General features: G+C 68.8%; 53 protein-coding genes (2 of these 53 cut by a window edge). 25 read left to right on the plus strand and 28 right to left on the minus strand.

What is annotated here, in order from left to right; all coding sequences use genetic code 11:
* Positions 1–95, minus strand: partial view of a Bug family tripartite tricarboxylate transporter substrate binding protein gene (locus WBG79_RS11595; protein ID WP_337357260.1) — the start only. 871 nt of this gene lie to the left of the window's left edge; only the first 95 of its 966 coding nucleotides appear in the window; its start codon is at positions 93–95; its stop codon lies beyond the left edge, outside the window.
* Between the two features lie 46 nt (positions 96–141).
* On the minus strand, positions 142–1,077 hold the full coding sequence (locus WBG79_RS11600; RefSeq protein WP_337357261.1) for a dihydrodipicolinate synthase family protein: 936 nt from the start codon (positions 1,075–1,077) through the stop codon (positions 142–144).
* Between the two features lie 108 nt (positions 1,078–1,185).
* Between WBG79_RS11600 and WBG79_RS11605 the strand changes: the two genes are divergently transcribed.
* Both WBG79_RS11605 and WBG79_RS11610 read left to right on the plus strand, forming a co-directional pair.
* Positions 1,186–1,992, plus strand: coding sequence for an IclR family transcriptional regulator (locus WBG79_RS11605; protein ID WP_337357262.1), 807 nt, complete (start codon positions 1,186–1,188; stop codon positions 1,990–1,992).
* Between the two features lie 501 nt (positions 1,993–2,493).
* The gene (locus WBG79_RS11610; RefSeq protein ID WP_337357263.1) at positions 2,494–3,531 is read left to right on the plus strand and encodes an AraC family transcriptional regulator; all 1,038 of its coding nucleotides are present in this window, start codon (positions 2,494–2,496) and stop codon (positions 3,529–3,531) included.
* 12 nt (positions 3,532–3,543) lie between these two features.
* Here WBG79_RS11610 and WBG79_RS11615 read toward each other — a convergent pair whose 3' ends face one another.
* The 6 genes from WBG79_RS11615 to WBG79_RS11640 form a co-directional block, all read right to left on the minus strand.
* Positions 3,544–4,725, minus strand: coding sequence for an acetate/propionate family kinase (locus tag WBG79_RS11615; RefSeq protein ID WP_337357264.1), 1,182 nt, complete (start codon positions 4,723–4,725; stop codon positions 3,544–3,546).
* Positions 4,726–4,731: 6 nt separating this feature from the next.
* A complete protein-coding gene (locus WBG79_RS11620) occupies positions 4,732–5,694 on the minus strand; it encodes a phosphate acetyltransferase (RefSeq protein WP_443147453.1) in 963 nt (320 codons plus the stop codon).
* A gap of 149 nt (positions 5,695–5,843) precedes the next feature.
* The gene (locus WBG79_RS11625; protein WP_443147425.1) at positions 5,844–8,075 is read right to left on the minus strand and encodes a DUF3141 domain-containing protein; all 2,232 of its coding nucleotides are present in this window, start codon (positions 8,073–8,075) and stop codon (positions 5,844–5,846) included.
* Between the two features lie 144 nt (positions 8,076–8,219).
* The gene (locus WBG79_RS11630) at positions 8,220–8,666 is read right to left on the minus strand and encodes a hypothetical protein (protein ID WP_337357266.1); all 447 of its coding nucleotides are present in this window, start codon (positions 8,664–8,666) and stop codon (positions 8,220–8,222) included.
* Positions 8,667–8,803: 137 nt separating this feature from the next.
* Positions 8,804–9,586, minus strand: coding sequence for an enoyl-ACP reductase FabI (gene fabI / locus WBG79_RS11635; RefSeq protein ID WP_337357267.1), 783 nt, complete (start codon positions 9,584–9,586; stop codon positions 8,804–8,806).
* A gap of 264 nt (positions 9,587–9,850) precedes the next feature.
* Entirely contained in the window at positions 9,851–10,501 is a 651-nt protein-coding gene (locus WBG79_RS11640) for a VIT family protein (protein WP_337357268.1), read from the minus strand.
* Between the two features lie 389 nt (positions 10,502–10,890).
* Between WBG79_RS11640 and WBG79_RS11645 the strand changes: the two genes are divergently transcribed.
* The 3 genes from WBG79_RS11645 (at position 10,891) to WBG79_RS11655 (ending at position 12,557) form a co-directional block, all read left to right on the plus strand.
* A complete protein-coding gene (locus tag WBG79_RS11645; protein WP_337357269.1) occupies positions 10,891–11,316 on the plus strand; it encodes a hypothetical protein in 426 nt (141 codons plus the stop codon).
* Positions 11,317–11,338: 22 nt separating this feature from the next.
* Complete coding sequence (locus tag WBG79_RS11650; RefSeq protein WP_337357270.1) at positions 11,339–11,926, plus strand: OmpA family protein; 588 nt, start codon at positions 11,339–11,341, stop codon at positions 11,924–11,926.
* 154 nt (positions 11,927–12,080) lie between these two features.
* Positions 12,081–12,557: an FUSC family protein gene (locus tag WBG79_RS11655; RefSeq protein ID WP_337357271.1), complete on the plus strand. Its 477-nt coding sequence runs from the start codon at positions 12,081–12,083 to the stop codon at positions 12,555–12,557.
* Between the two features lie 94 nt (positions 12,558–12,651).
* Here the strand turns inward: WBG79_RS11655 and WBG79_RS11660 are convergent, their stop codons facing one another.
* The 6 genes from WBG79_RS11660 to WBG79_RS11685 all read right to left on the minus strand — a co-directional run bounded on the left by WBG79_RS11660 (position 12,652) and on the right by WBG79_RS11685 (position 22,248).
* Positions 12,652–13,845, minus strand: coding sequence for a patatin-like phospholipase family protein (locus WBG79_RS11660; protein WP_337357272.1), 1,194 nt, complete (start codon positions 13,843–13,845; stop codon positions 12,652–12,654).
* Positions 13,846–13,863: 18 nt separating this feature from the next.
* Positions 13,864–15,069: a hypothetical protein gene (locus tag WBG79_RS11665; protein ID WP_337357273.1), complete on the minus strand. Its 1,206-nt coding sequence runs from the start codon at positions 15,067–15,069 to the stop codon at positions 13,864–13,866.
* 841 nt (positions 15,070–15,910) lie between these two features.
* Positions 15,911–17,107 (minus strand): MFS transporter, encoded by a 1,197-nt coding sequence (locus WBG79_RS11670; RefSeq protein ID WP_337357274.1) that lies wholly within the window; start codon positions 17,105–17,107, stop codon positions 15,911–15,913.
* A gap of 176 nt (positions 17,108–17,283) precedes the next feature.
* A complete protein-coding gene (locus WBG79_RS11675; protein ID WP_337357275.1) occupies positions 17,284–19,236 on the minus strand; it encodes a hypothetical protein in 1,953 nt (650 codons plus the stop codon).
* Between the two features lie 32 nt (positions 19,237–19,268).
* Positions 19,269–20,450, minus strand: a complete 1,182-nt coding sequence (locus WBG79_RS11680) for a phosphatase PAP2 family protein (protein WP_337357276.1) — start codon at positions 20,448–20,450, stop codon at positions 19,269–19,271.
* A gap of 22 nt (positions 20,451–20,472) precedes the next feature.
* Positions 20,473–22,248: an adenylate/guanylate cyclase domain-containing protein gene (locus WBG79_RS11685; RefSeq protein WP_337357277.1), complete on the minus strand. Its 1,776-nt coding sequence runs from the start codon at positions 22,246–22,248 to the stop codon at positions 20,473–20,475.
* 316 nt (positions 22,249–22,564) lie between these two features.
* On the opposite strand from WBG79_RS11685, the gene WBG79_RS11690 reads away from it, so the two are divergent.
* A complete protein-coding gene (locus WBG79_RS11690; protein WP_337357278.1) occupies positions 22,565–23,062 on the plus strand; it encodes a hypothetical protein in 498 nt (165 codons plus the stop codon).
* A gap of 2 nt (positions 23,063–23,064) precedes the next feature.
* Here WBG79_RS11690 and WBG79_RS11695 read toward each other — a convergent pair whose 3' ends face one another.
* The 3 genes from WBG79_RS11695 to WBG79_RS11705 form a co-directional block, all read right to left on the minus strand.
* The gene (locus WBG79_RS11695; protein ID WP_337357279.1) at positions 23,065–25,038 is read right to left on the minus strand and encodes a serine/threonine protein kinase; all 1,974 of its coding nucleotides are present in this window, start codon (positions 25,036–25,038) and stop codon (positions 23,065–23,067) included.
* Positions 25,039–25,340: 302 nt separating this feature from the next.
* Positions 25,341–25,568: a hypothetical protein gene (locus WBG79_RS11700; RefSeq protein WP_337357280.1), complete on the minus strand. Its 228-nt coding sequence runs from the start codon at positions 25,566–25,568 to the stop codon at positions 25,341–25,343.
* A 118-nt stretch (positions 25,569–25,686) separates the two neighbouring features.
* Positions 25,687–25,896 (minus strand): cold-shock protein, encoded by a 210-nt coding sequence (locus WBG79_RS11705; RefSeq protein ID WP_337357281.1) that lies wholly within the window; start codon positions 25,894–25,896, stop codon positions 25,687–25,689.
* A gap of 678 nt (positions 25,897–26,574) precedes the next feature.
* Between WBG79_RS11705 and WBG79_RS11710 the strand changes: the two genes are divergently transcribed.
* A complete protein-coding gene (locus WBG79_RS11710; protein WP_337357282.1) occupies positions 26,575–26,832 on the plus strand; it encodes a hypothetical protein in 258 nt (85 codons plus the stop codon).
* Between the two features lie 96 nt (positions 26,833–26,928).
* Here the strand turns inward: WBG79_RS11710 and WBG79_RS11715 are convergent, their stop codons facing one another.
* Both WBG79_RS11715 and WBG79_RS11720 read right to left on the minus strand, forming a co-directional pair.
* Complete coding sequence (locus tag WBG79_RS11715; protein WP_337357283.1) at positions 26,929–27,264, minus strand: hypothetical protein; 336 nt, start codon at positions 27,262–27,264, stop codon at positions 26,929–26,931.
* Between the two features lie 105 nt (positions 27,265–27,369).
* Positions 27,370–27,588, minus strand: a complete 219-nt coding sequence (locus WBG79_RS11720; protein WP_337357284.1) for a hypothetical protein — start codon at positions 27,586–27,588, stop codon at positions 27,370–27,372.
* 235 nt (positions 27,589–27,823) lie between these two features.
* Here WBG79_RS11720 and WBG79_RS11725 point away from each other — a divergent pair, with 235 nt between their 5' ends.
* Positions 27,824–28,669, plus strand: a complete 846-nt coding sequence (locus tag WBG79_RS11725) for a transglutaminase family protein (protein WP_337357285.1) — start codon at positions 27,824–27,826, stop codon at positions 28,667–28,669.
* Positions 28,670–28,685: 16 nt separating this feature from the next.
* On the opposite strand, the gene WBG79_RS11730 is transcribed toward WBG79_RS11725, so the two are convergent.
* A complete protein-coding gene (locus WBG79_RS11730; protein ID WP_337357286.1) occupies positions 28,686–29,897 on the minus strand; it encodes an extracellular catalytic domain type 1 short-chain-length polyhydroxyalkanoate depolymerase in 1,212 nt (403 codons plus the stop codon).
* Between the two features lie 17 nt (positions 29,898–29,914).
* Positions 29,915–30,310: a CopG family transcriptional regulator gene (locus tag WBG79_RS11735; RefSeq protein ID WP_337357287.1), complete on the minus strand. Its 396-nt coding sequence runs from the start codon at positions 30,308–30,310 to the stop codon at positions 29,915–29,917.
* Between the two features lie 344 nt (positions 30,311–30,654).
* Here WBG79_RS11735 and WBG79_RS11740 point away from each other — a divergent pair, with 344 nt between their 5' ends.
* The 3 genes from WBG79_RS11740 (at position 30,655) to WBG79_RS11750 (ending at position 31,569) form a co-directional block, all read left to right on the plus strand.
* A complete protein-coding gene (locus WBG79_RS11740; RefSeq protein WP_337357288.1) occupies positions 30,655–31,149 on the plus strand; it encodes a hypothetical protein in 495 nt (164 codons plus the stop codon).
* A 20-nt stretch (positions 31,150–31,169) separates the two neighbouring features.
* The gene (locus WBG79_RS11745) at positions 31,170–31,295 is read left to right on the plus strand and encodes a hypothetical protein (protein WP_337357289.1); all 126 of its coding nucleotides are present in this window, start codon (positions 31,170–31,172) and stop codon (positions 31,293–31,295) included.
* 85 nt (positions 31,296–31,380) lie between these two features.
* A complete protein-coding gene (locus WBG79_RS11750; RefSeq protein ID WP_337357290.1) occupies positions 31,381–31,569 on the plus strand; it encodes a hypothetical protein in 189 nt (62 codons plus the stop codon).
* A gap of 18 nt (positions 31,570–31,587) precedes the next feature.
* Here the strand turns inward: WBG79_RS11750 and WBG79_RS11755 are convergent, their stop codons facing one another.
* Positions 31,588–32,541, minus strand: coding sequence for an NAD(P)H-dependent flavin oxidoreductase (locus WBG79_RS11755; protein WP_337357291.1), 954 nt, complete (start codon positions 32,539–32,541; stop codon positions 31,588–31,590).
* Between the two features lie 283 nt (positions 32,542–32,824).
* Here WBG79_RS11755 and WBG79_RS11760 point away from each other — a divergent pair, with 283 nt between their 5' ends.
* Entirely contained in the window at positions 32,825–33,964 is a 1,140-nt protein-coding gene (locus tag WBG79_RS11760) for an amidohydrolase/deacetylase family metallohydrolase (RefSeq protein ID WP_337357292.1), read from the plus strand.
* Positions 33,965–33,982: 18 nt separating this feature from the next.
* Here the strand turns inward: WBG79_RS11760 and WBG79_RS11765 are convergent, their stop codons facing one another.
* Both WBG79_RS11765 and WBG79_RS11770 read right to left on the minus strand, forming a co-directional pair.
* Positions 33,983–35,671 (minus strand): ABC transporter permease, encoded by a 1,689-nt coding sequence (locus tag WBG79_RS11765; protein WP_337357293.1) that lies wholly within the window; start codon positions 35,669–35,671, stop codon positions 33,983–33,985.
* A complete protein-coding gene (locus tag WBG79_RS11770) occupies positions 35,668–36,711 on the minus strand; it encodes an ABC transporter ATP-binding protein (protein ID WP_337357294.1) in 1,044 nt (347 codons plus the stop codon). The genes WBG79_RS11765 and WBG79_RS11770 overlap by 4 nt, the downstream gene beginning before the upstream one ends.
* 111 nt (positions 36,712–36,822) lie before the next feature.
* On the opposite strand from WBG79_RS11770, the gene WBG79_RS11775 reads away from it, so the two are divergent.
* The 4 genes from WBG79_RS11775 (at position 36,823) to WBG79_RS11790 (ending at position 40,406) form a co-directional block, all read left to right on the plus strand.
* Entirely contained in the window at positions 36,823–37,800 is a 978-nt protein-coding gene (locus tag WBG79_RS11775; RefSeq protein WP_337357295.1) for an extracellular solute-binding protein, read from the plus strand.
* 1 nt (position 37,801) lies between these two features.
* Positions 37,802–38,809 carry a protein phosphatase 2C domain-containing protein gene (locus tag WBG79_RS11780; RefSeq protein WP_337357296.1) on the plus strand — a complete coding sequence of 336 codons (1,008 nt, stop codon included), beginning with the start codon at positions 37,802–37,804 and terminating at the stop codon, positions 38,807–38,809.
* Positions 38,810–38,971: 162 nt separating this feature from the next.
* On the plus strand, positions 38,972–39,658 hold the full coding sequence (locus WBG79_RS11785) for a Crp/Fnr family transcriptional regulator (RefSeq protein WP_337357297.1): 687 nt from the start codon (positions 38,972–38,974) through the stop codon (positions 39,656–39,658).
* A 97-nt stretch (positions 39,659–39,755) separates the two neighbouring features.
* Positions 39,756–40,406, plus strand: coding sequence for a hemerythrin domain-containing protein (locus WBG79_RS11790; protein ID WP_337357298.1), 651 nt, complete (start codon positions 39,756–39,758; stop codon positions 40,404–40,406).
* A 30-nt stretch (positions 40,407–40,436) separates the two neighbouring features.
* On the opposite strand, the gene WBG79_RS11795 is transcribed toward WBG79_RS11790, so the two are convergent.
* Together WBG79_RS11795 and WBG79_RS11800 are read right to left on the minus strand one after the other, a co-directional pair.
* Positions 40,437–42,329, minus strand: coding sequence for an ABC transporter ATP-binding protein/permease (locus WBG79_RS11795; protein ID WP_337357299.1), 1,893 nt, complete (start codon positions 42,327–42,329; stop codon positions 40,437–40,439).
* Between the two features lie 89 nt (positions 42,330–42,418).
* Positions 42,419–42,751, minus strand: coding sequence for a hypothetical protein (locus WBG79_RS11800; RefSeq protein WP_337357300.1), 333 nt, complete (start codon positions 42,749–42,751; stop codon positions 42,419–42,421).
* Positions 42,752–43,204: 453 nt separating this feature from the next.
* On the opposite strand from WBG79_RS11800, the gene WBG79_RS11805 reads away from it, so the two are divergent.
* The 5 genes from WBG79_RS11805 (at position 43,205) to WBG79_RS11825 (ending at position 50,244) form a co-directional block, all read left to right on the plus strand.
* A complete protein-coding gene (locus WBG79_RS11805; RefSeq protein WP_337357301.1) occupies positions 43,205–45,712 on the plus strand; it encodes a hypothetical protein in 2,508 nt (835 codons plus the stop codon).
* Positions 45,713–45,787: 75 nt separating this feature from the next.
* Positions 45,788–47,056, plus strand: a complete 1,269-nt coding sequence (locus tag WBG79_RS11810; RefSeq protein ID WP_337357302.1) for an ABC transporter substrate-binding protein — start codon at positions 45,788–45,790, stop codon at positions 47,054–47,056.
* A 28-nt stretch (positions 47,057–47,084) separates the two neighbouring features.
* Positions 47,085–48,098, plus strand: coding sequence for a carbohydrate ABC transporter permease (locus WBG79_RS11815; protein ID WP_443147426.1), 1,014 nt, complete (start codon positions 47,085–47,087; stop codon positions 48,096–48,098).
* On the plus strand, positions 48,095–49,150 hold the full coding sequence (locus WBG79_RS11820) for a carbohydrate ABC transporter permease (protein ID WP_337357303.1): 1,056 nt from the start codon (positions 48,095–48,097) through the stop codon (positions 49,148–49,150). Before WBG79_RS11815 ends, WBG79_RS11820 begins: the two co-directional genes overlap by 4 nt.
* A gap of 8 nt (positions 49,151–49,158) precedes the next feature.
* On the plus strand, positions 49,159–50,244 hold the full coding sequence (locus WBG79_RS11825; RefSeq protein ID WP_337357304.1) for an ABC transporter ATP-binding protein: 1,086 nt from the start codon (positions 49,159–49,161) through the stop codon (positions 50,242–50,244).
* A 259-nt stretch (positions 50,245–50,503) separates the two neighbouring features.
* On the opposite strand, the gene WBG79_RS11830 is transcribed toward WBG79_RS11825, so the two are convergent.
* Together WBG79_RS11830 and WBG79_RS11835 are read right to left on the minus strand one after the other, a co-directional pair.
* Positions 50,504–51,394: an alpha/beta hydrolase family protein gene (locus tag WBG79_RS11830; protein ID WP_337357305.1), complete on the minus strand. Its 891-nt coding sequence runs from the start codon at positions 51,392–51,394 to the stop codon at positions 50,504–50,506.
* Between the two features lie 118 nt (positions 51,395–51,512).
* On the minus strand, positions 51,513–52,901 hold the full coding sequence (locus WBG79_RS11835; RefSeq protein WP_337357931.1) for an FAD-dependent oxidoreductase: 1,389 nt from the start codon (positions 52,899–52,901) through the stop codon (positions 51,513–51,515).
* Positions 52,902–53,010: 109 nt separating this feature from the next.
* Between WBG79_RS11835 and WBG79_RS11840 the strand changes: the two genes are divergently transcribed.
* The 4 genes from WBG79_RS11840 to WBG79_RS11855 form a co-directional block, all read left to right on the plus strand.
* Complete coding sequence (locus WBG79_RS11840; protein WP_337357306.1) at positions 53,011–53,853, plus strand: GntR family transcriptional regulator; 843 nt, start codon at positions 53,011–53,013, stop codon at positions 53,851–53,853.
* A complete protein-coding gene (locus tag WBG79_RS11845) occupies positions 53,850–55,055 on the plus strand; it encodes an ABC transporter substrate-binding protein (protein ID WP_337357307.1) in 1,206 nt (401 codons plus the stop codon). Before WBG79_RS11840 ends, WBG79_RS11845 begins: the two co-directional genes overlap by 4 nt.
* Before the next feature lie 70 nt (positions 55,056–55,125).
* Positions 55,126–55,998, plus strand: a complete 873-nt coding sequence (locus tag WBG79_RS11850) for a branched-chain amino acid ABC transporter permease (protein ID WP_337357308.1) — start codon at positions 55,126–55,128, stop codon at positions 55,996–55,998.
* On the plus strand, positions 55,995–56,004 hold the start of the coding sequence (locus WBG79_RS11855; RefSeq protein WP_337357309.1) for a branched-chain amino acid ABC transporter permease. The gene runs 986 nt beyond the window's last position; the window shows 10 of its 996 coding nt (coding positions 1–10); its start codon is at positions 55,995–55,997; its stop codon lies off the right edge, out of view. Before WBG79_RS11850 ends, WBG79_RS11855 begins: the two co-directional genes overlap by 4 nt.

Raw genomic sequence — 56,004 nt, forward strand, 5'->3', positions numbered from 1 at the left:
TGGGACCATGCAGGATTCGGCAAGACCGAGACGGCCAGGAGGCCGGCTGCGGACATGAGCAGGCGTAGAGTGGCTGTCCGACGGCAAATGGTCATGGTTCCCTCCGCATCTTCTATGTTTGTTCGATGAGAGACGGCTTATTCAGGCGGCCTTGGACGTGAGGCGCCCGGCATTCTGCAGGGCCCGCTCGATGGCCTCGCGCTCGGCGGAAGCGGGCTGCCGGGTGGGATCGCGAACGACAGGACGATCGATGATCCCCGCCCGATACATGGCGTATTTCATGCGGGCATGGGCGTCGCTGCTCGGCTCGCCGCGACCGTAGACCACGTCCTTCAGCGGATTGATCCGCTCCTGGTATTCCCGGGCGCCCGAGAAGTCCCCGCGCTGGACGGCATTCCAGAGCCCGATGATCAGGTCCGGCAGGAAGGACGCGAAGCCGACCAGCGCGCCGTCGACGCCCTGCACCATGGAGGCGAGCAGATACTCGTCGTGGCAGGTCAGAAGGGTCTTGTCCGGGGACGCCTCGCGCAGAACCCTCAGGTCGTACGCATATTTGTTCATGTCCCGGGTGCCGATCTTGAAGGCCTTGACGGCGGGCATGGCCCCGAGAGCGAGCATCGTGTCGGTCGAATAGGAAGCCCGCGTCCAGGCCGGATAGACGTGCACCACGAGATCGAGGCCGCAGGCATCGTGAATGGCCTGGAAGTAGTCGATCACATGCTCTTGCCGCATGCCGAACCTGAGCCACATGTGCGGCGGCATCACGAGGATGGCCGTGGCCCCTGCGTCGCGGGCTTCGCGGGCGTGCTGCTGGGCCTCCCGAATGCCTTCGCAGTTGACCGCCGAGATGACCGGCATGGAGCCGCCGAGTTCTTCGGCGGCGAGCCGGGTCACCTTCGCGCGCTCGTCGTGCAGCAGCGCGAAGACCTCTCCCGTGTGACCGTTCGTCAGAACCCCGGTGATGCCGTCGTGATCGGCGACCCAGCGTACGAGCCGGCGAAAGCCGCGCTCGTCGATCTCCTGGTTGTCGAGAAGCGGCACGGACAGGGCGGGAATGATGCCAGCGTAGGGTTTCATCTCGACCTCGAATTCGGATTGCGAATTTTTATTTTCACTGATGGTAACGGTCGATATTTGGATTATCAAGGGCCATAGAGAACGGACCCGACTTCCCGGAGAGTCGTGATGGAGCCTGCCCGATCCAAGAATTTGGTGTATTCAGTTGAAAAGGCCTTTCGAGTCCTGCAGGCCTTCAGCAGTCGCGAACCAGAGCTTCTGCTTTCCGAGGTTGCGAGAGTGGCTGATACGGATAATGCCACGGCGTTTCGTATGCTGAATACACTCGTGCATCTTGGGTATGTTGAGAAAGTGATCGGCTCCAAGCGGTTTAGACTAACACTGAAGTGTTTGGATTTGGGCTTCAACGCCATCGCGCATATGGACCTGCGCACGATGGCGCGACCAGTCCTGGAAAAGCTCGCGGTCAGCGGCGTGGGGGCGGCTTCCATCGGAATCCTGGACCATGGCGATGTCATCTACATCGAGCGGCTCCAGGTCGGCCTGACGCGGCTTTCGGTCGACATTCGCGTCGGGACCAGGATCCCGGCTTTCTGCTCGGCCATCGGACGGGCCATCCTGGCCCTCCTGCCGGAGGACCGCCAGCGCAACGAACTCGAACGCCGCCCGCGTCCCAGACTGACACCGACTACGGAAACCGACCTCGAGCGGCTGATCGCCATTCTGGCCCGCGTGCGGGCCGACCGCATTGCCTTGGTGGATCAGGAATCCGTTGTAGGTCTGACGGCCATCGCGGCGCCGATCGTGGGTCTCGACCGGCTTCCGATCGCGGCGATCAGCATGGCGACGGCGAGCTCGGCCATGGATGCAGAACATTTCCGAGAACAGTTTCGAGGCCCGCTCCTCGAGGCGGCTGAGACCCTCTCAAAAGCACTTGAGGCGGCGGGCGGTATCATTGGAGGTCCGACAGACTGATCGAAGGCCAGTTGCACTTTCATACTTTGCTGTGCCGGGGTGCGTGACTTTGGGGCCTAAGTTGGGACCGGATCGGGTCCGCATTCCTCGTTGACGCCCGGCTTCTCTACGACGCCTCCGACAAGTCCGAAGGGGCTGCCCCCTGCATCATCACGGTCAACGGCGCCTTCGCGCGGAACAACCGAGGCCTCGTCACCCGCCTTCTCGTCCATCGCTCGCGGGCCCGATGGCTGCGAGGCCTTCTCGCGCTTCGACCACCCGAACGGCCTCCAGTATGGACGAGGGGGCGAAAGGTCTGGCCCTTCGTCGTTTTGCGGACTGCAACATCGCGTGAAGCTGATCTACTTGAATAACAGTCATCGAGGCGGAAGCCATCCCCGGAAGCAGCCAGCAACCGGGGCCGGGTTGACGGTGTCGGCGTCCTTTCAGCGCCGACCCGGTGATCGCTGGTGACCCGCGGCGGCTTGGGGTGCCGGCGCGGCCCGGCAGGAAACCCTCCTCATGTCCGACAATGCCAAACATCGCGTCCGGCAACTGAGTGGACTCCCGTCCTACCTGGAAGCTCATGGCGTTCCCGCCGAGACGGTGCTCGGCTGCGCGGGGCTCGAATTGAGCGACTTCGAGGATCCGGTGGCGACCGTGACCCGAGCCCAGTTCGCAACGGTGCTGGCCGAGGCTGCCCGGCAACTCGGCACGCCCGGCATCGGCCTCGAGTACGGGTCATGGATGGGGCCCGGGCAGCTCGGCCTCTCCGCCAGGGCGGTGCCCTTCGGGCCGACCCTCGCGGACGGCCTGACCGCCGCCGCGCGGCTGGTCCCGCGGTTCCACGGCGAAGCCCGCTCCACCCTGGAGCGAAACGGCCACGCGGCGGCTTTCACCTTCGACCTGTTCGGCAGCGATCCCCAGTTCGTCTCGCAGCTCTACGAGTGCTGGATGGTCGTCACCCACCGGGTGATCGCCGCCTTCCTGGGGCCCGCCTGGCGGCCGCTCCTGATCGAGTTCCGGCACCGCCCGGTCCACGCGCAGGCGGTCTACGAGGAGACGTTCGGGGCCCCCGTCCGCTTCGGCGCGCCGCGATGCGCCCTCTCGTTTCCCGTCGAAGGTCTGGAGTCCCATGCCCGATCCGGGACGGAAGGTCCCGAGGCGGGCTTCGGCCGCGAGTATGCGAGCCTTTCGATCCAGAAGGAGCGCTGGCTCGACGGAAACCGGCTGATCGAACATGTCGAGCGGATCATCGACGGTTCGCTGGGCCAGAAGACCTTGTCCTGCGCGGCCACCGCCAAGGCGCTCGGACTGCCTCAGCGGACGCTGCAATACCGTCTGGAAAGCCTCGGCTTGACCTATCAGGAACTGGTCGACCGCCGCCGCAGGCGGGCGGCGGAGGAGTATCTGGGCAACCAGAATCGCAGTGTGACCGACGTCGCCTTCCTGCTCGGCTACGACGACACCTCGCACTTCACGCGGGCCTTCAAGCGCTGGTCCGGCCTGTGCCCGCGCGACTTCAAGCGCCTCGCGGGCCGTACGGCGGCAGGGCCCTGAGGGCGACCGAGGTCATCCTCCCCCGCCGACGAGGGCGGCGGTGTGGCGCGCGATCATCATCTCCTCGTCGGTCGGAACCATCATCACGGCCACCCGGCTGTCCAGCCCCGAGATCGTCGTGCGGCCTGCCGCATTGGCGTCGGGATCGAGCGAAGCGCCGACCCAGCCGAGCCGCCGGACCACGTCCTCCCGGATCGCCGGCGCGTTCTCGCCGATGCCGGCCGTGAACACGAAGGCGTCGAGCCCGCCGAGCGCCGCGGTCAGCATCCCGGCGCTGAGCGCGATCCGGTGGCAGAAATAGTCGAGAGCGAAGCGGGCCCGCGGGTCGGCGCTCGCCAGCAGGTCGCGCACGTCGTTGCTGATGCCGGACAAGCCCTTGAGGCCGCAATCCCGGTAGAGCATGGCCTGCACGTCGCTGGCCGACATGCCCTCCTGTTCGATCAGGTAGAGGATCACGCCCGGATCGATGTTGCCCGGCCGCGTGCCCATCGGCAGGCCGTCGAGCGCCGTGAACCCCATGGTGCTGTCGAGGCTGCGCCCCTCGCGGAGCGCGCACATCGAAGCCCCGCTGCCGAGATGCGCGACGATCACGCGCCCCTGCGCGATGTCCGGCGCGACTTCGGCGAGCCGCCCCGCGACATACTCGTACGACAGCCCGTGGAACCCGTAGCGGCGCACGCCCTTGTCGTAGAACTGCAGCGGGATCGCATAGTGGTCCGCCAGCGCGTCGTGCCCGCGATGGAAGCCCGTGTCGAAGCAGGCGACCTGCGGCAGGTCCGGGCGGCTTTCGAGCAGGCTGCGGATCGGCGCCAGGTTGTTCGGCTGGTGCAAGGGCGCGAGCGGCTCGAACGCCGTGAGCCGCGCCAGGATCCCGGCGTCGACGAAGACAGGCCGGTCGAAGTCGGGTCCGCCATGGACGACCCGGTGGCCCACCGCGACCGGATCGATTTCCCGATCGCGCCGCAGCCACTCGCCGACGCGCGCGAGGGCGATCGGGACCGTCGCAACCTCGCCGGCGGCGAAGCTCTGGTCGATCGCCACGCTGCCGTCCGCGACGGCCCTCAGCCGGGGCCGCACGCCGATCCCGTCCATCTGGCCCTTGATCAGCCTCGTCAGTGACGAACCGCCGCCGACGCCGAAGACCTGGAACTTCACGCTCGACGACCCGGCATTGACGACCAGGATGGTGTCCATGGCGGGTCAGACCTCCGGCAGCGCCGCGGCCCGCCGCCGCGCGTTCGCGTAGAGCACCGCCACCGCGCAGGACGCCAGTCTCGACCGGACCGAATCGGCGCGCGAGGTGAGGACGATCGGCACCCTTGCGCCGAGCACGATGCCGGCCGCGTCGGCCTTGGCCAGGAAGGTCAGGTTCTTGGCCAGCATGTTGCCGGCCTCGAGATCCGGGACGACCAGGATCTGCGCCCGGCCCGCGACCTCCGACTTGATCCCCTTGATCTTGACCGCCTCCGGATCGATCGCATTGTCGAAGGCGAGCGGCCCGTCCACCACCCCTCCGGTGATCTGGCCGCGGTCCGCCATCTTGCAGAGCGCCGCGGCCTCGATGGTGGACGGGATCTTGGGCGTCACCGTCTCGACCGCCGAAAGGATCGCGACGCGGGGCGTGCCGAGGCCGATCTGGGTGTAGAGGTCGATCGCGTTCTGCACGATGTCCCGCTTCGCCTCGAGGTCGGGGAAGATATTGATCGCCGCATCGGTGACGAAGAGCGTCTCCGGATAGGTCGGCACGTCCATGACGAAGACGTGGCTGATCCGCCGCGCCGTCCTGAGACCGGTCCCCGATGCCGTGACCTCCTTCATCAGCTCGTCCGTGTGCAGGCTGCCCTTCATCAGGAGCTCGCCCGCGCCTTGGTGGATCAGCTCCACCGCCTTGGCGGCCGCCGCATGGCTGTGCGGGACATCGACGATCCGGTAGGGGGCGATGTCGAGGCCGCCCGCCTCGGCTGCGGCCCGGATCTTCTGAGCGGGACCGACGAGGATCGGCACGATCATGCCGAGTTCCGCCGCCTCGACGGCGCCCCCGAGCGAGGTCGGGTCGCAGGGATGGACCACGATCGTCGTTGCCGGCGGAACGGCGCGCGCCGCCGTGACGAGCCGGTCGTACTTGCTTGGCCGCACGGCCGGTTCCCTTGCGGCTTTTTCCATGATTTCCGCTGCCATGGTCTGGAGTCCTCGCTGAAAGCCTCGACGCAGGGCCTTGAAGGCGCACGAGGCTCAGATCTCATGAGTTCCGTGCCGGCCCATGCCGTTCACGGGGCCTTGCCCGAGGCGCGCACGCGCCGCTGCGCCTCGGCTCAGGATGCCGGCCGCAACTTGCCGCCGCCGCCGCGCGCGGGCATCCGCAACGGCGTCTTGGCGTCCTGGCTTCCGAACAGGGCCTCGATCCGGCCGAGCCGCTCGAGCGTCGTCTCCGTCAGGTCCCCGGCCGCTGCCAGCACGTCGCGGATCACCTGGACCGCCCCGGTGCGACGTGCCGGGTCCTCCGGCATCATGCCCGGAATGGCCGCCAGAGCCGCTTCCTCGTCGATCAGCAGCATGAGGAACTGGTCTCGCACCAGTTGCTTGAAGTCCGCGAGCGTCCGATCCGGCTGCGCCTGGCGCACCCTCTGGATCGCCGCGAAGCCGCGCTCGTCGATCGACCTGCGGTCGAGGCCGGCGTAGAGCAGCGCCCGCACGGTCGCCTCCCGGATGCCGCCCTCGGGAATTCTGGCCTTCAGGTCTGCGATCCTGGCGCGCTGCAGCTGATCGTGCAGAGGATCCTTGGCGACACGCCGCAGTGGCTTGTCGCCGTGCGGATCGACGCCCATCGCGCTCTGCAGCGCCGGCGATCCGTAGATCGTCGTGAAGGCCTGCTCGGACGCGGCTTCGATCTTGAGCCGCATGGCGTCGAGGCCGGTCTCGACGGCTTCGGACACCCGGCCCTGCATCGCCAGGAAGGGGTTCTCGGGGTCCGCCGGCCGGCGGGCGCCGCGGACCTGATCCGCCATCGCCTTGACCCCCGCCATGAGAGGGTTCGCGTCGGAGAACAACTCGTATTGCAGGCGCAGCGGATGCATCTGCTGGAGCCATCCGGCGAGAAGCGGATTGGCGAAGGCCTGGACGGCCGGCTGCATGAAGGTCCGGTAGAGCGCCAGGTTCGTTTCCGAAACCCGGGCCGCCGTCGCGAAGCGCCGGTCGTCGGCCGCATCGTTGCCGCCGAGGGCGCGGATGTCGTCGAGGCTGCGCGCCTCGCAGCGCATGATCCATTCCCCCTCGATCAGATCCTCTCCGGTCTCCGCGGCCGACCGGGGCGTGAAGATCGCCTCGTAGAGACCCGGCGGCAGCGTGTCGATCAGGTCGATGTTGGATGAGAACTCGCCGTGCTCCTTCCGGGCGACGCCCGCCGACACGAAGATCCCGAGGTGACCGACACTCTCATGGACCGTGTAGACGATGGTCTGTCCGAAGGCGCGGATCTCGTCCGTGCTCCCGTAGAGGTCGAGGATCCAGCCGAGCGCCTGCTGGGGCGGCGTGATGTTGTCACCCTTCGAGCAGAAGACGACGATCGGAGACCTGATGTTGCGCAGGTCGATGGCGGTGCCGTCCGGCATCCGGATGGTTCCGGCCGCGAGGTTGTTGCCGACGAAGAGCTCGTCGACGATGAACTGGATCTCCTCCGCATTCATGTTGACGTGGCCGCCCCACCAGCGCTCGAAGCCGAGATAGCGCGGCGCCTCGGTGTCGATCTTGGCGTAGAGGTTGTATTGCTTGCTCCAGAGCGTATTGGCCGGGTTCTGGTTCTCGAAGTTCTGCACCAGCCAGGCGCCGTCGAACTTGCCGTTGCCGAGATCGCTCGCGAGCGTCGCGAGCCAGCTGCCGCCGAGCAGCCCGCCGCTGTAGCGCATCGGGTTCTGTCCGCGGATGCCGGCCCAGTAGGAGAGGGGCGAGCCCGCCACGATGATGGGCCCGAACAACTCCGGCCGAACCGCCGCCAGCATCATGACGGCCCAGCCGGCCTGGCAGTTGCCGATGACGCAGGGCTTGCCCTCCGCGTCCGGATGCCGTGCCGAGACCGTTTCGAGGAACTGCGCCTCGGCCAAGGCGATGTCGGCAATGGTCTGCCCGGGCATAGGCTCCGGCAGGAAGCCCACGAAGTAGCAGGGATGACCGGCCCGCATCGCGACGCCGATCTCGCTGTCCGCCTTGAATCCGCCGATACCCGGACCGTGGCCCGCACGCGGATCGACGATCACGAAGGGGCGGCGGCCGGGCTCGAGGGTCACGCCTTTCGGCGGTACGATCCGGGCCAGCAGATAGTTGACCGGCCGGTCGAGCTTGCGCCCGTCGACGACCAGTTCGACGTCGTACTCGAGGACGTGCGGCGCGGCCTCGGCGATATGCTCGCGATATTGGTTGCCGCGCTGCCGCATGACGTCCCAGAACAGGATCGTCCGTTGCGCCGCATCGACCGCGAACTCGACGGCGGAGCCCATCAAGCCTGGAAACACCGCCAGCGGATTGTCCTTCGACGACTGTTCGTTTTGCATGGAAATCCTCCCGCGGCGACTGCATGCGCTCGGTGCGCCGAAGATCGGTGACCGCTTCGGTTGTGTCCTGGACGGATCGGAGCCTCGCGGGACCGCGACGGTCCGCGCTCGACGTCTCTTGCCGGTTCGATCGTCAGCCCGTGGCTAGCCCCAAGCCAGGGTAAGTCCGACATCGCCCGGCACCCCGCCGGGGAAGTCGACGATTTGCGCAGACAGGCGATAGCCTTTCGCTTTGAAGTGGCGGTCCCAGAGCTGAAAGATCTCCTTGGGAACGCCCGTCAGCGTTTGCGGCCAATCCGGCTCGCCCTGGTTGATGGCGCGGCCGCGATCCGTGCAGAGCGCGTTCGGGAAGCGATAGACCTGGACCGACGTCAGGCCGTTGCTGACCGCCCTCTGGATGATGTCGATGGCGCGGCGGATGGCCTCCTCGTCCGAGACGCCGGAGGGTTTGCGCATGGAATCGACCCATGCCTGCTTCTCGGCGTCCGCGGCTTCCAGCTCCCGCATCTTGCGTGAGGCTTCCTCGGCCTCTTTCAGCGCGACCTTCTCGGCGAAGGCCTTGGCATCCGGCAACATCTCTTCGAGATTCATGACGCGTTCCCCGTCGTTCGCGATATCGGACCTGCCCTCATGCGACACACCCTAGTCGCCGTCGTGAGGAGCAGCTTTGACATTCATCAATATAGATACGAGTGCGCCCGGCACGACATCCGTCGTCGTCCGATACGTCAATCGATGATGTGGTAGCCGCCGTCGACGTACATCGTCTCGCCGGTGATCAGTCGGGCGGCGTCATGGGCCAGAAAAGCCGTCGCGACGCCCACGTCCTCGATCGTCACCAGCCGGCGAGCCGGTGCCTTGGACTGCGCCTTGTCGAGTAGTTCGTCGAATTCGGGGATTCCGGACGCAGCGCGGGTCGCGAGCGGTCCGGGCGAAATCGCGTGGACCCGGATGCCCTTCGGGCCGAGTTCGGCGGCGAGATAGCGGACCGCGCTCTCGAGCGCGGCCTTGGCCACGCCCATGATGTTGTAGTTCTCCACGACCATCTGGCTGCCGTAATACGTCATCGTGAAGAGCGTGCCGCCGCGCTTCATCAAGGGTTCGGCGAGATGCGCCATCCGGATGAAAGACCAGCAGGACACCTCCATGGTGGCGGCGAAGCCGTCCCGGCCGACGTCAACCACGCGGCCCTGCAGGGCCTCCTTGGGCGAGAAGGCGATGGAGTGGACCAGGAAGTCCATCTCGCCCCAGACCTCCGCGATCCGGGCGAAGACCGCCTCGACCTGTCCGTCGACCCGCATGTCGAGCGGCATCACGATCGGCGCCTCGAGGGCCGTCGCGAGGGGCTCCACATAGGGTTTCGCCTTCTCGTTCAGGTAGGTGACGGCAACCTCGGCGCCGAGTGCGCGGAACGCCTTGGCGCAGCCCCAAGCGATCGACTTGTCGTTGGCGATTCCGACCACGAGGCCCTTCTTGCCTTCCAGGAGCTTGGCCTTGGCTTCGGGGATCATGCTGACCTCTAGATGTGAGAACGAACGGCTCCGGACATCCCAGTGCAGCGTCGCGCAGCCCCGGGAGCCCCGAATGTCCCGCGGACGCTTGCCTCAAATGGAATATGACACAGGCCATTTCGCGCAATTCCGCATTAGCCCGGATCAGTGCAGGCCGAAGCTGCGGCGCGCCGGTCTCGTACGGGGAGGCGGCCCCGCCGGAAGCGGGCGGCTCGCCAGGTTCGTGACGAGCAACCGGCCGACCCGCGACGCGGAGGGCCCCGGCTAGCCGCCGAGTGCGATGGTCAGCGCCACGAGAGCCGTGCCGAGCAGCACCATCACGCCACCGGCCAGGAGCGGCCAGTAGCCCGCCGCCTTCCCGAACGCGTAGCCGGTGAAGAAGAGCAGGACGATCGCGATCGTGTTCGAGATGCGCAAGGCCAGGGCAGGGTCCTCGACGAACATGAAGGGGAGCGCGACGGGCATCATCGACAGGAAGACGAGCAGGAAGACGCTGAGCGCGCCGATCCAGTCGTCCAGCCCCAAATGCGGCTGCTCCGGCAGATGCATGCGGTTCAAGGCCGTCCTGACCTTCTCCAGCTCGGGCTCGCCGAGCGCGGAGGCGACGAGCGGCGGCAGGGCATGGCGGACGACCTCGCGGCCCCGCTCGGGCGTGACGGCGGACTGCACCGACAGGACGGTTCGACGCGCGGCGGCCCGCTCGGCGAGGCAGGCCATCAGGTACATGATGGCGTCGATCAGGCCCCAGGCGAAATTGCACCCGATGGCGGCGATCAGCATGGTCCGCACGTCCGCGCGTCCCGACTCGGCGAAGCTGAGCGAGCCGGTGAAGGTCAGAACCATGATCAATCCGAACAGGACTTCCGAAACCCGGTCGACCGGCTCGAGGACCGGCTTGGATGTTGCGGCTTCCATCGTTCGCCCCCGGTCGGCTAGGCCCGCTCGACGTCGTCCCGACCCCCCGGGCGGCGGCGCCGCCCCGCCGGCAGCGGATCCGCAAACGGCTTTCGCGCCGATGCATTTACCCCGAGCTCTCCCGGTTGGGCTCTACGAGGTCGAGCGACCCGGAGCCTATCCCAGAACAACGCCGGCTTGAACGAGGCGCTTCCGAAAGAGCGTCGACCTCCAGGCGACCTCGCCCCCGGGCGTCAGGATCCCTCTTGCGTGAAAGGGCCTGCGCGATCCTCGAGCAATTCTCGAACAAAGGGCAACTGGCGACGGAAGAGTCGCTGTCCCACGGCGACAAGGCGGCTGGAGCGGGTCCGTGCTTTGTTGACAAGAGGCCAGCAAATGGGGGGTGTCACATGATCTGGAAGGTTCTTGCTCCGGCTATCGGAGCCGTCTTGTTCCTGGCAACGCCGCACCAGGCCGCGGCACAAACGATCAGTTTCGAGGAAGCCTACGACCGCATCTCCCAGAGCTGCGGCGCCGATATCCGCAAGTACTGCGCGGGCGTCCCGCTCGGGGGTGGCGCGGTGAAGGCGTGCCTCGATGCGAAGCAGTCCGTGGTCTCGGCAAGCTGCAATGCCACCCTTTCCGAGGTTTTCACCCTGATCCAGAAGCGAATGCAGGCGCAGGCCTCGGTCCGGCAGATCTGCGACGCCGATATCGCGCGTCGCTGCCCGGGCGTGGTGCAGCATGAAGGATTCGTCCTGTCCTGCATGTTGAAAGCGACGCGGGTCGTCAGCGCACCCTGCAATCAGGCCATCACCGACGCCGGCTGGCGCTGAGTCTTACGAGAGGGACATCGCCATGACGAAGTCGCACGCCTTCATTCTCGTTTCCATGCTCACCCTTCTTCAGGCCGCACCCGCCGTAGCCCAGAAGAAGCTCACCGGCGATGAATACATCAGCAGCCTGGAGAAGATCGGGACGATCGAGCAGATCGACATCGACGCGATCCGGGCGAAGGCCGTCGACAGCGCTGCGCGAAACCGCACGCCGGAAGAAGTGGCCCAGGAACCGCTTTCCAGCGAGCTTCAGCGCCTCTCGCAGTTCACGGTCAACATCGAGTTCCAACTCAACTCGGCGGCGATATTGCCCCAGTCCTTCCGGCTGGTCGGCGCCATGGCCGATGCGCTGCGTCATCCCACGCTTCTCGAGTACAAGTTCCTGATCGTCGGCCACACCGATACGACCGGCAACCGCACGTCCAATCTGGAACTGAGCCAGAAGCGCGCCGATGCCATTCGCGACGCGCTCGTGACGACCTTCGGAATCAGCCCGGACCGGGTCTTCAGCATCGGCTTGGGCCAGGAGCAGTTGCTCGATCCGAAGAAGCCGACGAGCCCGGCCAACCGCCGGGTCCAATTGATCAACATCGGGCGGTACCGGAGCTGAACGGTCGAGGTTCGGCAGGCTGAGCGCGTCGGCGAAGCTTCGCCTCGGGTGAACGAGGACGCCGTGTTGCGCCGGAGAGGTATTGCAGCGGAGCCCGACGCGGCATTGTTGCGAGACCTCGTGCGGCGTGCACCTTCAGGGGCAAAAGGGCCACATGAAATCTCCGGTGCCCCTGAAGATCGTGCAGCTTGCCTTCCGCGCCGGCCTGGCGGGCGGAGTCGCGACCTGGGCGGCGCAACTCCTGACGCTCCAGCACCCGATCTATGCTTTCATCGCTGCCGTGATCGTGACCGACCTTTCGCCGTCGCAGTCGCAAGGCCTCGGTCTCCGCCGGATTCTCGCCACCGCCATCGGAGCCGTCTGCGGTGCGGTGCTGTCGCAACTGCTCGGGACGACACCGGCCGTGGCCGGCATGAGCGTGGTCGTGGCCATGCTTGTGGGCTATCTCCTGGGAGCCGGGGACGGGGCAAAGGTGGCAGGCTACATCTGCGGCATCGTCGTGCTCGACCATTCGGCCGAACCCTGGATCTACGCGGGACAGCGGTTCATCGAGACGATCCTGGGCGTCGTCATAGCCTGGATGATCAGTTACCTACCGATCGTGCTCCACGAGAAGCAACCCGACGACTGACCCCGGCACGTCGCGGCGCGTCGGCCACGCCCGTCTCGGCCGATCTCTGGTCGCAGCGGCCGGCGGGTCCGGCCCCGGCCTACGCGCCGGGACCTTAGAAGGCCGTCGCCGGCGGGGCCTTTTCCCACTGGTATCCGGATCGGGCCATTTCGTAGCCCTTCTGGAAGAGCGCGTTCATGTAGACCTTGTCGAAGGCTGACGAGCTCTGGACGTTGAAATCCGGGGGAATGTAGGTCAGGTTGTAGTCGACGCCGTCCCGCTTGGCGATCATGTAGATCTTGTAGAGATCGCCGACGCCCTGCGTCTTGATCAGCGTATCGATCGAGCGGGAGGCGATCGGCAGAAGCTTTGCTTCGATGGCCTTGAACTGCGGGTCGACCTTGCTGTTTCGAATGATGTAGGCGCGCCGGTTCGGCTTCCAGCCGATGGCCCGGTCGATCATCGTGGGCGAGTAACCGGGCGGATAGAGGAACACCTGCCTCGTCACCCCGCCATCCACGTGCAGTTCGACGAAGGGCTTGCCGTCGGCCTGCACGTTGACTTCGACCGGCGGGAACGCGCCGGGTATGGCTGCCGAGGCCAGGATGATCTGCCGGGTGAGCGCCAGCGCGTCGGTGCGTCCGCTGTTGGCGATGGCCCCGATGTCCCAGATCACCGACTTCTGCGCGTCGAGATTGGTGGTGCCGATGAGCAGCATGCGACCGTTTCGATGGGCGACCGCGATCTCCTCCAGCATCTCCTGCGTCATGTACTTGGCGATGAGCCTCTGCAGCGGCTCGGTGCTCACCAGCCCCGCGCTCTGCCCGAGTATGGCCGACAGCACCTGGCGCTGCGCCACGTCATCCGTACTGATGGTGGTATAGGCCTCCCGCAGTTGCTGATCGTATTTCGGTCCCAGGAAGGCCAAGGGCGCGATCATGGCGCCGGTGCTGATTCCCGAGACGGCGTCGAACTGCGGCCGCGTCCCGCGCTCGGACCACCCGACCAGGAAGCCGGCCCCGAAGGCGCCGTCGCTGCCGCCGCCCGAGAGGGACAGGAAGTTTATGTCGAACCTCTTGCCCCGGACGTTCTGGTTGGCGAACTTGTGCTTGAGATGCTGGATCCGCGCCAGCGCCAGCCTCTCCAGCGAGTCCGCATCGTCGGAGTAGTACCGGATCGTGCCGAAATCCGCGACGCTGGCGCGCTCGACGAGCGGCTCCGGGACCGGATCCCGCATGTCGAGGGTCGGCAGGCAACCCGCGAGCAGCACCGACAGGGAAACCGAGGCGAGGTTCCGGATACTCTTCACTGTGCCCTCCCGGCATGATCAGTCGCTGATGGATTCGACCACGGTCCATCCGAGCGTTTTCAGTTCCGCCTTGGCGCGTGGCGTCGCCGAACCGGTCAGGCGCAACTCGAGCGGGCCGGTGATGCCGGATGCCCGCGCCGCCTGCGTAACCTCGACGATGGCCCGGCTCGTCTCCCGCGTCCAAGCGAGGGCATCGACCGGAAGAACGCTGACGATCCCGTTGGACGTCGTGGTCGTCATCGGGAACGGCGACGCGCCGAAGCGGACGAACCGCTGGAGCGTGTGCGTCCTCCGGTGGTAGGCGGCGGTCAGTTCGGTCCGACGGCGCACCAGATACGCGAGGGACCGGCTCTTCACGGAGGCCGCACGGTCGACCATCACGTCGAGGCCGCCGACATCCCGCAGGTCGCCGAGCGCGGCCACGAGGCTCGTCACGTCGACGGGCGTGTAGTAGGGCGACGTGATCAGTTCATTGGCCGTATCGGCGTCGATTCCGAGCGCGGCCAGCTTGGCGCGGTTCGCGTCGGCGAGCTGGGCGGCCGAGGCGTCGCGCACCATGTCGTTCAGCTTGTCGGCCGTCGACACGTTCGAGATGACCGTGCCGGCCGCCCCCGGAATGGCGATGAACACGCCGGTGACCGCCAGGCCGCCGATGGCCGCGGCCTCCGCGAGTTGGTCGAGGCGCGCCGCCAGCGGCGGGAAGTCCGTATAGGGATCGACGCCATACTGGTAGCCGAGCAGGCGCTTCTGCCGGCTCGTCCCCGTGATGCTGGCGACGGCGCCTTCGGAGGTCTTGCCGGCGTTCCTCACGCCCGAGGCGACGCCGCCGAAGAACTCGCCGACACCCGTGATGCTGTTCTTGATCGTCGCGCCCGGGGCGGTCACGAGGTTGCCGGCGAACCGGATCGGCGCCTCCCCGGCATTCTTGACGGCGTTCGCGAAGGCTTCCGATTGGCTCGTCTTCTCCAGGGCCTCGAGCGCGCGCAACTCGCGCATCCGAAGGCGAAGCATCTGGTCTCCCTGGATGTCGAACCGGCCGTAGGACGTGACGACCGAGTAGCTCCGGAGGAGGCCGTCGCTCTTGACGCTGTCCGCGACGGAGTAGTTCGATCCCCGGGCCGAGGATCCGAGGAGCTTGCCGGCGTTGTAGCTGGGCGGCGACTCGAAGTCCGCCGCCATGGCCGGGGAGAGCAGGCTGAAGCCGAGGATGATTGCAGTCCGCAAGACTGGTCGGCAGCCGCCCCGATCCATCGCTGCGCCTCTCATGAACTCCGCCCTCCACCACGACTTTCGATTTGGGATTTCGGCTGCCCGCGGGCGATCCTGCGACCCGGGGTTTGCGTGGCACGCGCCACCACGCAGGCCGGATGCGGCATGACGCGAGCCTGCAGGATCGCTTTGGACACGAATTTCGAGGAGCGGCGCCGGAACACTGCGCGTGGACGCGGTCATCGCGAGGCCAGCATGTAAGACGCCGTCGTCGGCAACGACCTGAGGGACGTCGCAGGTTCGCCCCTGGTCACGTGGTCGACGATCCCGCCAGCTGGACCGCTGCCGGAGGCACACCGCCTGATCCTGACGCTATAGGTGCGGTGCTCGACCACGGGAATGCATCCTTCAAGGGTCCGTAGACCGATAGTGTCCGTCAAGACGACTGTCTGGCCGCACTCCGGGTGCTTGACGTCGAAGTTCGGGACGACATGAAAACCAAGCTCAATGCTGGAGTTCTCACGGTCGTGCTCCGAGGGCGGCCAACCTCGTATTGCATATTATAAATATCATACGTTTGGAATATAGTGATATCAATCAGAACGACGTAAAAATCCGTAGGCCGACCGAACACCTTGTGGTGGTCTGCCATTACGTGGACCGCGTCCCGGTCTGCTGCCCCGGTCGGAATCGTCCTTTCGGGCGGCTCGCGCGCGGCCCTCCCCGCAGCATCGGAAACCCGCCGCGCCCAGACCGGGCGCGAGGAGAGCCCGGCGAGCGGTCGCCGATCGACAGGACGCGAGCGGCAAGGACCGGCTCCGCGCAAACCCGGTCCACCCGACGTGGGGCCCTCGCCCTAACCGGCAGGTTCGGCGGAGAGCGGCAGGCCCCGCTGCACCAGTCTGAACGTCGCGAGGGACGCTGCCGCGAAGAGCATCATGGCGATAGCGACGAACAACGGGCCCTCGCCGTCTCCGGACCAGTCCCTGACCCAGCCGGCGACCGGGATCAGGCCGGCCATTCCCGCGTAGTAGCACGAGAAGAACACACCCATTCCGGCCGCTCGGTTCTCCGGCTTCAGCCCTTCGGAGGGCAGGGCCATGATGGCTCCCGCCGGCAGGCCGCTCGCCAGGCCGAACAGGGCAAAGACCGGCAGCGCCGGAGCCCCCTTGGCGAGCAGCACGACGAGGACGGCCATGATCGCGAATCCGCTCAGCATGAACAGGTTCGGCGAGCCGGACCTCTGGGCGAGCAGTCCGCTCAAGGGCACCGAGAGGGCGCAGAGCCACATGGCCAGGCTGGTGATCGGGCCCGCTTCGGAAAGCGCGAGGCCGCGATCGCGCAACAGGCTGGGCCCGTAGGTCATCAGCAGGATGAAGCCGACGTTGTAGAAGGTCCAGACGAGCCCTGCGGCGATCGTCAGCAGCCATTCCCGCCGGCTGAGCCGGAACCGCAGGACCGCCGGCCCCCCCGCCGCGGCGGCACCCGGTGCGGAGCGGTAGATGGCCGCCAGTCCCACGAGCGCGCAGAGGGCGAACGCGACCGGCACCAGCAGGGCGAGACCGACGCCCTCCCGGCCTGCCACGCCTGGAAGGATGACGAGCGACAGCCCAATCCCGATCGGCCAACTGTTCACGAAGAGAGCCATCGCGGCGGTGATCGCGTGTCCGGCGAACCAGTCGATGAGCATCTTCGTCAGCACGACCGTCAGGAGCACGCCGCCGATCCCGCTCACCGCCCGGGCCAGCATGGCCGTGCCGAAGCTCGGGAGCGCCGCCAGCGCGATCCCGCCCAGGATCATCAGGGTCAGCCCGACGATCGCGACCGGCTTGTCGCCGAAGCGTTGGCCGAGGAGGCCGCCGGGCAGGGCGATCACCACGCCCGGAAGCATGAACAAGCCGACCAGCGTCCCCAGGAGGGCGAAGTCGATCGCGTAGCGCTCGGTCAGCAGCGGGGCGACGGCCCCGATCGACTGGAACTGGAACGCCATGGCCGTCCTGGCCAGAAACAGGACGGCGAGCATCAGCCACCGGTTACCAGTCGCATCCGACATCATGGCCGCTCTGCCATACACAGGATCCCGCGCAAGAATATCAGCCCCTGGCCACCGCGAACATGGGATGGGCCTCGTCTGGACGCCGAAGGCCCGCTCGGGTCGGATGGCGAACACGACAGGACATCGGCCGCTCGCCCCGGCACGGCCGTGCTCGATCCGCCCGGCCGCGCGACCTAGCGACGGACTCGCGAGGGACGGGGCAGGGGGGTCACGAAGCCGCCGGCGCCGGCCCGATAGGGAGGGAACAAGACGATCCCGTTCGTCCGTGCCTCGTCTTGCACGGCGGCTCGATCGGCGGGCAAGCCCTTCGAGAGCCGGTAACACACCCAGCCGGTCACGACCGGCGCGGCGACGCTGGTGCCGTTCAGCGCGACGATCGAGCCGGAATGGGTGCCCCCGGCCAGGACGCCGGACAGAACCTTGGAATCGTCGCAGACCGCGGCAGCGTCGGGCGTGCGTGACGAGCTGCCGGCCGAGTAGGGGGCGATGAGCCTTTCCCTGTCGACATAGCCTCCGATGACCGAAGGGATCCGTCCCGTCCCGATGCCGTTGATCGAGCCCATCCGCTGCACCGGAGAGGTGTTGTCCTCCTCCTCAGGCCTGCCGGCCTCGTCGAACGGACGGTAGTCGGTCTCGTCGAAATAGGACTGGCGGCCCAACTGCGGGTACCCGAAGGGGGCGACGTCGCGCGCCACGTAGGCGTCGAGGCACAGCTCGGTGTCGGACTCGTTCTCGATGTGGATCGACCAGAGCCCCGCGGGCGCGATCGTCCCGGTGAGATCGGTCCGGGCCGTCGGGGCCACCACGAAGGTGAAGCAGCCGCGGCCGACATGCTTGTAGGCGGTCTCGGCGAGGTCCTCGCCATTCACGGTCCAGGGCAGGGATTGTCCGTCAACGCGCGACACCGGACCGGCCTCGCCGCCGTGGGGGCCTTTCAGGGTCGCGGTGCAGGGGGCGTCCTCGGCCGCGCCGGGCGGAAGCCAGACCTCGGCCAGGCTCGGGGTCCGATCGTCGGGCTGGATGCGCCAGCCGAGCGTCGCGCGGCTCGAGGGCGGGACGACGAGCCGGGCGCGCAGGCGTTCCAGGTAGCTGTTGCCGGCACCGACGACGATCTCGCAGGGGGCGCCGGTCACTGCCGTCCAGGCGGGCAGGAACAGGTCGATGAAGCGCTCCAGGATGTGCCCGCCGTCATGGGGGCCGTTGGTGATGCCGTAGCTGAGGTTGACGGCGACCGGCAGCGGGGCGGACTCGAGCCGGCGGGCGACGTCGAGGCTGCGCATCAGGATGTAGACCAGGCCTTCGATCGCCTGGGCGCTGAAGTCCGCGGTCGGCTGCAACCCCGTGGTGGCGATGGGCAGCTGGACGCCGATCACCCGCACGTCGGCGGCGCCAAAGGCGAGCGCCGAGCTGAGGGCGACGTCGAGGACGTGGGTCCCGTGGGCGCGGCGCAGCCGGACGGCCTTGTGGCCCCTGGGGACGTCGGGCCGCGTGACCCCGGCCTTGAGATAGAGCTCGTCCTCGCCGCGCAAGCCGGCCGGCCACGGCGTGGGGGCGGCCGTCCTGAGTGCGTCGATCTTGGTCTTCGACAGTTCGCGGCCATGCGTGAACGGGCCGAAGATCCCGACCGGGCCCGGCGGCGGGCCGTCCTGCATCCAGAAGGCTTCGACGCGGGTGCCGTCCGCCGCGGTGAACCGGTCGTGCGCGAAGGCGATGCCGTCGTCGATGATGCCCAGCACCACGGTGCCGGCTCGCCGCGTCGCCGCCTTCGGCAGCCCGAGCCAGTGCTCCTCCCGGACCGGGAGGGGTTCGTAGGACCCCGTCGCGAGCGGCGGCGAGATCACCAGCTCGTCGACGTTGGCGGAGAGTTCCTCGACCACCTCGGCCGCCGGGCGACCGCCGACGAGGTGTCCGGTGACGATCGGGAACGTCTCGAAGCGTTTGTCCAGGGAGGGCAGAAGATGCGTGTAGACCCGCCCGATCGACACCAGGTGGCGGAGCCGAGTTGCGGCGCTCTCGATGCTCTCGTCCTTCGAGATGGCCAGCGCAACCGGGATCGGGGCGGGATCGACCCCGCGCGGAAAGAAGTCGAACCGGCCGGGTCCCAGGTTCCACAGGGCGACGGACATGGGCTATCCTTTCCGACAGGGCCTCTGGGCGTTCAAAGCCACTCGTGCAAGGCTTTCTGCCAAAGAAGGTTCAATATTTCGGAGGGATGTCCGAGTGCGGATGCTTTCGAGGTCGCGACGAACGCACCCGGCTTGACGTCATGCGTGGCGAAGTCGAAATGCTCGTGCCACAGGAAGTCGAGGCCGGGTTTGTTCGTATCGAACTTGGCGCCGTCGAACTCGATATCCTGGAAGACGTCGTTGCTGTTCTGGCTGGTGCAGCGCGTGACCAGGTAGTTGCCCAGGGTGAGGCCGAGGACGGCGCCCGCGATGCTGTCGACGGGGAAGTGGACGCCGGCCACCGTGCGGTTGATGGCGACGCGCGCGGCGAGCCGGAGCAATTGGGCGAGGCAGAGGTCCCCCTCGTAGACCGGATGGCCCGCCGCGCGGAGCAGGCGCCAGAGGAGGAGGGAGGCCGTGAAGGCCTCGGTGGCGTGGCCGCTCGGCAGGCTGCCGTGGGCCGGGGTCTGGATGACGGGCTGGACCTGCACGGAGTAGTCGACCGGCCGCCGGCACGCCAGGGCATGCTTCAGACGCATATGCACGAAGTTGGCGAGCCTGAGCCCGGCGGAGAGGAGCTCGAGCGTGTGCAGGTTCCGCTCGGGATCGAGCCGGACGATGGAGGAGAGGAAGACGAAGCTGTCGGTCAGTTGCGCCAGGATCTCGGCGGCGCGATCGGCCCGCAGGTCGGCGTAGTCGACGACGAGCGAGAGCTGGGCGATGAAGGTCGACTGCGGCGGGCGCACGAAGGCGGCGAGCCGGCGATACGCCATGGCGGAGGAGTCGAGGTGACGGACCTCCATCCTGCCGCCGCCCAGGTCGGCGAAGCCGAGGCGGGAGAAGATCTCGAAATCGATGACGTGGGCGCGCACCCAGGGCGCCCAGGACCAGATGTTGCCGGCCGCGCCGGGCGCCAGCGCCGCCGGGGCTGTGGCGGCGGTCGGCGCCTGGACCGTGCCCACGATGCCGTCGCGCGTGTGGATCAGGGCCTCGAGGGCGAGCGGGGTGTCGGCCGCGACGCCGCCGATGCCGCCGATCCCGCCGATCCCGCCGATCCCGCCGATTCCCCCGATGCCGCCGATGCCGCCGATCCCGCCGATGCCTCCGATCCCGCCGATGCCTCCAATGCCGCCGATGCCTCCGGTCGGCCCGGCGTAAGGCAGAAAGGTCGTCATGTGTGGCCCCCCGTCGTTTGGGTTAATCCGGGATTCCCATGTCCCTGAAGATGGCGGCCCACTCCCTCCCGATCGGGAAGTCGTAGCTCGGCGACCGCTCGCACCACCCGGAGACCGTGAAGCCGGGATCGAGCGTCAGCAGGGCCGCGCAGGTCGACCGTGCCTCGTTCCTGAGGCCCAGTTGCCACTGGGCCACCGCCATGGCCCGCAGCGTGGAGGTGTGGGTCCGGTTCGCCCGGAACGACCGGGTCGCCGCATGAAGGGCCCGCTCGTATTGGCGCGCCGACAGGTAGGCCGTGGCCGAGAGCGAGTCGTAGAAGAAGCGGTGGGGGTCGAGCGGCGACAGCTTCAGCGCTCTCTGGGTGCAGCGGATCGCTTCGCCGCCCTCTCCCTTGAAGGCATGCAGGGTCCCCTTGAGGAGCCAGGCGAGCGGCTCGCTCGGGTTCGACTCGAGCGCCCGCTCGTAGCGGTCGAGCCCCGCATCCATGCGCTTGAGAAGGTTCGTCTGGACGAAGCCGTCGATGGCGAGGGCGAGCGGGCACTCCGGATCCGTGTTGAGGGCGCGCCGGGTGCACTGGAGCGCGAGCGCGCTGTCCTCGCTCGGGTCCTCCGACCAGCCCTGCTGGACGCGCAGGACGTGCCACTTGGCGAGCCAGGCGAGCGGAATGGCTTCGCGCGGTGCACGCTCCACGAGCGCGTGGAGCAGCTTCTCCGCCTCCTCGAAATCACTGTGGGACAGGCGATGCATCAGTCCCACCGCGGCGATGAGCAGCGATGAACTCTCCAGCGTGGGGATCGCGCGGCTGCGCACGCGCTTCAGCTCCTGTGCCAGGATCGTCCGCGTCACCCACTCGACCATCGAGCCGACGAGGTCCCGCCGTCGCCCGGACAGGCCCTCGCCCCTGGCGTGGAATTGCTCGGTGCTCAGGACCGACCCGGTCGCGGTCTCGAAGAGTTCCAGATCGACCGTCACCGTGCGCCCGGACTGGCGGCAGCGGCCCGAGATGACGTAGTTCGCGTCCAGCTTCCGGCCGATCGAATGGGCACTCATCCGGCGATCGCGAAACACGGTCGTGGTGAGGCGCGAGACGACGTGCAGGTCGGTGGCATGCGACAGGGCGCGGATCAGCTCCTCGGCGACCACTTCCCCGAACAGATCCGGCGTGCCCTCGTCCTCGCGGGTCGACAGGGGCACCACGGCCACGAGAGGAAAGAGATCCGCCTCCTCGACGCGTGGCTCCAGGACGGGATGGCTGCCTACGGGGCGGACCACGAAGGCATGGACCGGGCCCTTGATGTGTTTCAGGAAGCAATGCCCCAGGTCCTCGACCTCCGCGTCGAGGCTCGCCGTCAGCTGGGCCCGGACGGGCGCGGAGACGACGATCTCCGAGGGGCTGGCGAGCGAGGCCAGCCGGGAGGCCCGGTTGACGCCCCGCCCCAGGAGATCGCAGTCCGCGACGTAGACGGCCGCCTTCTCGATCCCGACCCGCAGATGCAGCCGCGCCCCGGGCTCGACGGTCTCGTTCGCCTCGGCGGTGTGGCGGACGATGTCGAAGCCGGCCATCACGGCCGACCGGGCATCCTGGAACTCGGCGATGAAGCCGTCCCCGGTGCTCTTGACGAGCCGTCCCTGGAACCTGGGCATCACCTCCCGGCCGACGACGTCCATCAACGACACGAGGCGGCGGACGAACTCATCCTCGTCGTCGTCCATGAGGCGCACGGACTCGACGACGTCGGCGACCAGAACAATCCGGTCGACCCGCTCCAGAGCATTCGTTTGAGTGCTCGAAACCATCGAAAAAGCCGTCCCTGAACAGGAGCGACGCAAGGCAACGCAGAGAATAGGCGAACGAACGTTACGCAGGCACTCAAGATAACGCTACGTCATACTTGTCGGGCTGCACATCTACTTGAAAAACATTGACATGATAGCATGCGACGCGAAGGAGCGCCATCGGCGCCATGCGGAGCGGGTCCCGACCCGAGCCCTGCGGGATCCACTTCACCAGACTGGTACGCGGGTTTCAGTCTTCAAGGCGGCGTAAGACATGCTATGGTTGATCACAGGTACTATTAGCAGGAAGCCACATAGAATCGAATTGGAGTATAGAATGCGTTTTCGATGCGTTCTGCTCGTATTGGGCCTGATCGCTGCGCAAAGTTCACAGGCCGATGCTCAATCGAGTCCAAGCGATCTTCGTGGAAAGTCTATCCTGATTGACGTCAAGGAGTTCATCTCGAATAGGCGGGGCCCCGCCGAGATATCTTGGACCCAGAGGATCTATATTTCGGATCAGGGACGCCTCTTTCAGAAGGTCGTCCGGGTGGGCAGTGATCCGCGCTACAACCGAGGAGCAGAGACGGCTCCCGACGACAGCCAGATCGCCGGTCCTGCCTCTCAGTTCCGCTGGTCGGCGGACGGCACTCTGGTCCGCAGCTGGGTGAACTGGCGTGGCCGCCCGATCCAGCACATCATCAGCTTCGCCAAGTCCGGTGAGCAGCACGCATGCCGCCTCGACATCGTGAGGCCGCAAGGCGGAAGAGGCTTCGGGACGACATTGGAGAACAGGTGCCGGGTCGTATCCGGAAACGTCTTCGCCGGCCGCTGACTTCATTCGCAGTAGCGGCGGCCTGAGAAGGTGAAGCAGGACTGCGAGGGCGCGTTGGACCCGATCGTCCGCTTCGGCGGTATCTTCTCGGCCACCAGCGGGCGCTTGACGGTCCTGGCCTCGCACTCCCCCTTCGGCGTCAGGCGCTGACCGGACGGACAGGTCTTGGCGACGCAGGCTCCGTCGCGTTCGATCTCGCGCGCCCCACAGGTCGGCGGGCAGACCCGTCCGGATCGGGAAACGAGGTCGTCGAGAACGCCCGGGTCCGGGTCGCCGGTTGCCGGGCTCCGCAGGGCCTTTCGGTACTTCTCGAGCGCGCGTGCGACGCTGGGCGCGTCCACATCCCCGTCACCGCTTCCCGCCATGCACCCGAGCCGCCTGAGCTCCCGGGCGACTTTGATTCGCAGGTCGGCGATGCCGGCCGGTGCCAGTGCCCGATTCTGGTCCGGCGCAGCCGGGATCGGGTCCAGGCTGGCGACGTTCGTCCCGAGACCCTCGCGATCCTGCGCAACCGGGGGCGCTCCGGACGGCCGCTCGGAACCGGCACTCCCGCGCCCAATCTCCGCGGGCTGCGGAGGATCCGGCGTAGCCGACCCCGTCGCAGCATCGGGCGGCTCGGCTCGGGCGGGTTCGGCCGCGGGCGGCGGGTCTGTCGAAGGCGGGGCAGACTCTGTAACGCCGCCGATCGGCGGTGCGACGGGCGGAGGATCCGGAACGTTTGGGACCGCATCGGCGGCGAGGTTCGAGACCGATTTGTGCTCCTCCGCCGGCACGAGCGGACCGGCAACCTCGTGCTCCCGCGGTTCCAGGGCACCCTGCCGGACGACAGCGGATGGATCGACGGGCGTGGCGGCAAGGGATAGCCGGATCTTGATCGAGTCCATCAAGTCCTGGCCGTGGCCCGAGAGCACGAACCCGGACGCCAGGGATGCCGCGACCACGACGGCTGCGGCCATGAACCGTCTCCGGGAGCCTGCGGTGACGGGAGGCTCCTGGGCGCGCGGCTGTGCTCCCCAGCCAAGTCGATCCCTCAGCTCCGCGACGCTTTGCGGGCGGGCCCTCTCGTCGAGCGACAGGGCCGCGCCGATCTCCTTCAGAAAGCGCACGGAATAATGGTGTCGGAGCGCCGGATCCTCCGCCAGCGACGACAGGGGGTCGCGCATGTCGGCCTCGAAGCGGCGGCCGGCCAGGCGGTGGATGGCCCCCATCGGGCTCTCCCCCGTCACGATGCGATAGAGAATGGCGCCGATCGAATAGATGTCGCTCGCCGCACCCAGCGCCGTCCTTCCGTCATTCGAGATGATCTCGGGCGGGGAATAGCCGTCGGAGTGCAGGAGAACCGAGGTGTCGTTGCTGGCGCCGAGACCCGTTCGGCTGGCCCCGAAGTCGATCACGACCGGTGTGCCGTCGGCCTTCACGAGGATGTTCTGGGGCTTCAGATCGCGATGCAATTCGTCGACGGAGTGCAGATACCCTATGGCATCGAGAACGCCGTCCATGACGGCCTGGATGTCCTCTTCCCGGGGAGGGAGGCCGGTCGCCGCCCGCTTGTCGTCGAACCAGGTCGCGAGCGTGACGCCCTCGACATAGTCCATGACGAAATAGGGAACGTCGTTCTGCACCAGGAATTCACGGCCTCGGACCACGTTGGGATGCCCGAGGGTGTGGATGATCTTCATCGCCTCGGATTCGAAGCGGGCCCGGAGTTTCTCGCGGATCTCCCGGTTGAGGACGGTGCCCTCCGACGCCGGCACGACCCTGAAGTCAGCCGTGCGCCGGGAATCCTGGGCGATGAAGAATTCCTTGATGGCGACCTGCTCGCCGCTGTCGCCCACCCGAGCCGCGTAGGTGATCCCGAAGCCGCCCTGGCCGAGGACATGCTCGACCCGATAGGGACCGATCTCGAAGCCGACCGGCAGAAAATGCGCATTCTGCGCAAAGGTCGTGACTTCGGACTTATCGCGTTTGCGAGCCACCCATGCCCCCGGGCCTGGAACGCATGTCCGGCAGACCCTAGCAAATCAGACAGGGCTCCGAAACGGGCTCGGCCGAGTTTGCCGCCGCAGCCGGCATCGGAGGCGGTCGTTTGTCCCCCCGGATCCCTTCCGGCTGCGATTTGGATTGCCGTGGCCGGGGCGTCGTCGGCCCTTCCAGTCCCGCCGCGACTGCAACGCGCAAAGCCGCGTGCAGCGCTCGTCGCGCCACGCGGCTCGGTCTTTCTCGGGCGTCCCGGGCGGCGACGCGCGCCGCCTGTCCTCGGTACCGCGGACGCCGCTCCTCAGGTCTGGGCGCGGGCCTTCCGGCGGACCTTGGGCGGGGCCGCCTCGGCGGCGGCGATCGCCTCCTGCTCCAGGCGGGCTTCGCGAAGTCGGGCGGTCTTCAGGAGACGCCGTTCGGTTTCCGCGGCGATGATGGAACGAGCGGCACGGTCGGCCATCTCCGCCTTGCTCTCCGCCTTCGTCCGCGCCGGGAAGGACACGGTCGGCTCGTTTGCAGCGTCGCTCATGCGGTCGTCTCCTTTGCTCTCAGAGGTGCGAAAAGGCCGAGCAAGCCCGGCCTCTCCTGTGCGCCTCGATGATCCACGCCGGCCTTCGCCGTGCCCGAACGCCCGAGGCGCAGTCCCGTCAGGCGGCCTGAAGGTTCTCGGCCGCGCTCTTGCCGTTGCGGTCGTTCTCCACGACGTCGAAGCTCAGCTTCTGGCCCTGGACGAGCGAGTGCATGCCGGCCCGTTCGACGGCGGAGATGTGGACGAACACGTCCGGCTGCCCGCCGCCCTGCTCGATGAAGCCGAAGCCCTTGGTGGTGTTGAAAAACTTGACGATACCAGTAGTCATGACGATGTTCCTTCGAACCATTCGTTGAAGCTCGTCTGCCGCGCGACATGCGAAGCAGACGGGTGAAATCGACGTTGGCAGAAGAAAATCGTCGTCGGCGTTTTCGCGCCAGGAACAAGATCCAACAAGCAAGATCGATATCGGCTATATGGGTCGGGGGAACCCCCGAAACAAGGTGTAGCCCAACAAAATCAACGGCCATACTGGAAAGCTCCGGATCGGAGCCGAGCCACGGTGCCGCACTCACTCCTTGTCTCGGTGATCCGGAGCATGGGGGAGGGGTGAGCTTTCCGCAGATCTGTCCGCCCACCGCAGGCAGCGAAACGCCTGGACGATCTTCGGCGATCAGCCCTTCACCTGCGGAACCTGACGGCATCCTGTGCGTTGATGGATGAAAGCCGCGCGGCAGTTCATGAAATGCCGCCGCGCGCTCCGAGGTCAGTCATGGCGCAATCCTATAGGATCATGTGCGACAGCAAGAGCTTCTGCACCGTCGGCACTCACGAGGAGGCCATCCGCTGCGCACGTTACTTGCGCTCCCGCGGACACATGGTCTGGGTTTCCTGGTGCGCCGACATGGCCCCGGCGTGTCTCGCCGAGGCTTGAGGCGCCGAACCCGGCCTCCGCAGCCCCTGCGGGGCCCGGCTCGATCCATCCTCGGACCCACCGGAGCAACCCATGCGCAATATCGAAGCGACCGTCACCTTTACGAGGCCCTTCGAGCTAGCATCGCTCGAGGGTGCGCATCCGGCCGGGACCTACCGGTTGTCGATCGACGAGGAGGAGATCGAGGGGCTTTCCTTCGCCGCCTACAGGCGCGTGGCGACCCACCTGTTCCTGCCCTCCATGGGCGAAGCCCGGGAGGCCCGGCAGATGGTCACCATCGACAAGATCGAACTCGAAGAGGCGATCGCCAGGGATCGCGACAGGTCGTAAGGCTTGCAGAGGCTGTCGATCTTCGGTGCGAAGCTTACGGTCGTGCTCGTCCCGCCCTCTCGGGTGCGGCGACGAGCACGGCCGGCCTCGTGACGTTCAATCGACGCGGCTGAGCAGTTCCGCGCAGGCCTGCGGGACGCCGTCATCGACGGAGGATCGGCCCGGCATCAAGGCCCATCCGCCCTTCTCCACGAAGCTTGCCTGCTGCCAGGAGCTCGTCTTCTTCAGCTCATCCAGCTTGGCCGTGGCGTCAGCGCCGCGCTTGAACTGCTCGGCGCAGACCGGCGCCATGGCCGCGATCACCGCCCGCCTCGCGCCTGTGTCGGCCAAGGCCTTGGCAGTCCCCCCAAGCACCCATCCGCCCCATCCGAAACCGATCACCATGGTCACGACCGCCCCAAGGGCGATGCCCTGCAGAAGGGACTTCAGCATTTCGCCCCGAAACCTCGATGGCATTTCCATTGGATGTCTCCCGATCGGGGTACGGCAGTACCCCGCGTGAAGAGTCCGGAGCGTCGGTCGAGGCTCCGGTCGAACTCAGAACTGCTTGCCCTGCATCCAGGACTGCACGTCGCGGGCGGCCTCGGCGTCGGAATGGCCGGAACGATCCTTGACCATCGACGTGAGCTGCTCTTCATTCTTGATTGTGGATAGATCGAAATGCGTGAGAAATGCCCACCGCGACTGCGCGTCCTTCATGTATCCGCGCTTGCGGATCACTGTCTCGGGGGCCTCTCCGCCGCTGAATCCGAACATGACCATACTCCCGCAGGGGCGGTGAGTTGTCAAAAGGTGCCGAATCTGACCCTGCAATACAGACCGAAACCGTCGCACTTCAACAATATCGGTTCGTAAGATGAGGATTGTAAGGAGATGAATATTTTTATTGCGAGGTCGTCGGAGACTATGCCCTAAGGGCAGTGAGAAGGTCGGCTGGACAGATTTCACGTAGGATCACGGTCGCCACGGCCGACCAACCTGTGAGAGCAGCATGCGCATCCGGCACAGGACCACCTACCGCTACGCCCGTCCGGTCGCCCTCGATCCGCACCGGCTGCTGCTGCGCCCGCGGGACGGGATCGCCATCCAGGTCCAGGCCTGCAAGGTCGAGGTCTCACCGGCGGCCAGCCTGTCCTGGTCGGTCGACGTCTGCGGGAACGCGGTCGCCACCGCGACCTTCGCGACGCCCACGGACCACCTCGTCATCGACAGCGACGTGCTGGTCGGCCTCTCGACGCCGCCCTGGCCGGTCTTCGACATCGCCTACGCGGCCCAGTCCTATCCCTTCCGCTACTCGGACGAGGACTGGACCGACCTCGGCGCCCTCGCTCTTCCCCAGTACGAGGACCCGGCCGGCCGCCTCCTCGCCTGGGCCCAGGGCTTCGTGGCTCCCGGCCGGACCGACACCCTGTCCCTCCTGATGGACCTCAATCTCGGCATCGGACGCCGGATCGCCTACCAGTCCCGCGAGGACGAGGGTACCCAGTCGCCGCTGCAGACCCTCGACCGCGGCTGGGGCGCCTGCCGCGACTACGCCGTCCTCTTCGCCGAGGCCGCCCGCGTGCTGGGCTTCGGCACCCGCCTCGTGTCCGGCTACGTGCACGATCCCGACCACATTATCCTGGGCAGCGGCTCGACCCACGCCTGGGCGGAGGTCTACCTGCCCGGCGCCGGCTGGATCCCCTTCGATCCGACCAACGGACGCATGGGCGGCCACAACCTCGTGCCCGTCGCGGTCGGCCGCCGGATGACCCGCATCATGCCGGTCACCGGCAGCTTCTTCGGGCCGTCCGACGCGTTCCTGGGGATGTCCGTCGAGGTCGCCCTGACGGACTGACCGGTCCCGGCCGGGGTCAGGCCGGGCCGGCGCCGTCCAGGAAGAAGCGGACCATCTCGTCCGAGGCGTCCGGCCCGACCGGATCCGCGAAGGATCCGGCCCGGTCCCCGCCCGACCAGGCATGTCCGGCGCCCTCGATGCTCCAATGCTCCAGTTCGGCGATGCCGTCGGGGCGGCGATGGACGATGCGCGTGTAGGCCCGCCCGTCGGGGCTCGTCCCCCGCTGGGGCGCGTCCGCCGGGGCGCCGCCGGTCCCGCGCCCGGACAGGATCGCCTCGCCGTTCGAGGGGTGGACGGTCCGGTCCGCGGTGCCGTGGAAGACGATGAGGCGCGCCGCGCCGGCGCTCCCGCGGCGCGGTGCGGGGCGGGCGGCCCCGGCCGATCCGTTCATGGCCGCGAAGGCGGAGGGGACGTCGCGGGCGGCGCCCGCCGCAAGGCCGGAATGCACGCCCGCGGCGGCGAAGACCTCGGGGTAGACGTCGGCCAGGATGGCCGCCATCGCGCCGCCCGCCGACAGCCCCGCGACGAAGACGTGGGTCCGCGGGACATCGAACTCCGCGGCGACCGCCTCGGCGAGACCGGCGAGGATCGCCGGCTCCCCGCGGTCGCGGTCCTGGTGGGCCGGGTCGAACCAGTTCCAGCACGACATCGGGTTCACCGCCGAGGGCTGCTCCGGATAGACGACGAGGAGCCCCGCCGCCTGGGCCTTCTCGTTCATGCGCGTGCCGACCGCGAAGTCGTCCGGGTTCTGCTTGCAGCCGTGCAGCATGAGGACGAGGCCGCGCGGCCGCCCCTCGAGGCTCGCGGGGACATAGAGCCTGTAGGCCCGGGCGCCGGCCGCGCAGGCGAAGGTCCGGGACAGGTACTGGGCACCTGCCGGGATGGTCGGGGGCGTGCTCCGGGCGGGGCGGGCGAGGGGCATTTCCCCGAGGCTCTTCCGCCATTCGGCGAGATCTCGGACTGTCTGGCCGAGCGGCCTCGGCACCCGGGGGGCGGGCCTGAAGGGGCTGTCGGGCCGCGGCGGCGGGGCTTCGGCTACGGCCGGGCCCCGCGTCGCAGTGAGATCCGGGAGGAGCAAGGCAGTCTTGGCCGGGGCAGCGCGCTCGGAGGCTTCTCCGGCGGGGACCCCGCTCAGGGTCTCCTGGATGAGCCGCGTCGCCTCGGAAAGCCGGCCGGCGCGCGTCAGGGCGGTCGCCCGGAAGAGGGCGGCGGGGATGGTCTGGGACATGGATTTCTCTTTCTGCGTCAGCGGATTCGATCCGCCAGGGCCGATCGGATGGCGGGCGGCGCCTGAAGGGCACCGAGAACGGTCAGGGTACCGATCGTGGCACGAGCCAGATCGGGGGAAACGTCGGCGGCAATGCGGGCCAGTCCGACGATCCGGATGTGCAGCATCTCGCCGGCCGCAAGGGCCGCCTCGAGCTCGGCACGGCTGATGTCACGCAGTCCGACGTCCAGGCTGGTGCGCTGCACCGACCTGGCGACGTCCTCCGCATGGGCGGCCAGTTGATGGCGGATGGCGGCGCGGATGAAGTCCGAGCGGGTGGAATAGAAGCCCTCCCGGACCAGCAGGTCGATCCGGCCGAGGTCGACGAACCCGAGATTGATCGTGATCTTTTCCGACTCCTCGGCCTTCTTCACGGAACGCTCTCCTCATTCACGACCATCCATCTGGATGGCATATGGAGGGTGATGCGGGCGATGCAAGGCGTCCTGGTCCGGAAATCGCGTGATGGAAGCCGGAGCGGGGGTCGGGAACCGCTGGACCCGGTCGGGCGTCCGGCCGGTCCCCGAGAGAACGCCGGTCGCCGGGCGAACGTTCGATGCCCTTTCGTCGCGTCCTGGATCTCATGGCTTTCGACTGAATAAAGCCGGAAATCAGCTTGGCGTATTGCAAAAAATCGGTTCCGGGCCATATGATGAGGATAAGTATTTTCCGTGTCGCCCTACTGCGACCCTGGTTCGTTCCTGACGTGTCTTGTCGGATGGAAGCGATCGACGACCCGAATCGCTGGCCCGACGGTCTGCGGAAGGAGAATGACGTGACTGAAAAACTTCAGCTTCTCTGCGCGCAGCTCAGGTTGAAACTGCACGCGATCGACCGGATGGTCGAGCAGATCGAGACGAAGCCGACCGCTTTGACGCCGGCCGTCGAAGAGAGCCTCGAAGCCCGTCTGGCGCGGGTCGACGAGGTGATCCGCCGGGACCGGGCAAGTGTGGCGGAGGCCTCCGCGAAGGTGCGCGCCTGGGTGGATCACGCGCGCGATCAGGCGAATGCCCAGCGGGACGAATGGCGGGCGCAGCGCCGTACCCACGATCTGAACGCCCGCGCCGACGATGCGGAGGTCTATGCCTTCGCGGTCCTGGAACTCGCGGATGCCGCCACACGGGAATGCTCGCATGCCATCCTGGAGGCGCTTCTGGCGCGATCGGATGCGAACCAGGCCAGCCTGGCCGAAGCGGGCCCGCTGCCGACATGAACGAAACCCCGGAGGGTGTCATGGTCCTGGCCACGCAATCGAAGATGAGGCGCCCGGTCCTTGCGGTCAGGATGCGCCTGCACTCTCTCGATCTCGTCGCGCTCGCCGGCAGCTTCGCTGTGGTGTTGTTCTTCGTCCTGTTCTGATCCGCAGCATGCCTCCGGCCGCCCTCGGTTCGCGCCTCTCGCGCCCGAACCGCCCGGGCCGTCCCGAGGCGGGAGTTAAAGCCGAATGTCCATCATCGATCAGGCCCTGGCCCAGTCCGGCATCGAGCAGCCCTTCCTTCGCCTGACGCTGTCGAACGGGAAGGAGCTCGAAGGCAAGCTGCTGGCCTCCGACCCCGCCGTCGCCATCTTCGAGGGCTTCATCGTGGCGATCGGCCATATCGCGGTCGTGACCCTTTTGCGCGGCGCCGAATAGGCCGGGCCTCCGGGCCCGTCACGGCCCGGACGCCCCCCGGTCGGTATCCCCGCAGAGGCCCTCGAGCGCCTCCCGGTATTCGCGGATCAGCCGCGCGCAGAGGTCGGCGGCCGCCGGCACGTCCTGGATCGAGCCGACACCGTGGCCGGCGGACCATACGGTCTTCCAGGCCCTGGCCTCGTTCTGCATGTCCAGCTCGCGGTGGGGCGGCAGGTGGTCCGGGTCGAGTCCGGCGGCGACCAGGCTCGGCTTCAGGAAGTTCGCATGCACGCCCGAGATGTTCGGCGTGTAGAGGATGTCGGCGGCCGCCGCCCCGACCACCATCGCCTTGTAGGCCTCGCTCGCCATCGCCTCGCGGGTGGCCAGGAAGCGGGTGCCGAGATACGCGAGGTCCGCCCCCATCGCGCGGGCGCCGGCGATGTGGGCCCCGGTGCTCATCGCCCCGGAGAGCACGATCGTGCCGGAGAAGACGGAGCGGATCTCGTCGACCAGCGCGAAGGGGCTGAGCGTGCCGGCATGTCCGCCAGCCCCGGCCGCGACCGCGATGATCCCGTCGACGCCGGCCGCGGCCGCCTTCTCCGCATGCCGCCGGCTGATCACGTCGTGGAAGACGAGCCCGCCATAGGAATGGACTGCCTCGACGACGTCGCTGACGGCGCCGAGCGAGGTGATCACCAACGGCACCTTGCGTCTCACGACCACGTCGAGGTCGTCGCGCAAACGCGGGTTGGAACGGTGCACGATCAGGTTGACCCCGTAGGGCGCCGCGCCGGGAAAAGCCGCCAGGCGCCCCTCGATCTCGTCGAGCCAGCCCGAGAACGCGGCCGTCGTCCTGCGGTTCAGGGCCGGGAAGGTTCCGATCAGGCCGGACCGGCAGACCTCGACGACGAGGTCCGGCCCGGAGGTCAGGAACATGGGCGCCGCGATGGCGGGCAGCTTCAGCCGGCCGGAGAGCGCTGCGGGCAAGGCCATCGTTCACATCCCTCGTCAGGTCCCGGCCCCTGGCTTTGCCGCCGTACCGCCGGCGGGCCGGGCGCCTCGTCCGCAACCTCGCGCCGGAACGTCGCCTGTCCCTCGGCCGGCCGTCAAGCCGCGAAACGGGCAAGACGGCCACGCAACCGGGGCGTCATCGCCATAGGGCGCGCGTTCGGCTCGCCCCGATCGCGGAGGACCGGCCCCCGGCTGTCAGGAACGCCGCCATCTGCTAGGGATCAGGGATGGCGGCCGGTGCGGCCGCAGCGGGGAGGGGCAGCGCTTGGACTACGAGCTCATCTTGCGGGGCGGCCGGGTGGTCAGTCCGGCTCAGGGCCTGGATGCGGTCGCCGACGTCGCCTTCGCGGGCGGCAAGGTCGCGGCCGTCGGGGCAGCACTCGAGGCCGGACTGTCGACCGAGGTGCGCGACGTCTCGGGCCTCGTCGTGACGCCCGGGCTGATCGACCTGCACACCCACGTCTACGACGGCGGCACGTCCCTCGGCGTCGACGCCATGCGGCTCTTCCGGCGCGGCGCGGTGACCACACTGGTCGACACCGGAAGCGCAGGCCCGGGCAACTTCCCGGGCTTCCGCGCCCATGTGATCGAGCGACTGCCGGTCCGCATCCTGGCCTACCTGAACATCTCCTTCGCGGGCATCTACGGCTTCTCCAAGCGGATCATGGTCGGCGAGAGCGGCGACATGCGCCTGATGGCGCCGGTCGACACGGTGGCGGTGGCGCGGGCGAACCGCGACGTGATCGTCGGCATCAAGGTCCGCGTGGGCCGGAACGCCAGCGGCTTCTCCGGGCTCGCGCCCCTCCAGATCGCGCGCGCGGCGGCCGAGGAGGCCGGCATGCCGATGATGGTCCACATCGACGAGCCGCCGCCCATGCTCGAGGACGTCCTGGCCCTGCTCCGGCCCGGCGATGTGCTCACCCACTGCTTTCGGCCCTTCCCGAATTCGCCGGCGACCGCCGACGGGCGCGTCCACGACTACGTCTTGAAGGCGCGCGAGCGCGGGGTCGTGTTCGACATCGGCCACGGCATGGGATCCTTCTCCTTCGCGGTCGCGCGCACCATGCTGGCGAACGGCTTCCCCCCGGACTGCATCTCCTCCGACGTGCATGCGCTATGCATCGAAGGCCCGGCTTTCGACCTGCTGACCACCTTGTCCAAGTTCCTCTGCCTCGGCATGCCGCTCGGCCAGGTCGTGGAGGCCGCGACGGTCGCACCGGCGCGCGCGCTCGGCCGGCCGGATCTCGGCAGCTTCGCGCCGGGCGCGGCGGGCGACGCCTCGGTCGTGGCCCTCGAGACGGGAAGCTTTCCCTACGTGGACGTGGTCGGCGAGCGGATCGACGGCCCGCTCCGCCTCTCGGCGCGCGGCATGGTGCTCGGCGGCGTCTGGCACCCGGGCGGCTGACGCACCGGCCCGGGGTGCTCAGAGCAGGGCGCGCTCCTCCCGGCCGAGCAGCCGGAACGCCAGGCTGATCGCCCCGGCCGACAGGGCGAGGAGGATCGTCGAGAGCGCGGCGGCCGTCCCGTAGTCGCCGTCGTTGATCGAGATGTAGATCCTGACCGGCATCGTGATGGTGCCGCCGACATAGAGGACCAGCGACGACGACAGCTCGTTAATCGCCGTGACGAAGGAGAGCATGGCCCCGGCGATGATGCCCGGCATGATCAGCGGCACCGTCACCCTCCAGAACGCCCGCACGGGGCTGTAGCCCAGCGAAATCGCGGCCTCCTCGAGGCTCGGCGAGACCTGCCGGAGCGCCGCCGCCGAGGAGCGCACCGCGTAGGGCAGGCGGCGGATGAAGACGGACAGCACGATGATCGCCGCCGTGCCGGTCATCACGAGCGGCGGCGTGTTGAAGGTGGCGATGAAGGCCACGCCCACCACGATGCCGGGCATCACGTAGGGGATCATCAGCGTCGAATCGATCATCGAGGCGTTGAGCGTGCTGCGCCGCGCCACATAGGCGCCGATCAGCGTGCCGACGACGACGATGAGGGCCACCGCCGCGAACGAGAAGGTGAGCGAGTTGACCACCACGTTGCCGAGCGTCAGCGCGATCCGCCGGTAGCTGTCCAGGCCGAAGCCGGGCTGGAACACCGGCCCGCTGGTCTTCCGGATCGAGTAGATCGCCGTCACGATGGCCGGCAGCGCTCCGCCGAGCGCGATGAAATACACCGCCGCGTGCGCGGCGACATTGGCGAGACCCTTCAGCTCCTTCTTCTCCGGCTTGTTGATCAGGTTGCCGTGATAGACGTTGCGCCGCGAGATGAAGCGCTGCGCGAAGACGAACACCATCGAGAGCAGGATCAGAGCGAGGCTGAGCGTCGTCGCCATGCCGAGGTTGGAGCCGATCTCGGCGGAATAGGCCGTGTAGGCCTCGGTCGCCAGGACGTTGTAGCCGCGCCCGATCAGCCGGGGCGTGCCGAAGTCGGCGATCGAATGGATGAGGGCGAGCAGGCCGCCCGCCGACAGCGCCGGCAGCACGAGCGGAAACGAGATCGCGAGCATGCGCCGGAATGGCGAGAGCCCGAGGTTCTCGGCGGCCTCCTCCAGCGACCGGTTGACGTTGGCCAGCGCCCCGGCGGTCAGCAGGTAGACGTAGGGGTAGAACTTGAAGGCGAAGACGATCAGGATTCCCGTCAGGCCATAGATCGGTGGCATCTCGAAGCCGGCCGACATCAGGCCCTGCCGCACGAGCCCGCCGGACCCGAACAGCACGATCCACGAATAGGCGCCGATGAACGGCGGCGACACCAGGGCCAGGATCGCCATCATCGAGATCACGCGGGAGCCGCGGATCCTGATCCGCGCCATGCAGAAGGCCATCACCGACCCGAGCAGCATGGCGCCGGCCAGCCCGCCGAACCCCACCACCAGCGTGTTGACGAAGGCGTTCCAGTAGCGCGGCCGGGAGAAGAGCTGCGCCCAGTTGGCGAGCGTCAGGTGGCCGGCGTCGTCCCGCAGGCTCGAGAGCAGCACCGAGCCGAGCGGAACGATGAGGAACAGCGTCAGGATCGCCCAGGCCCCGACCGAGACGAGCGTCCAGAAGCCGGGGCCGCGGGCGGCCGGCACGGCCGGGGCGGGGGAGGGCAGCGTGGCGGCGGCGGTCACGGACGGACCGCCCCGTCGATGCGGAGGCCCTCGGCGTCGAAGCCGTGCATCTGGCCGGCGTCGAAGGCGAGCCGGACGGTCCGCCCGGTCTCGACCGACAGGTCCGGCGAAGGTGCGGCGATCTGCGCCACGATCGGACCGGCCGGCGAGGCGACCGTGATGTGCGCCTCCCGGCCCAGATAGGTGTAGTGCGAGACGGTGCCCTCGACCTGGACGGAGCCTGCCGCCTCCCCGTCCCCGTCCGCCAGGCGCACGTGTTCCGGCCGCACGGCCCGGGTGGCCGCGCCGGGGGCGGGCGGGATCCCGCCGACGCCGGGCGCCAGGAAGTTCATCGTGCCCACGAAGCCGGCGACGAAGCGGGTGGCGGGGCGGCCGTAGATCTCCTGCGGCGTTCCGATCTGCTCGACCCGGCCCTGGTTCATCACGCAGATCCGGTCCGAGATGGCGAGCGCCTCTTCCTGGTCGTGGGTCACGTAGATGGCCGCGATCCCGACCGCCTTCTGGATGGCGCGGATCTCGGCCCTGAGCTCGATGCGCAGCTTGGCGTCGAGGTTGGACAGGGGCTCGTCCATCAGCAGCAGGCGCGGGCGGATCACCATGGCGCGCGCGATGCCGATGCGCTGCTGCTGGCCGCCCGACATGGCCGCCGGCAGCCGGTCGGCCATCGCGCCGAGCCGGACCATGTCGAGGATCTCCCCAACGCGGGACCGGATCTCGGCCGCCGGGACCTTGCGCGCCTTGAGCCCGAAGGCGACGTTCTCGGCCACGGTCAGGTGCGGGAACACGGCATAGTCCTGGAACACCATGCCGATGTCGCGCCGGTGCGGCGGCACGCCGATCAGGCTCTCCCCGGCGATCCGGATCTCGCCCGCGGTCAGGTCCGAGAAGCCCGCGATCGAACGCAGGATCGTCGTCTTGCCGCAGCCGGACGGCCCGAGCAGGGTGAAGAACTCCCCCGGTTCCACGCCCAGGGAGACGCCGTCGAGCGCCGTGACGGGTCCGTAGCGTTTCACCGCGCCCTCGACGGTCAGATAGCCCATGCCGCATCCGTTTTGTTTGCTCGACGGAAGCTTGCACACGTGCGCGCGCCGGATGCAAGATGACGACTGACGACCGAGCCGACGCCGAGGCCGGTCACGGGAGGACTGGAAATGCGCTTCGGATCCATGGTGTTGGCGGGGCTCGGCCTCGCAGCCGCATTCACGGGTGCCGCCCACGCGGCCGGCGAGAAGGTCGTCGTCTACACGGCCCACAAGTCGTCCATCGTGCAGGCCATGATTCCCCAGTTCGAGGCCGACACGGGCCTGAAGGCCGAGGTGGTCCAGCTCGGCACCGGCGACGTCTTCAAGCGTGCTCGCGCGGAGGCCTCGGCGCCCCGCGCCGACGTGATCTGGAGCGTGACCGGCTCGCTCCTGAGCGAGAACGCCGACCTGATCGAGCCCTACAAGGTCAAGGACGCCGACGCGATCGACCCGCGCTTCGTCGCGCATCCGTCCTGGACGCCCTACACGGCCGTCATCTACGTGCTGATGGTCAACACCAAGATGGTCAAGGACGCGGACGTCCCCAAGACCTGGAGCGAGCTCAGCGATCCGAAGTGGGCCGGCAAGGTGGCCTCCGCGCGGGCCGACAACTCCGGTTCGGCCTTCCAGCAGATGACGACCGTCCTGACCGCCTTCGGCGACAAGGGCTGGGAGAAATACGCCGCCCTCGCCAAGAACTTCGTCTTCTCGAACTCCTCGGGCGCCGTGCCGCGCTTCGTGGCCGACGGGGAGGCCCCGCTCGGCCTCACCCTGGAGGACAACGCGCTCGAATACGTGGTCGGCGGCGCGCCCGTGAAGGTGTCTTACATCGAGGACGGCACCACCGCCTCGCCGGACGGGGTGGCGGTCGTGAAGGGCGGGCCCAATCCCGATGGCGCCCGCAAGTTCCTGGACTGGGCCCTCTCCAAGAAGACGCAGGAGACCCTGGTGCAGGCCGCCGGGCGCCGCTCGGTGCGCAAGGACGTGGACGGCCCCAAGGGCGTGAAGCCGCTCGGCGAGCTGAAGCTGATCACGCTGAAGTCCATCGACGAGCTGGGCGGCACCAAGGCGATCATGGAGAAGTGGCGCCAGGCGACCGGCCAGTAAGTTGCGCATCGAGGCGTTCAGCCGGGGCAAGCATCACGCGCGACCGGAGGAGAACGAGGATTGCCTCCTCGTCCTCCCCGGCCTCGGCTACGCGGTGCTCGACGGGGTGACCGACCGCAGCGCCCGCCGCTACGGCGGCATGCGCGCCGGTCGCCACGCGTCCCGGACCGTCGCCAACCGCCTGGCCGAGGTGTTGCCCGCCAGCCTGAGGGACGCCGCCGGCCCGCGCGAGCGCGCCGCGGGCCTCGTCGCGGCCGCGGGCGCGGCCATCCGCGAATCCTACGTGGCGCACGAACTCCTGGCCGAGGCGGAAGCGCGGCCGGCGTTGCGCATGGGCTGCACCCTGGCCATGGCGGTCCACGACCGCGACCGGCTCGTTCTCCTGTCCGTCGGCGATACCGGCCTGCGCGTCTCCCTCGCCGACGGCCGGACCGAGACGCATGTCGAAGAGAAGCCGCTCGACCGCATCACCGCCCTGATGCGCCGGGAGGCCTGGCGCTGGGCCGAGGCGCAGGGCGCGGACGTCGAAGAGGTCCGCTCCCTCTCGGACGCCGCCTGCTGGAGCGGGCTCGCCGCCTTGCACGACCGGCTGCCGGCCGGCGAGGCCGAAGGGTTGCGCCGGCGGATCCTGGAGGTCTGCGGCGAGGAGATCCGCGGCGTGTCGCAACGCGAGATCGATCGGCTCGTCGACAGCGGGATCGCCGGGCAGCGCGCCTTCGCCAACCATCCGGAATTCGATCTCGGCTACGGCGTGCTGGACGGCTTCCCGGTCCCCGACCGCTACGTCTTCACGGCCGAACACCGTCTCGACGCGGTGGAGACGCTGGAGATCTTCTCGGACGGCTATTTCAAGAGTCCCCAGGGCTTCGGCGTGGAGGCCTGGGAGGCGGCCTTCCGCGAGGTCGAGGCCGAGGACCCCGACAAGGTGCTGACCCATCCGAGCACCAAGGGGTCGAGCGCCACCGCCTGGGCCGACGACCGGACCTATCTCGGCGTCGTCCTCGACTGAGGCTGGAGCGGCGGCAGCCGCCCCCTCTTGCGGAAATGGCTCGTCCATGTGCGCCGCCGCAAAGACCGGCCGCGCCCGAGCCGGCATCCTGCGCCCCGGGACCGCCCCGCCGTTCCGGATCGGCCGGCAAAGCGGGCCCGATTTTGCACGGGAGCCCGCCACATGCCGAGCGACGCCGAAGCGGACGCCCTTCTCCTCGGGCGACTGCCCCTCTTCCGGGGCGTGCCCGACCGCGTGGTCGAGCGGCTGCTCCGCCGGCGCCATCCGGTCGCCTACCGGGAAGGCGAGGTGATCTTCCAGGAGGGCGACCCGGCCTCGCGCCTCCATGTCGTCCTGGCCGGAGTCGTGAAAATCGTGCGCGGCCGCAAGGACGGCCGCGAAGTCCTCCTCGACATCGTCAAGTGTGGCGAGACCATCGCCGAATGCGCCTTCTGCGCGTCCGAGTTTCACAGCTTCTCGGCCGAAGCCGTTACCCCCTGCCGTCTCCTCGGTATCGACGTCGACGCGATCTCGACTTGCCTCCGGGAGGAGACCGCCTTCGGGAGCGTGCTCCTGCGCGTCCAGCAGCGCCATTTCGAACTGCTGATGGACCAGGTCGAGCAGATGAAGCTGATGACCGGGGCGCAGCGCGTCGGCCGGTTCATGCTGCGCCACACGGAAGGCGGCGACGGCGAGGTCGCGTTCGACCTGCCCTACGAGAAGGCCCTGATCGCGAGCCTGCTCGGCATGAACCCGGAAACCTTCTCGCGCGTCCTCGCCCAGTTGAGGAAGCGCGGCGTGCGGGTGGAGGGCCGCCGCGTCGTCATCGCCTCGGTGGCCCGGCTCGCCCAGTTCGTCGATCGCGGGTGACCGGCGGGGGCGGCGACACCGGACTTGCCCGATTGACGGCCGTCAAGGCGCGGTCCGGCCGGCGGTCCAAAGTCCTGCGACATCGCCGGAGCCAGACATGAACATCGACGCGACGCCCCTCGGAGAGCTCGCCCGCCTGCTGCCGGGGTCGACCACCGTTCTGCACCGGTTCGGCCTCCGACCGGAGACGGAAGGCGCCCTGACGGTCTCCGATGCCGGCCGCCTGCATGGCGTCGAGCCCGACGAGCTCCGGTCCGCGCTCGAGGACCTGGAGGTTAAGGTCCGCAATTTCGACCCCGTCCGGAGCGCGGGCGCGCTGGTCGAGCTGATCGTGGCGCGTTTCCACGAGCCCCTCCGGCGCGACATGCCGAACTTGATCATGCTCGCCGACCGCGTCGAGAAGCTGCACGGCGACCACGAGCGGTGCCCGAAGGGCCTGACCCTCGTCCTCAGCGCGCTCTGGGCGGACCTGAGCGAGCACATGGCGGTCGAGGAACGCGTCATCTTCCCGCTGATCGTCGCCCGCGACGCCCGGCTCGCCGAAGCTCCGCTGCGCCGCATGCGGGAGGAGCACCGCATCCACCTGTCTCAACTGGAGGCGCTCGCCGCCATCACCGACTCGTTCACGCCGCCGGACGATGCCTGCCGGTCCTGGCGGAAGCTCTACGAGTCCCTGGCACGATTCCGGGTCGAGCTGGAGGATCACGTTCGCCTCGAGGACGACGTCCTGTTCCAGGCCTTCGCCTGACGTCGGCTCCTCATGTCGGGCCGGCTCGCCTCAGAGGCGGCTTGCCCCGGCCGCTTGGCCCCGCCGCGGCCGCAACCCGCGGATCTGCTGAAGCCAGGCCCGCTTCGGCCGCTTCTGCACCGGTTGAGAGGCCCGTTCGAAGAGGCGGGTGCCGCTCGTCCGCTTCTCCAGCCGCAGCGTCCGCGTATGGAAGGCCTCCACCCCCGGCCGATGCGCGATCGAGAGGATGGTCGTGCCCGCGAGGTCCTCGCTGAAGAGGGACAGCATGGCGGCCTGGCTGTCGTCGTCGAGCGCGGAGGTGGCCTCGTCCATGAAGACCCATCGTGGGCGATGCAGGAGCACGCGCGTGAAGGCGACCCTCTGCTGCTGACCGAGCGACAGCGACTTGTCCCAGCGGTCCTCCCGGTCGAGCTGCTCGACGAAGTCCTCCAGCCGGCAGCGCCGCATGGCCGCCGCGATCTCCTCGTCCGTGAAGCGGTCGGGGCCGCTCGGGTACGAGAGCGCCTGCCGCAGCGAGCCGAGCGGCATGTAGGGGCGCTGCGGCATGAACATCTGGTCCTCGGCGGGCGGCACGAGGACGGTCCCCGACCCCCAGGGCCAGAGGCCCGCGACGGCCCTGAACATCGTGCTCTTGCCCGAGCCGGACTCGCCCGTGATCAGCACGCGCTCGCCCGGAGCGATCTCCACCGTCGCCTCGTCGATCACCGTGCGGCCGCCGATGAGCGAGATCGCCACCCCGTCGAAGGTGAGCTTGCCCTCCGGATGCGGCTCGACCTTGAGCCGCTCCTGCGCATTGATGTCGTCCTCGAGGTCCGCCAGCGCGTCCCGGAACGTCGACACCCGGGTCACGGCGGAGCGCCAGTCGGCGATGCGCGGGAACTGGTCGACGAAGTAGCGCAGCGCCGTCTGGACCTGCGTGAAGGCGCCCACGACCATCATCAGGCTGCCGAAGCTGAGGTCGCCGGAGAAGTAGCCCGGCGCGGCCGCCAGGACCGGCACCACCATCGCCAGCCAGCCGTACCCGGAGGTGATCCAGGTCAGGCGCGACAGGGCTCCGGAGAGCTTGCGCATGGAGGCGAGCACCAGCCCGAGCGAGCCGTCCAGGTTGCGCCGCTCGTCCGCCTCGCCGCCGTGCAGCGCCACCCCCTCGGCATTCTCGCCGATCCGCACCAGCGCGAAGCGGAAGTCCGCCTCGCGCGCGTAGCGCTCCGTGTTGAGCGCGATGAGGGGGCGCCCGACCAGCCAGGTGAGCCCGGATCCGAGCCCGGCATAGAGGATCGCAACCCAGACCATGTAGCCCGGGATGTGCAGCGTGTTGCCGCCGATCTCGAAGGTGACGTTCGTCGACAGGCCCCAGAGGACGCCCGTGAAGGTGACGAGCAGCAGCGTCGACTGCAGGAGACCGACGCCGAGTTCGGTCGTGAAGTCGGCCACCAGGCGGCAGTCCTCCTGCAGCCGCTGGTCCGCCGCCGATCCGCGCTCGCCGGCGAAACCGAGCCAGTAGGCGTAGCGCGGCTTCAGCCAGGTATCGAGCAGGATCTCGCTGAGCCTGGCGCGGATCCTCATCTTGAGCGTTTCCTGCAGCCAGGTCTGGGCGACGATGCAGCTCAGGAGCGCCGCCGCGATCCACAGGAAGGTCAGGAGCTGTGACCAGAAGCCCGACACGTCCTTCTTCTGGATCGCGTCGAAGAAGGCACCGTTCCAGGTGTTGAGCCGAACCTGCCCGACCATGTTGGCGACGAGCACGGCGACCAGGCCGGCCACCAGCACCTGGATGGGCCTGCCGCGCGCGCCGCGCATCAGCACGCCGAGGAGCGACGCGAGCTCGACCAGCATGGGCCGCTCCGTCCGACGCGGTGCCTCGGCCTCCGCCTCGGTCGAAGTCGGAAGCACGTTCGCCGGCGGCGCGTCGGTCATTGCCATGGGCCCTCGCTTTCCGACCTACAACGAAAGCGGAGCCGTTCTGGTTTCCAATCGGGAGCCGGACCTTGCGGCGCAGGAGCGGCGGCGCCTCAACGGGGCACGGTCGCGCGTCCCCAGGCGTCCGTCTCGGTGCCGCAGGTCTTACATTTGTACCCGCCGAGCAGCGCCATCCGCAGGGTGGTGGGCTTGCGCAGGAACGGCATCTCGCTGCCGCAGGTCGGACAGGAAACGGCTCGGCCGATCGGGTATCCGGTCTTCCCCAAGAGCCAGATCATGAGCGGCGGAAAGACGATGGCGAGGACGATCGTCGCGAGAATCGGTTCGGCATGCGCTCCGCCGCTGCTGAAGACGACAGGCACGGCGCCGGACGCCAGGATGATGGCCGCGAGCAGGGCGTACCAGGCCAGATAGGGCTTGTTCACGGGAAACCTCCTGTCGGAAAGAGGGACGCGGACGTGAGGCGGCCGGGACCGGCCGTCACCCGGGGGCGAGGAAGGCGATCACGCGGTCGGCACGCCCGCGAACCGAGATCTCGGGTCGGGCGGACGCGCGCCCGAGCGTCCTCGCGCGGCGGGCCAGGCTATCCGCAGAGCAGAAGTGCTTCCCACATCAGCCGGAGGATGCTCTTGAAGCGGTCCCAGATCGGGCCCGTCTGCGGGGACTCTTGCATGGCCGTCTCCCGATGTCGGGCGGCACCGGATGGATTCGGGAGTCTTGCCCGTCGTTGCTGGTAGCCTGGCCGAAGCGGCCTGAATGTCGGCTGAACACGCCTTCGGCCGCGGTCGCCACCCGCAGCCCTCGCGACGATTGACGAGCGTGCGGCGATGCGCCACCTCGTCGTCGAGGCCCGGAGCCGGGCGGCGGGAGAGCGAACCATGGTCGAATCGAACGGGCCGGCGCGGCGGCCCTTGGCGGCCGGGGAGGCGATCCGCTGGTGGCAGGTCGGCGCGACCGCCGAGGAGCGCTACGACGGGCCGGACGTGCCCATGTCCGGCGGCATGGACCCGTTCTTCTTCGCCACCCGCCACAAGAACTTCATTCCCCACGAGTATCCGTGCCGAACCCGCTTCGCGGCGGAGCGGCGGGACAAGCGACCCGTCCCGCGCGGCGCCTTCGAGCCCCGGCGCCTGTGGCTTCCCTTCGGCTCGCCCCGTCTGGACCTGTCCGGCTTCTGGTTCCGGCCGACCGTGCTCGGCACCTGGGCCCGCGCCGTGATCGAGGCGACGACGGCCGGCCGCGCCCGCTTCCGGCTCTCCACCTGCGGCGGCGCGATCCTGTTCGTGGGCGGCGTCGAGGTCGGCTGGCTGGCACCCTACCGGCGCAACCTGGAGACCGCCGCCGTGATGGAGGCCGACCTGCCGGCCGGCTCTTGCGAGATCCTCGTCTGGTTCGACGACCTGGCCGAGCGCGACGCCCGCTACTTCATCGAACTCGACTACCTGGACGGCCCGGCCGCTTCGATCCGCCTCGGAACCGAGGCGCCGGCCGCCGTCGCCGACGCGGTCGAGGCCGCCCTGACGTCGCTCCGCTTCGAGCGGCCTTCCTACGACGGCGGACCCGCCGCCCTGGTCGTCGACCGGCCGCTCCCGGTCGACGCCGCGGTCGACATCGCGGTTGCGGGCGACTTCATATCCCATGACAAGACCACCTTCCAACATACGCTGAAGACGGGTGAAACACGCCTCGTCGTTGCTGACGCGGACGACCTTCCGGCGGACTTCCGGCACTTCGCCGTGACCCTGTCGGCCGGAGCCATGACGGCGTCCCGCGGCCTCGGCATCGGGATCGCCCACGGACGCCGGCAGGGGCCGGCGCCGGCCGCCCTGCAGGACCGGGTCTCCGAGGCGCTCGCCCACGTTGCCCGGCACGGGGAGCCCGACAGCGTCACGGCCCTCGCGCGGCTCGCCCTCGGGGAGGCCGGCCCGGAGACCGAGGCCATGCTGGCCGCGGGGCTACCCGCCATCGAGGACTGCCACGACTGCGCGGACTTCATCCTGGTCCCGCTCCTCTGGTGCCGGCAGCGCTTCGGCGAACGCCTGTCCCAGGACCTGGTCGCCCGTATCGACGCCGTGACGCTGTCGTACCGCTACTGGATGGACGAGCCCGGCAACGACGTGCAGTGGTACTTCTCGGAGAACCACGCCCTCCTGTTCCACACCGCCGCCTACCTGGCCGGCCATCGGCTGCCGGAGGCGGTGTTCCGCCGATCGGGCCGGCGGGGGGCCGAGCAGTCGGCCGTCGGGGCGGCCAGGGTCCGCGCCTGGTTCGACCACTTCGAGACCTGGGAGATGGCGGAGTTCAACTCCGCCCCCTACTTCCCGATCGACCTGAAGGGCCTCGCCGCGCTCTACGCCCTGGCGCCCGACCGCGACATCGCCGAGCGGGCCGGCCGGGCGATCCTGCGCCTCCTGGAGATCGTCGCCGCCTCGGCCCATCACGGGATCCTCACCGCGGCCCAGGGGCGCTCCTACGAGCACTCGCTCATCCCGGCCAACGCGCTCGAGCTGTCGGCCGTCGCCCGCCTCCTCTGGGGAACGGGCAGCTACGGCCGCCGCTTCCACTGCCTGCCGCTCCTCGCGCTGGCCCTCCGCGACCATGGCCTGGCGGTCCCGGACGCCCTCGCGCCGATCGCCTCGCTGCCTCCCGGCACCGCGCAGGAATGGACCTTCGTCCAGGGCCAGGACCGCTTCGCGAAGCTCTACCACCATAAGACCGCCGACCACGCGCTCGGCACCACGGTCGGCTACCGGCCGGGGGAATGGGGCTACCAGGAGACCGTGCTGCACCTACGGATCGGACGGCACCCGGATGCGCAGGTCTGGATCAATCAGCCCGGCGAACTGATCCAGGGCGGCTTCGGCCGCCCCTCCTACTGGGGCGGCAACGCGACGATCCCCCGGGTGCACCAGTACCGCGACCTCGCGCTGGTCCTCTTCGAGGGCCACGATGGCCAGCCGCCGCTCTCCCACGCCTGGTTCCCGACCTTCGCGTTCGACGAGTGGCAGGTCGAAGGCCCGCTCGCCCTGGCGCGGGCCGACCGCGGCCTGCTTCTCCTGAAGGGCGGCGCGGACCTCGTCCGGATCGTCGAAGGGCCGGGCGCCGGAACCGAGTTGCAGCAGCCTGGCCTGGGGACGGCCTGGATCGTCCGGGTCGGCGCCACGGACCGCCACGGAACGGTTCGCGACTTTCGCCTCAGTTTCGAAAATCTTCGCTTCACGCGGGGCGCGAAGGATGATCTGATCGTCGACGATCCGGACTACGGGCCGGTGCGGTTCGGCGCCGACGGCGTGATCGAGGCCGAGGGCAGGCGTCTCGATCCGGGTGACTGGACAGTGACGGGCGTCCGACGCACTCTGCCCGACGGCCCCCTGCGGTCAGGCTGACGCCGCGCGGCAGGACGGGAATAAGCACAAGGCGGCCCGCTCACGAGGCCGCCGTCGATATCGGGAGGAATTCGGATGAAGCGCGTGAATTCGATTCTGGCGGCCGTCGCCTTCGGCCTCGCGGCCACCACCGCGGCCTCGGCCGGCGACGTCCGCATCATGTGGTACTCGGACGGCGTCGAGGGCGCGGTCGTCAAGGACCTGCTGGCCCGCTTCTCCAAGGATAACCCGGACGTCAACGTCATCCTCGACGAGGTCGCCTACAAGGTCGTCCAGGAGCAGTTGCCGATCCAGCTCGAGGCCGGGCAGGGACCGGACATCGCGCGCGTCACGAACCTGAAGACGATCGCGCAGCATTGGCTCGACCTGACCCCCCACATCAAGGATCCGGCCTACTGGCAGGCCAACTACGGCAACGAATTCGACTGGATGCGTCCGGACGGCTCCAAGGCCATCACGGGCTTCATGACCCAGATCACCCTGACCGGCGGCTTCGCCAACAAGACCCTGTTCGAGCAGGCCGGCGTGCCGCTCCCGGGCCCGAAGGCGACCTGGGACGAATGGGTCGAGGCCGCCGCCAAGGTGCAGAAGAGCCAGAAGCTCCCCGCCGCCTTCGCCATCGACCGCTCCGGCCACCGCATCTCCGGCCCGGCCGTCTCGTACGGTGCCAACTACATCGCCGCCGACGGCAAGCCGGCGCCGGTCGATGCGGGCCTGAAGGCCTTCGCGGAGCGTCTGGTCAAGTGGACGGCCGAAGGCAAGCACATGAAGGAGGTCTGGGTGTCCGCCGCCGGCTCGACCTACCGGGCCGCCGCCGAGGACTTCATCAACGCCCAGATCGCCTACTACTACTCGGGCAGCTGGCAGATCGCCAACCTGCAGACCAAGATCGGCAACAACTTCGACTGGGTGGCGACCGGCAGCCCCTGTGGCACGGCGGGCTGCTCGGGCCTCGCCGGCGGCGCCGCGCTGGTCGGCATCAAGTACACCAAGAACCCGAAGGACGTCGGCCGGGTGATGGACTACCTGGCGCGCGAGGACGTCTACAAGGAATTCATCGAACGGACGCTGTTCCTGCCTGCCCACCGCGGTCTGATCGCCAAGGGCAACCTCGACTTCAAGACCGACAGCGCGGCCGTCAAGGCGGCCCTGCAGAAGTACGTCCAGGCCTCGCAGGACATCCTGCCGGCCGCCGGCGCGCTTCCGGCCTGGAAGTGGGCGACCCCGTACTACGGCGCGCTGGTCAACCGCATCAGCCAGGTCATGGCCGGCGAGATGAAGCTCGACGAGGCCTGGGCCCGCATCGACAAGGACATCGCCGACCAGGTCGCACAGGCGAAGTGAGCCCAGCCCGGCCGGGAGGCCGAACCCCATGGCCGAGGTGATGCGCAAGGCGGGCGCCATGCTGACGGCGCCGTTCGCCTGGGCGGCCGCCGCGATCGACCGCCCCCTGCGGGCCCTGCAGAACGCCGCCGGCACGAACGGCATGGCGGCGTTCTTCCTCGCCCCGAACATGCTGATCTTCGGCCTCTTTGTGCTCCTGCCGCTGGTCATCAACATCGCCTACTCGACGACAGCCGGAACGGCCTTGTTCCTCCCCGACCGGACCTTCGTGGGCGCCGAGCAGTACCAGCGGCTCCTGACCTGCACCGACTACACGGACCCGAAGAGCTGCCTGGAGGATCAATTCTGGATCGCGCTGCGCAACACCGCGCTCTTCGTGGTCCTGCAGGTGAGCCTCATGACGGTCGTCGCGATGGTGACGGCGCTCATCCTCAACCGCGAGATCATGGGGCGCAGCTTCTGGCGCGCGGTGTTCTTCTTCCCGGTCCTGCTCTCGCCCGTGGTGGTCGGCCTCATCTGGCGCTGGATCCTGCAGCGCGACGGCCTGCTCAACGCCGCGCTGCTCCAGGTCGGCCTGGAGCCGCATGTCTGGCTGACCGACCGCTTCTGGGCCTTCGCGGCGGCCGTCGGGGTCTCGGTCTGGGCGCATGTCGGCTTCTACGCCCTCATCCTGCTCGCCGGCCTCCAGGCGATCCCCAAGGACCTCTACGAGGCCGCCGAGATGGACGGCACCCGGCCGGGCCGGGTCTTCTGGCGCATCACCCTGCCGCTCCTGATGCCGAACCTCCTGGTCGTCATCGTGCTCGCCCTGATCCGCGCGGTGCAGATCTTCGACGAGGTCTTCGTGCTGACCGGCGGCGGTCCCGGCACCAGCACGCTCTTCCTCACCCAGTACATCTACGAGATCGGCTTCGCGTCGCTCCTCAAGAATCCGGGCCTCGCCTCGGCGGCCTCGATCCTGATGGGCTCCGTGCTGGTCGTGCTGACGCTGATCCAGCTCGCCGTCGCCCGGCGCAACGAGGCCAAGGGGAGGCGCGAATGACGGCGGCCTTGCGGACCTTCCTGTTCCGGCGGCGCGGCGGCGAGCGGTGGCACTGGACCGACGTCGTCACTTGGGTGTGGCTGGTCGGCGGCACGATCCTGATGTTCGGCCCCGCCCTGTGGCTCGTCGGCTCGTCCTTCAAGTCCCCCGCCCAGCTCGCCGAGTTCCCGCCGACGATCCTGCCCTACGTCTCGCGCACCGTCGTCGTCCCCGGCCAGGACAAGCCGCTGCCGCTCTACGTGGTCAAGCTGGACAACGGCGAGACCAGGGAGATGGCCGAGATCCGCCGCATCGGCATCATGGCCCAGATGGTCGACCCGGCGAAGCCGACCGAGATCGTCCGGGTCAACATCCAGAGCCGCACCCCCGCCCGCGAGATCGGGCTGGCGCTCAGCAACTACACCGAGCCCTTCACCCATTTCGACTTCCTGACCTATCTCGGGAACTCCGTCTTCGTGACGGCGGTGGCGACCCTGATCACGCTGATCACCAACTCGATGGCCGCCTTCGCGCTGTCGAAGTACCAGTTCCGGGGCCGGAACGCGGTGATGCTCCTGATCCTGGCGACCCTGATGGTGCCGCTCTCCGTCATCCTGGTCCCGCTCTACTCGATCATCAGCGCCGTCGGGCTGTTCAACTCCCTCTGGGGCGTGATCCTGCCGACCGTCGCCACCCCGACCGGCGTCTTCATGCTGCGCCAGTACATGCTGACGATCCCCGACGAACTCATGGACGCCGCCCGGATGGACAAGGCGTCCGAGTGGCAGATCTACTGGCGCATCGTGCTGCCCTTGACGGCGCCGGCGCTCGCCGTGCTCGCCATATTCTCGGTCGTCTGGCGCTGGAACGACTTCCTGTGGCCGCTGATCGTGCTGTCCCGCAAGGAGCTCTACACGCTCCAGGTCGGCCTCAACACCTATGCGGGCGAGCTCAACGTCCAGTGGCACTACATCCTGGCCATGACGGTCGTGACCATGATCCCGGTCGTCCTCGTCTTCGTCTTCCTCCAGCGCTTCATCACGACCGGCATCGCCGGCTCCGGCCTGAAGTAGGGTCCGCCATGGGTCAGATCTCGCTCTCGGGCATCGACAAGGACTTCGGCGTCGTGAAGGTGCTGAAGGGCATCGACCTCGACATCCGCAAGGGCGAGTTGGTCGTCTTCGTCGGCCCCTCGGGCTGCGGCAAGTCCACCCTGCTGCGCCTCATCGCCGGCCTCGACCGGCCGACGGCGGGCACGATCTCGATCGACGGCAAGGACGTGACGCGCATGCCCGCCGCCGACCGCGGCCTCGCCATGGTGTTCCAGTCCTACGCGCTCTACCCCCACATGAGCGTCCGGCAGAACCTCGCTTTCGGGCTGGAGAACGCGCACCTGCCGCGCCCCGAGATCGACAAGCGGATCGCGGAGGCCGCCCGCATGCTCGAGATCGCCGTCCTGCTGGACCGCCGGCCCGGCCAGCTGTCCGGCGGCCAGCGCCAGCGCGTCGCGATCGGCCGGGCCATCGTCCGCAACCCGACCGCCTTCCTGCTCGACGAGCCGCTGTCCAACCTGGACGCCGAGCTGCGCGTCAGCATGCGCGCCGAACTCGCCGGCCTCCACGCCCGGCTGGGCACGACGATGATCTACGTCACCCACGACCAGGTCGAAGCCATGACGCTGGCGGACCGGATCGTGGTCCTGCGGGCGGGCCGGATCGAACAGGTCGACACGCCCCTCGGGCTCTTCAACAAGCCCGCCAACCTCTTCGTCGCCGGCTTCATCGGAGCCCCGAACATGAATTTCGTCCCCGCCGTCGTGAAGGGCCCGACCGCGGGGGGCGTCGAGGTCGAAGCCTTCGACGGCCGCCTCGTGCCCGTCGACGCCGCCCCCGGCGCGCTCGCGCCCGGCGATGCCGTCACGCTCGGGGTCCGCCCGCATCACCTCCACCGCGCCGCGGACGGCTCGGGGATCGCCGTCTCGGTCGCGCTCGTCGAGGCGCTCGGGGCCGAGACGGTCGTGCATGGCCGCACGGCCGAGGGGCAGAAGATCCTGGCCGTCCTCGCCGGGCAGGAACGGCTGGCGATGGGCGACACCATCGCGCTGACCTTCGACCGCAGCCAGACGCACGCCTTCGACAAGGACGGGCTGCGGGTCAGGGGCAATTGAGCGGGGATTGTTCGTGTCCGGCGGAGCTGAGCGGGGATGGCCTGGGTACCGGCCTGGGTTCTGCTCCGATATCGGTCGAATAGGACCCAACGGTTCAGTCTGTCATTGCCGGGCTAGTCCCGGCAATCCACATCACGAGGACTGAGCCTGTGGCCTGGATGCCCCGGACGAGCCCGGGCATGACAAAGGGTCAATTGTGCCGATACTCACGGAACCCACGATCGCACCCCCGTCGCGCCCTGATGCGGGCCCGGGGCCCTCAGTCGGCGAGCCGCGCCGTCAGGAAGTCCAGCAGCCGGGCGCGCATGGCCGGCGTCTCGACGTGCCCCGTCTCGGTCTCCCGAAGAAGCTCGAGCGCTCCGGCCGCACCCGCCTCCTCGTAGGCGCGGAGCGTCTCGGCGAGCGCGCGGTCGACGGCGGTCGGCGGGGTCAGGGGATCGCGGTCGCCGACCATGACGAGCTGCGGCCGGGGCGCGACGAGCCCGGCGATCGCGCCGGTGCTGGTGCGCTCGAGGAGGCCCGGGACCGTCAAGTAGATGCCGTGCAAATCGTGGGCGCCGGTCTCCACCAGGGTGGCGAAGTCGGCGTAGCAGCACGTGTGGGCGATCCAGGCGATGCGCTCGTCGGCGGCGGCGAGCCAATACGCGAAGGTCGCCCCCATCGAGAGCCCGAAGGCGCCGATCCGCTGCCCGTCGATGTCGGGGCGGGCGGCGAGCCAGCCTGCCGCGGCGGCCAGTTCCCCGAGCATCTGGCCAGCGAGGCTGCGGCCATGCCAGAGCCGCGCCTTGGCGGCGGCGCTCTCGGTCTCCCCGGCCCTGAGCCCGAAGCAGGGCAGGTCGATCGCGAGGACCGCGAAGCCGAGCCCCGCCAGTAACGGGCCGAGCGGCGACTGCAGGGCCGGGCGGCCGTCCGTCAGCTCCGCGGCGCCGATCTCGTAGCGGCCGCCGTGGGCGTGGATGTAGAGCACCGCCGGCAGCGGCCCCGCCGCGGCTCCGGGCCTGAGCAGGATGCCGCGGACGGGCTCCCCGGCGCCGGTCTCGAAGGTCAGCCGCTCGGTCGCGCAGGCGCCGGGCTCGACGTCCCGGCCGACCTCCCGGAGGGTGTGGCGGCCGATCTCGAACCTCTCGCGAAGCCAGGCGCGGAGCAGCATGGCGAACCTCCCGGTCGTCCGGCCCGGGGCCGGGCGGCCCGGGAGAGTGCCATCGGGAGATCGCCGGGTCGATGGCCCTGCGGCCGGAAGGGTCGCCGGCGCTCCGCCGACGGGACGCTCAGGCCTCCGCGGCCTCCGCGCCGGCGAGCCACCCGTACGCGACGGCCGTAAGCAGGCCGTTACCGGACAGGTAGCCACTCGCCTCCGCGCCGGATACTCCGCAGGCCGCCCCGCCGGCGGCGAACAGGTTGGGAAAGGCCGTCCCGTCCCGGGCGAGAACGCGGGCCTCCGCGTCGACGACGAGGCCGCCCTGCGTGTGGAAGAGGGCGCCTGTGACCTTGACGGCGGCGAACGGTGCGGCGAGCGGCGGCACGCCCGAGAAGTCGCGCCCGAAGCCGTCCCGCGCACCGGCCGCCTTGAGGGCGGAGACCTCCGCGAAGGTGTCCGCGAGCGCGTCGGCAGGCACGTGCATGCGCGCCGCGAGGCTTTCGACGCTGTCGGCGACGATGACCGCCCCGGCCGCCTCGGCGTTGCGGAAGTCCTCGAACTGGCGCGCGATGCCGGCGATCCGCGAATCGAAGACGGTGAACGCGACCCCGTCCGGCTGGGCGATCACCGAGGCGGCGGACTCCGAGTAGCCCCGTGCCTCGTCGGCGAAGCGGCGGCCGAGCCGGTTCACCTGGAACCCGCCCTCCGTGATGGTCGCCCAGGTGATCAGGATGCCGTGCGGATGCGCCACCGAGCCGTGCCCCTGGTGGCCGGACAGGTGCCGGGTCGCCGCCCCGAGCGCCTCGCCCCACAGGAGCGCGTCGCCCTGGTTGCCCGGGTGCCCGAAATAGAGCGCGTCCCTCAGCGCCGGGATATGCGCGGCGACGAGATCCCGGTTGCCGCCGTAGCCGTTGCAGGCGAGCACCAGGGCGCGGCAGCCGATCCGGTCCGTGGAGCCGTCCGGGCGCACGAGCCCGACGCCCGTGATCCGCCGGCCCGCGACATGGAGCGTGGTGGCCGTCGCCTCGGTGACGATCGCCACGCCGGCGGCCTCGGCCGCGCTCCGCAGCCGGTCCATCAGCTCCGCCCCAGACCGGCTCGGAAGCCCGTGCATCCGGCGCGCCGAGTGGCCCGGATAGGTGAAGTTGTCGATGACCGAGAAGGGCAGCCCGTGCCGGTCGGCGAGCCACTCGAGCGCATCGCCCACCACGTCGACCACCCGCTCCACGGCTGCCCGGTCCGGTTCGCCATGGGCCTTGGCCAGGATATCGCTCACGAATCCGGCCTTGCTGTCCCGGATCCCGGCCTCCCTCTGGAACCGAGTGCCCGCGGCCGGGATGAGCCCGGCCGACAGCGCCGTCGAGCCGCTCGGGACCGGGTCGCGCTCGATCACCACCACCTCGGCCCCGGCTTCCCGGGCCCGGAGCGCGGCCACGAGCCCGGCCGCGCCCGCGCCGATCACCAGGACGTCGCAGGTCGCCTCGAACGCCGTTCCGTCATCCTGCTCGATCCGTGCCATGGCTGCCGCGACCTCATTCACCTGTCTGCTCTTGACGACAGGAGAATGTACTATTTCTAATACCGCCGTGAAGCCCCGAGGCGGGGCGCCGTGAACGGGAGCGCGGCTGGTGGACGCCGTCGAATCCTCGAAGACCCACCGGCTCTATCTGCTCCTGAAGGAGCGGATCCTGTCGGGCGCGCTGGCGCCGGGCGAACGGCTCCCCGGCGAGCCGAGCCTCGCGGCCGCCCACGGTCTCTCCCGCGTCACCGTGCGCCGCGCGCTCGACGGCCTCGCCCGCGACGGTCTCGTCACCCGCCTGCCGGGGACCGGCACCTTCGTCAGCGAGCCGCCCGGCCGGCCGAAGGTGGTGGCCGACCTCGCCAACATGTTCGCCCATCTCGTGGCGATGGGCCGGGCCACCAAGGTCAAGCTCCTGTCCTTCTCCTACGTCGTGCCGCCGCCCGCCGTCGCCGCCCAGCTCCACTTGGCCCCCGGCGAGCGCACCCAGGCCTCGCTGCGCGTGCGCTACTACGAGGACGTGCCCTTCTCGTATCTCTCCACCCACGTGCCCGAGCGGATCGGCGTCACCTATTCCGAGGCCGATCTCGCCAACCGTCCGCTGCTCGAGCTCCTGGAGCGGTCGGGCGTGGTGGCGGCGCGCGCCGAGCAGACGATCTCCGCCACGCTGGCCGGGCCCGAGAGCGCGGCGGCCCTCGGCGTCGAGCTCGGCTCGCCGCTCATCTCGCTGACCCGCATCGTTCTCGACCAGGAGGGCAGGGGCGTCGAGCATCTCTCGGCGCTCTACCGGCCCGACCAGCACGCCTTTCACATGGAGCTCGTCCGCGCCGGCGACGGCCTGGACAGGCATTGGCGGCCGACCACCGGGGCACCGTCGCCGGCCGCCAACGTCAACGCGACCGGCAGCGCCCCCGCGCAACGCCCGAAGGTCCGACCAGGGAGGAAGACATGACCGAAGTCACCCGCCGTACGCTTCTGAAGGCCGGCAGCGCCACCGGCGCCGTGCTGGCCATGCCCGCCGTGCTCCGGGCCCAGCCCGCGCCGGTGAGGATCGGCATCCTGCAGCCCGTCACCGGCGCCCTCGCGCAGGACGGCGAATACGGCCGCCTCGGCGCCCAGATCGCCTTCGACGAGATCAACGCGGCCGGCGGCCTCAAGGCGCTCGGCGGCGCCAAGCTGGAGATGGTCTTCGGCGACGCGCGCTCGACGCCCGAGGGCGGCACCCAGGAGGTGGAACGCATGGAGGCCGAGAAGGTGGCCGCGATCGTCGGCGGCTTCGCGTCGCCCATCGTGCTCGCCGCCTCCCAGGCCGCGAGCCGATACGCCATCCCGTACATCTGCGACGTCGGCGTCGCGGACAACATCGTCACCCGCGGCCTGACCAACACCTTCCGATTCGGCCCGGGCTTCGGCATCGTCACGTCGACCGCGCTCGACAACCTCGTGAAGCTCAACGAGGCCGCCGGCAAACCCGCCAAGACCGTGGTGATCGTCCACGAGGACGGCCTCTTCGGCTCCGGCATGGCGAAGCTCCTGCAGGCGCAGCTCCCCGGCCGCGGCTTCGAGATCCTGGAGACCATCGCGCATCCGACGCCCTCGCGCGACATGTCCAACGTGGCGCTGCGCATCCGGGCCCTCAACCCGGACCTCGTCATCCCGTCGAGCTACTACGCCGAATTCGTGCTGCTCGCCCGCACCATGCAGCAGCAGCGCATCCGGCCGAAGGGCATCTACGCCATCCTCAACGGCGCGGCCTCCAACTTCCGTTTCGTCAAGGAATTCCCGGACGCCGCCAACCTGGTGATGGACTGCAACCACTGGGCCGACCCGCGCAAGCCGAAGACCGCCGAGGTCCGCAAGCTCGCCGAGGCCGGCGGCCGCTTCTGGCTCTACAACACGGCCCTCAACTACTCCTGCGTGAAGCTCCTCGCCGACGCGATCGAGCGTGCCGGGTCGACGGACCGCGCCAAGGTCACCGAGGCGATCGCCAACTCGACCTTCGCCGACCACATCATGCCCTACGGCCCGACGAAGTTCGTCAACGGCCAGAACCAGGGCGCCGCCCCGGTCAACACCCAGGTGCAGAACGGCGACATCAAGGTGATCTTCCCGGACGCCTTCGCGGACGCCAAGCCGATCTTCCCGGCGACCTGACCGACGCCGGACGCCTCCGCCGCCCGGCCCGGCCGGGCGGCTTTCCCCATGCGCGAGACCCCGAAAGCCGATGCTCCCCATCGACATCTTCCTGTCGGCGCTTGCCAACGGACTGATGACCGGCGCGGTCTACGCCCTGGTGGCGCTCGGCCTGACGCTCGTCTACGGGGTCCTGCACATTATCAACTTCGCCCACGGCGCCACGCTGACCGCCGCCATGTACGCCGTCTGGGTCGCCCACGACCGCTTCGGGCTCGATCCCTACGTGGCGGTCTTCCCCCTGACGGTCCTCTTCTTCGCGCTCGGCTACGCGCTGCAGCGCTACGTCATCGGCCCGGCCAGCCACGGCTCCGACAGCAACATCCTGCTCGTCACGCTCGGCCTGTCGATCCTCATCGAGAACGCGCTCCTCGCAGGCTTCCGGTCCGACACCCGCTCCATCGACGTGCCCTACGGCTTCTCCGTGGTCGAGATCGGCGCTCTCTTCCTGTCGCTGCCGAAGGTGATCGCCTTCGCGGCCTCCTTCGTGGTGGCCGGCCTGCTCTGGCTCCTCATGGCGCACACCGACATCGGCAAGGCGATCCGGGCCGTGTCCCGGGAGAAGACCGGCGCGGCGCTCTCCGGCATCCATGTGGAACACGTCTACGCCGTCACCTTCGGGCTCGGCGCCGCCTGCCTGGCGATCGCCGCCGCGCTCCTCATGCCGACCTTCCTGGTCAATCCGCGCGTCGGCAACGCCTTCGTGCTCGTCGCCTTCACGATCGTGGTCCTCGGCGGCATGGGCTCCGTCGCCGGCGCGCTCCTCGGCGGCCTGATCATCGGCGTGGTCGAAAGCCTGTCCGGCCTCTATTTCGGCGAGAGCCTGGGGCAGATCGGCATCTTTCTCATCTTCATCCTGGTCCTGCTCGTGCGGCCCTCCGGCCTCTTCGGAGCGCGGGCATGAAGGGCG

Origin of the sequence: Prosthecomicrobium sp. N25, assembly GCF_037203705.1 — a bacterium.
Taxonomy (GTDB): Bacteria; Pseudomonadota; Alphaproteobacteria; order Rhizobiales; family Ancalomicrobiaceae; genus Prosthecodimorpha.

Excerpts from the sequence above, each read along its gene's own strand:
- WBG79_RS11600 (WP_337357261.1), bottom strand. The coding sequence starts at position 1,077 with ATGAAACCCTACGCTGGCATCATTCCCGCCCTGTCCGTGCCGCTTCTC.
- WBG79_RS11605 (WP_337357262.1), top strand. The coding sequence starts at position 1,186 with ATGGAGCCTGCCCGATCCAAGAATTTGGTGTATTCAGTTGAAAAGGCC.
- WBG79_RS11610 (WP_337357263.1), top strand. The coding sequence starts at position 2,494 with ATGTCCGACAATGCCAAACATCGCGTCCGGCAACTGAGTGGACTCCCG.
- WBG79_RS11615 (WP_337357264.1), bottom strand. The coding sequence starts at position 4,725 with ATGGACACCATCCTGGTCGTCAATGCCGGGTCGTCGAGCGTGAAGTTC.
- WBG79_RS11620 (WP_443147453.1), bottom strand. The coding sequence starts at position 5,694 with ATGGAAAAAGCCGCAAGGGAACCGGCCGTGCGGCCAAGCAAGTACGAC.
- WBG79_RS11625 (WP_443147425.1), bottom strand. The coding sequence starts at position 8,075 with ATGCAAAACGAACAGTCGTCGAAGGACAATCCGCTGGCGGTGTTTCCA.
- WBG79_RS11630 (WP_337357266.1), bottom strand. The coding sequence starts at position 8,666 with ATGAATCTCGAAGAGATGTTGCCGGATGCCAAGGCCTTCGCCGAGAAG.
- fabI (WP_337357267.1), bottom strand. The coding sequence starts at position 9,586 with ATGATCCCCGAAGCCAAGGCCAAGCTCCTGGAAGGCAAGAAGGGCCTC.
- WBG79_RS11640 (WP_337357268.1), bottom strand. The coding sequence starts at position 10,501 with ATGGAAGCCGCAACATCCAAGCCGGTCCTCGAGCCGGTCGACCGGGTT.
- WBG79_RS11645 (WP_337357269.1), top strand. The coding sequence starts at position 10,891 with ATGATCTGGAAGGTTCTTGCTCCGGCTATCGGAGCCGTCTTGTTCCTG.
- WBG79_RS11650 (WP_337357270.1), top strand. The coding sequence starts at position 11,339 with ATGACGAAGTCGCACGCCTTCATTCTCGTTTCCATGCTCACCCTTCTT.
- WBG79_RS11655 (WP_337357271.1), top strand. The coding sequence starts at position 12,081 with ATGAAATCTCCGGTGCCCCTGAAGATCGTGCAGCTTGCCTTCCGCGCC.
- WBG79_RS11670 (WP_337357274.1), bottom strand. The coding sequence starts at position 17,107 with ATGTCGGATGCGACTGGTAACCGGTGGCTGATGCTCGCCGTCCTGTTT.
- WBG79_RS11675 (WP_337357275.1), bottom strand. The coding sequence starts at position 19,236 with ATGTCCGTCGCCCTGTGGAACCTGGGACCCGGCCGGTTCGACTTCTTT.
- WBG79_RS11680 (WP_337357276.1), bottom strand. The coding sequence starts at position 20,450 with ATGACGACCTTTCTGCCTTACGCCGGGCCGACCGGAGGCATCGGCGGC.
- WBG79_RS11685 (WP_337357277.1), bottom strand. The coding sequence starts at position 22,248 with ATGGTTTCGAGCACTCAAACGAATGCTCTGGAGCGGGTCGACCGGATT.
- WBG79_RS11690 (WP_337357278.1), top strand. The coding sequence starts at position 22,565 with ATGCGTTTTCGATGCGTTCTGCTCGTATTGGGCCTGATCGCTGCGCAA.
- WBG79_RS11700 (WP_337357280.1), bottom strand. The coding sequence starts at position 25,568 with ATGAGCGACGCTGCAAACGAGCCGACCGTGTCCTTCCCGGCGCGGACG.
- WBG79_RS11705 (WP_337357281.1), bottom strand. The coding sequence starts at position 25,896 with ATGACTACTGGTATCGTCAAGTTTTTCAACACCACCAAGGGCTTCGGC.
- WBG79_RS11710 (WP_337357282.1), top strand. The coding sequence starts at position 26,575 with ATGCGCAATATCGAAGCGACCGTCACCTTTACGAGGCCCTTCGAGCTA.
- WBG79_RS11715 (WP_337357283.1), bottom strand. The coding sequence starts at position 27,264 with ATGCTGAAGTCCCTTCTGCAGGGCATCGCCCTTGGGGCGGTCGTGACC.
- WBG79_RS11720 (WP_337357284.1), bottom strand. The coding sequence starts at position 27,588 with ATGTTCGGATTCAGCGGCGGAGAGGCCCCCGAGACAGTGATCCGCAAG.
- WBG79_RS11725 (WP_337357285.1), top strand. The coding sequence starts at position 27,824 with ATGCGCATCCGGCACAGGACCACCTACCGCTACGCCCGTCCGGTCGCC.
- WBG79_RS11730 (WP_337357286.1), bottom strand. The coding sequence starts at position 29,897 with ATGTCCCAGACCATCCCCGCCGCCCTCTTCCGGGCGACCGCCCTGACG.
- WBG79_RS11740 (WP_337357288.1), top strand. The coding sequence starts at position 30,655 with ATGGAAGCGATCGACGACCCGAATCGCTGGCCCGACGGTCTGCGGAAG.
- WBG79_RS11745 (WP_337357289.1), top strand. The coding sequence starts at position 31,170 with ATGGTCCTGGCCACGCAATCGAAGATGAGGCGCCCGGTCCTTGCGGTC.
- WBG79_RS11750 (WP_337357290.1), top strand. The coding sequence starts at position 31,381 with ATGTCCATCATCGATCAGGCCCTGGCCCAGTCCGGCATCGAGCAGCCC.
- WBG79_RS11755 (WP_337357291.1), bottom strand. The coding sequence starts at position 32,541 with ATGGCCTTGCCCGCAGCGCTCTCCGGCCGGCTGAAGCTGCCCGCCATC.
- WBG79_RS11770 (WP_337357294.1), bottom strand. The coding sequence starts at position 36,711 with ATGGGCTATCTGACCGTCGAGGGCGCGGTGAAACGCTACGGACCCGTC.
- WBG79_RS11775 (WP_337357295.1), top strand. The coding sequence starts at position 36,823 with ATGCGCTTCGGATCCATGGTGTTGGCGGGGCTCGGCCTCGCAGCCGCA.
- WBG79_RS11785 (WP_337357297.1), top strand. The coding sequence starts at position 38,972 with ATGCCGAGCGACGCCGAAGCGGACGCCCTTCTCCTCGGGCGACTGCCC.
- WBG79_RS11790 (WP_337357298.1), top strand. The coding sequence starts at position 39,756 with ATGAACATCGACGCGACGCCCCTCGGAGAGCTCGCCCGCCTGCTGCCG.
- WBG79_RS11795 (WP_337357299.1), bottom strand. The coding sequence starts at position 42,329 with ATGGCAATGACCGACGCGCCGCCGGCGAACGTGCTTCCGACTTCGACC.
- WBG79_RS11805 (WP_337357301.1), top strand. The coding sequence starts at position 43,205 with ATGGTCGAATCGAACGGGCCGGCGCGGCGGCCCTTGGCGGCCGGGGAG.
- WBG79_RS11810 (WP_337357302.1), top strand. The coding sequence starts at position 45,788 with ATGAAGCGCGTGAATTCGATTCTGGCGGCCGTCGCCTTCGGCCTCGCG.
- WBG79_RS11815 (WP_443147426.1), top strand. The coding sequence starts at position 47,085 with ATGGCCGAGGTGATGCGCAAGGCGGGCGCCATGCTGACGGCGCCGTTC.
- WBG79_RS11820 (WP_337357303.1), top strand. The coding sequence starts at position 48,095 with ATGACGGCGGCCTTGCGGACCTTCCTGTTCCGGCGGCGCGGCGGCGAG.
- WBG79_RS11825 (WP_337357304.1), top strand. The coding sequence starts at position 49,159 with ATGGGTCAGATCTCGCTCTCGGGCATCGACAAGGACTTCGGCGTCGTG.
- WBG79_RS11830 (WP_337357305.1), bottom strand. The coding sequence starts at position 51,394 with ATGCTGCTCCGCGCCTGGCTTCGCGAGAGGTTCGAGATCGGCCGCCAC.
- WBG79_RS11835 (WP_337357931.1), bottom strand. The coding sequence starts at position 52,901 with ATGGCACGGATCGAGCAGGATGACGGAACGGCGTTCGAGGCGACCTGC.
- WBG79_RS11845 (WP_337357307.1), top strand. The coding sequence starts at position 53,850 with ATGACCGAAGTCACCCGCCGTACGCTTCTGAAGGCCGGCAGCGCCACC.
- WBG79_RS11850 (WP_337357308.1), top strand. The coding sequence starts at position 55,126 with ATGCTCCCCATCGACATCTTCCTGTCGGCGCTTGCCAACGGACTGATG.